The sequence below is a fragment of the Tissierella creatinophila DSM 6911 genome, assembly GCF_001940565.1.
Taxonomy (GTDB): Bacteria; Bacillota; Clostridia; order Tissierellales; family Tissierellaceae; genus Tissierella_A; species Tissierella_A creatinophila.
On the sequence record NZ_LTDM01000022.1, the window covers coordinates 1 to 57,671 of the forward strand.

The 57,671-nt window shown below is 32.9% G+C and carries 66 protein-coding genes (1 of these 66 running past the window's edge); 10 read left to right on the forward strand and 56 right to left on the reverse strand.

All coding sequences use genetic code 11. The features are described 5' to 3' along the window. Positions 1-101 precede the first annotated feature (101 nt). The 54 genes from TICRE_RS06680 to TICRE_RS13455 form a co-directional block, all read right to left on the reverse strand. Positions 102-1,994, reverse strand: coding sequence for an outer membrane protein assembly factor BamB family protein (locus TICRE_RS06680; RefSeq protein WP_075726397.1), 1,893 nt, complete (start codon positions 1,992-1,994; stop codon positions 102-104). Beyond that, positions 1,987-2,778: a hypothetical protein gene (locus TICRE_RS06685; protein ID WP_075726399.1), complete on the reverse strand. Its 792-nt coding sequence runs from the start codon at positions 2,776-2,778 to the stop codon at positions 1,987-1,989. The genes TICRE_RS06680 and TICRE_RS06685 overlap by 8 nt, the downstream gene beginning before the upstream one ends. Beyond that, positions 2,779-3,852 carry a hypothetical protein gene (locus TICRE_RS06690; RefSeq protein ID WP_075726401.1) on the reverse strand — a complete coding sequence of 358 codons (1,074 nt, stop codon included), beginning with the start codon at positions 3,850-3,852 and terminating at the stop codon, positions 2,779-2,781. Between the two features lie 14 nt (positions 3,853-3,866). After that, positions 3,867-4,712, reverse strand: a complete 846-nt coding sequence (locus tag TICRE_RS06695; RefSeq protein WP_143583094.1) for a phage tail family protein — start codon at positions 4,710-4,712, stop codon at positions 3,867-3,869. An 11-nt stretch (positions 4,713-4,723) separates the two neighbouring features. Next, positions 4,724-8,068, reverse strand: a complete 3,345-nt coding sequence (locus TICRE_RS06700; RefSeq protein WP_075726405.1) for a phage tail tape measure protein — start codon at positions 8,066-8,068, stop codon at positions 4,724-4,726. A gap of 237 nt (positions 8,069-8,305) precedes the next feature. Then, positions 8,306-9,709, reverse strand: a complete 1,404-nt coding sequence (locus TICRE_RS06705; protein WP_075726407.1) for an RNA-binding domain-containing protein — start codon at positions 9,707-9,709, stop codon at positions 8,306-8,308. 181 nt (positions 9,710-9,890) lie between these two features. After that, a complete protein-coding gene (locus TICRE_RS13430) occupies positions 9,891-10,046 on the reverse strand; it encodes a hypothetical protein (RefSeq protein WP_198927508.1) in 156 nt (51 codons plus the stop codon). 11 nt (positions 10,047-10,057) lie between these two features. Then, positions 10,058-10,357 carry a phage tail assembly chaperone G gene (gene gpG / locus TICRE_RS06710; RefSeq protein WP_075726409.1) on the reverse strand — a complete coding sequence of 100 codons (300 nt, stop codon included), beginning with the start codon at positions 10,355-10,357 and terminating at the stop codon, positions 10,058-10,060. 2 nt (positions 10,358-10,359) lie between these two features. Beyond that, positions 10,360-10,926 (reverse strand): major tail protein, encoded by a 567-nt coding sequence (locus TICRE_RS06715; RefSeq protein WP_075726411.1) that lies wholly within the window; start codon positions 10,924-10,926, stop codon positions 10,360-10,362. Continuing rightward, the gene (locus tag TICRE_RS06720) at positions 10,927-11,247 is read right to left on the reverse strand and encodes a hypothetical protein (protein WP_075726413.1); all 321 of its coding nucleotides are present in this window, start codon (positions 11,245-11,247) and stop codon (positions 10,927-10,929) included. It abuts the gene before it with no gap. After that, on the reverse strand, positions 11,244-11,606 hold the full coding sequence (locus TICRE_RS06725) for an HK97-gp10 family putative phage morphogenesis protein (protein WP_233120164.1): 363 nt from the start codon (positions 11,604-11,606) through the stop codon (positions 11,244-11,246). The genes TICRE_RS06720 and TICRE_RS06725 overlap by 4 nt, the downstream gene beginning before the upstream one ends. 1 nt (position 11,607) lies before the next feature. Continuing rightward, entirely contained in the window at positions 11,608-11,934 is a 327-nt protein-coding gene (locus TICRE_RS06730; protein WP_075726417.1) for a phage head closure protein, read from the reverse strand. A gap of 2 nt (positions 11,935-11,936) precedes the next feature. Beyond that, on the reverse strand, positions 11,937-12,212 hold the full coding sequence (locus TICRE_RS06735) for a head-tail connector protein (protein ID WP_075726419.1): 276 nt from the start codon (positions 12,210-12,212) through the stop codon (positions 11,937-11,939). Positions 12,213-12,231: 19 nt separating this feature from the next. After that, on the reverse strand, positions 12,232-12,453 hold the full coding sequence (locus TICRE_RS06740; RefSeq protein ID WP_075726421.1) for a Head fiber protein: 222 nt from the start codon (positions 12,451-12,453) through the stop codon (positions 12,232-12,234). Between the two features lie 8 nt (positions 12,454-12,461). After that, positions 12,462-13,658 (reverse strand): phage major capsid protein, encoded by a 1,197-nt coding sequence (locus TICRE_RS06745; RefSeq protein ID WP_075726423.1) that lies wholly within the window; start codon positions 13,656-13,658, stop codon positions 12,462-12,464. Between the two features lie 15 nt (positions 13,659-13,673). Next, positions 13,674-14,381 (reverse strand): head maturation protease, ClpP-related, encoded by a 708-nt coding sequence (locus TICRE_RS06750; protein WP_075726425.1) that lies wholly within the window; start codon positions 14,379-14,381, stop codon positions 13,674-13,676. Further along, positions 14,371-15,612 (reverse strand): phage portal protein, encoded by a 1,242-nt coding sequence (locus TICRE_RS06755; protein WP_233120160.1) that lies wholly within the window; start codon positions 15,610-15,612, stop codon positions 14,371-14,373. Before TICRE_RS06755 ends, TICRE_RS06750 begins: the two co-directional genes overlap by 11 nt. Before the next feature lie 61 nt (positions 15,613-15,673). Next, complete coding sequence (locus TICRE_RS06760) at positions 15,674-17,620, reverse strand: hypothetical protein (RefSeq protein WP_075726427.1); 1,947 nt, start codon at positions 17,618-17,620, stop codon at positions 15,674-15,676. A gap of 397 nt (positions 17,621-18,017) precedes the next feature. Next, positions 18,018-19,205, reverse strand: a complete 1,188-nt coding sequence (locus tag TICRE_RS13435; RefSeq protein ID WP_198927509.1) for a hypothetical protein — start codon at positions 19,203-19,205, stop codon at positions 18,018-18,020. Positions 19,206-19,274: 69 nt separating this feature from the next. Further along, positions 19,275-20,861 carry a terminase large subunit gene (locus TICRE_RS06770; protein ID WP_084191883.1) on the reverse strand — a complete coding sequence of 529 codons (1,587 nt, stop codon included), beginning with the start codon at positions 20,859-20,861 and terminating at the stop codon, positions 19,275-19,277. 7 nt (positions 20,862-20,868) lie between these two features. After that, positions 20,869-21,345, reverse strand: a complete 477-nt coding sequence (locus TICRE_RS06775; protein WP_075726429.1) for a phage terminase small subunit P27 family — start codon at positions 21,343-21,345, stop codon at positions 20,869-20,871. A 68-nt stretch (positions 21,346-21,413) separates the two neighbouring features. Continuing rightward, positions 21,414-21,638 carry a hypothetical protein gene (locus tag TICRE_RS06780; RefSeq protein ID WP_075726431.1) on the reverse strand — a complete coding sequence of 75 codons (225 nt, stop codon included), beginning with the start codon at positions 21,636-21,638 and terminating at the stop codon, positions 21,414-21,416. Further along, positions 21,635-21,811 (reverse strand): DUF6900 domain-containing protein, encoded by a 177-nt coding sequence (locus tag TICRE_RS13440; RefSeq protein WP_198927510.1) that lies wholly within the window; start codon positions 21,809-21,811, stop codon positions 21,635-21,637. The genes TICRE_RS06780 and TICRE_RS13440 overlap by 4 nt, the downstream gene beginning before the upstream one ends. Positions 21,812-21,896: 85 nt before the next feature. Next, entirely contained in the window at positions 21,897-22,103 is a 207-nt protein-coding gene (locus tag TICRE_RS06790; RefSeq protein WP_075726435.1) for a gamma-glutamylcyclotransferase, read from the reverse strand. A gap of 82 nt (positions 22,104-22,185) precedes the next feature. Next, positions 22,186-22,644: a gamma-glutamylcyclotransferase family protein gene (locus TICRE_RS06795; RefSeq protein ID WP_084191886.1), complete on the reverse strand. Its 459-nt coding sequence runs from the start codon at positions 22,642-22,644 to the stop codon at positions 22,186-22,188. Positions 22,645-22,765: 121 nt separating this feature from the next. Then, positions 22,766-23,659, reverse strand: coding sequence for an amidoligase family protein (locus TICRE_RS06800; protein ID WP_075726439.1), 894 nt, complete (start codon positions 23,657-23,659; stop codon positions 22,766-22,768). Between the two features lie 95 nt (positions 23,660-23,754). After that, positions 23,755-23,943, reverse strand: a complete 189-nt coding sequence (locus TICRE_RS06805) for a hypothetical protein (protein ID WP_075726441.1) — start codon at positions 23,941-23,943, stop codon at positions 23,755-23,757. Further along, positions 23,944-24,654, reverse strand: a complete 711-nt coding sequence (locus tag TICRE_RS06810; protein ID WP_075726443.1) for a hypothetical protein — start codon at positions 24,652-24,654, stop codon at positions 23,944-23,946. 82 nt (positions 24,655-24,736) lie between these two features. Next, the gene (locus tag TICRE_RS06815; protein WP_075726445.1) at positions 24,737-24,919 is read right to left on the reverse strand and encodes a hypothetical protein; all 183 of its coding nucleotides are present in this window, start codon (positions 24,917-24,919) and stop codon (positions 24,737-24,739) included. Between the two features lie 81 nt (positions 24,920-25,000). Then, the gene (gene dcm, locus TICRE_RS06820; RefSeq protein ID WP_075726447.1) at positions 25,001-26,227 is read right to left on the reverse strand and encodes a DNA (cytosine-5-)-methyltransferase; all 1,227 of its coding nucleotides are present in this window, start codon (positions 26,225-26,227) and stop codon (positions 25,001-25,003) included. A 46-nt stretch (positions 26,228-26,273) separates the two neighbouring features. Continuing rightward, entirely contained in the window at positions 26,274-27,539 is a 1,266-nt protein-coding gene (locus tag TICRE_RS06825) for a site-specific DNA-methyltransferase (protein ID WP_233120161.1), read from the reverse strand. 42 nt (positions 27,540-27,581) lie between these two features. Then, the gene (locus TICRE_RS06830; RefSeq protein WP_158016457.1) at positions 27,582-27,773 is read right to left on the reverse strand and encodes a hypothetical protein; all 192 of its coding nucleotides are present in this window, start codon (positions 27,771-27,773) and stop codon (positions 27,582-27,584) included. A 164-nt stretch (positions 27,774-27,937) separates the two neighbouring features. Further along, entirely contained in the window at positions 27,938-29,068 is a 1,131-nt protein-coding gene (locus tag TICRE_RS06835) for an AlbA family DNA-binding domain-containing protein (protein ID WP_233120162.1), read from the reverse strand. Positions 29,069-29,122: 54 nt separating this feature from the next. After that, positions 29,123-29,464 carry an HNH endonuclease gene (locus TICRE_RS06840; RefSeq protein ID WP_233120165.1) on the reverse strand — a complete coding sequence of 114 codons (342 nt, stop codon included), beginning with the start codon at positions 29,462-29,464 and terminating at the stop codon, positions 29,123-29,125. A gap of 62 nt (positions 29,465-29,526) precedes the next feature. Beyond that, positions 29,527-29,688 (reverse strand): hypothetical protein, encoded by a 162-nt coding sequence (locus TICRE_RS13225; protein WP_158016459.1) that lies wholly within the window; start codon positions 29,686-29,688, stop codon positions 29,527-29,529. Positions 29,689-29,791: 103 nt separating this feature from the next. Next, positions 29,792-30,226 carry a DUF1492 domain-containing protein gene (locus TICRE_RS06845; protein WP_075726455.1) on the reverse strand — a complete coding sequence of 145 codons (435 nt, stop codon included), beginning with the start codon at positions 30,224-30,226 and terminating at the stop codon, positions 29,792-29,794. After that, positions 30,226-30,444 carry a hypothetical protein gene (locus TICRE_RS06850; protein ID WP_075726642.1) on the reverse strand — a complete coding sequence of 73 codons (219 nt, stop codon included), beginning with the start codon at positions 30,442-30,444 and terminating at the stop codon, positions 30,226-30,228. The genes TICRE_RS06845 and TICRE_RS06850 overlap by 1 nt, the downstream gene beginning before the upstream one ends. Beyond that, positions 30,444-30,848, reverse strand: a complete 405-nt coding sequence (locus tag TICRE_RS06855) for a DUF7768 domain-containing protein (RefSeq protein WP_075726457.1) — start codon at positions 30,846-30,848, stop codon at positions 30,444-30,446. The genes TICRE_RS06850 and TICRE_RS06855 overlap by 1 nt, the downstream gene beginning before the upstream one ends. Then, entirely contained in the window at positions 30,848-32,206 is a 1,359-nt protein-coding gene (locus TICRE_RS06860) for an SNF2-related protein (RefSeq protein WP_075726459.1), read from the reverse strand. Before TICRE_RS06860 ends, TICRE_RS06855 begins: the two co-directional genes overlap by 1 nt. Continuing rightward, positions 32,203-32,481: a VRR-NUC domain-containing protein gene (locus TICRE_RS06865; RefSeq protein ID WP_075726461.1), complete on the reverse strand. Its 279-nt coding sequence runs from the start codon at positions 32,479-32,481 to the stop codon at positions 32,203-32,205. The genes TICRE_RS06860 and TICRE_RS06865 overlap by 4 nt, the downstream gene beginning before the upstream one ends. Next, complete coding sequence (locus TICRE_RS06870) at positions 32,468-32,815, reverse strand: hypothetical protein (protein ID WP_075726463.1); 348 nt, start codon at positions 32,813-32,815, stop codon at positions 32,468-32,470. Before TICRE_RS06870 ends, TICRE_RS06865 begins: the two co-directional genes overlap by 14 nt. A 193-nt stretch (positions 32,816-33,008) precedes the next feature. Further along, positions 33,009-35,255, reverse strand: coding sequence for a phage/plasmid primase, P4 family (locus TICRE_RS06875; protein WP_075726465.1), 2,247 nt, complete (start codon positions 35,253-35,255; stop codon positions 33,009-33,011). Beyond that, positions 35,252-35,410 carry a hypothetical protein gene (locus TICRE_RS13445; RefSeq protein ID WP_198927511.1) on the reverse strand — a complete coding sequence of 53 codons (159 nt, stop codon included), beginning with the start codon at positions 35,408-35,410 and terminating at the stop codon, positions 35,252-35,254. Before TICRE_RS13445 ends, TICRE_RS06875 begins: the two co-directional genes overlap by 4 nt. A gap of 4 nt (positions 35,411-35,414) precedes the next feature. Continuing rightward, a complete protein-coding gene (locus tag TICRE_RS06880; protein WP_075726467.1) occupies positions 35,415-37,364 on the reverse strand; it encodes a DNA polymerase in 1,950 nt (649 codons plus the stop codon). A 5-nt stretch (positions 37,365-37,369) separates the two neighbouring features. After that, positions 37,370-37,906: a DUF2815 family protein gene (locus tag TICRE_RS06885; RefSeq protein WP_075726469.1), complete on the reverse strand. Its 537-nt coding sequence runs from the start codon at positions 37,904-37,906 to the stop codon at positions 37,370-37,372. Positions 37,907-37,923: 17 nt separating this feature from the next. Further along, positions 37,924-39,066, reverse strand: a complete 1,143-nt coding sequence (locus tag TICRE_RS06890) for a DUF2800 domain-containing protein (RefSeq protein ID WP_075726471.1) — start codon at positions 39,064-39,066, stop codon at positions 37,924-37,926. Then, positions 39,066-39,353: an rRNA biogenesis protein rrp5 gene (locus TICRE_RS06895; protein WP_075726473.1), complete on the reverse strand. Its 288-nt coding sequence runs from the start codon at positions 39,351-39,353 to the stop codon at positions 39,066-39,068. Before TICRE_RS06895 ends, TICRE_RS06890 begins: the two co-directional genes overlap by 1 nt. After that, positions 39,295-39,453: a hypothetical protein gene (locus TICRE_RS13450; RefSeq protein ID WP_198927512.1), complete on the reverse strand. Its 159-nt coding sequence runs from the start codon at positions 39,451-39,453 to the stop codon at positions 39,295-39,297. The genes TICRE_RS06895 and TICRE_RS13450 overlap by 59 nt, the downstream gene beginning before the upstream one ends. A 110-nt stretch (positions 39,454-39,563) precedes the next feature. Further along, positions 39,564-40,061: a sigma factor-like helix-turn-helix DNA-binding protein gene (locus TICRE_RS06900; protein WP_075726475.1), complete on the reverse strand. Its 498-nt coding sequence runs from the start codon at positions 40,059-40,061 to the stop codon at positions 39,564-39,566. Between the two features lie 247 nt (positions 40,062-40,308). After that, positions 40,309-40,494, reverse strand: coding sequence for a hypothetical protein (locus TICRE_RS06905; RefSeq protein WP_075726477.1), 186 nt, complete (start codon positions 40,492-40,494; stop codon positions 40,309-40,311). Between the two features lie 23 nt (positions 40,495-40,517). Further along, the gene (locus TICRE_RS06910; protein ID WP_075726479.1) at positions 40,518-42,329 is read right to left on the reverse strand and encodes an N-6 DNA methylase; all 1,812 of its coding nucleotides are present in this window, start codon (positions 42,327-42,329) and stop codon (positions 40,518-40,520) included. A gap of 976 nt (positions 42,330-43,305) precedes the next feature. Continuing rightward, entirely contained in the window at positions 43,306-43,533 is a 228-nt protein-coding gene (locus TICRE_RS06915; RefSeq protein ID WP_198927513.1) for a hypothetical protein, read from the reverse strand. Then, positions 43,517-43,993, reverse strand: a complete 477-nt coding sequence (locus TICRE_RS06920) for a PIN domain-containing protein (protein ID WP_075726483.1) — start codon at positions 43,991-43,993, stop codon at positions 43,517-43,519. The genes TICRE_RS06915 and TICRE_RS06920 overlap by 17 nt, the downstream gene beginning before the upstream one ends. A 468-nt stretch (positions 43,994-44,461) precedes the next feature. Continuing rightward, positions 44,462-47,470 (reverse strand): Ig-like domain-containing protein, encoded by a 3,009-nt coding sequence (locus tag TICRE_RS13455; RefSeq protein WP_075726485.1) that lies wholly within the window; start codon positions 47,468-47,470, stop codon positions 44,462-44,464. 140 nt (positions 47,471-47,610) lie between these two features. Between TICRE_RS13455 and TICRE_RS06930 the strand changes: the two genes are divergently transcribed. From TICRE_RS06930 to TICRE_RS06935, 3 genes are all read left to right on the forward strand, one after another. Next, positions 47,611-48,471 (forward strand): tyrosine-type recombinase/integrase, encoded by an 861-nt coding sequence (locus TICRE_RS06930; RefSeq protein ID WP_075726487.1) that lies wholly within the window; start codon positions 47,611-47,613, stop codon positions 48,469-48,471. A 116-nt stretch (positions 48,472-48,587) separates the two neighbouring features. Continuing rightward, positions 48,588-48,764, forward strand: a complete 177-nt coding sequence (locus tag TICRE_RS13230; protein ID WP_158016461.1) for a hypothetical protein — start codon at positions 48,588-48,590, stop codon at positions 48,762-48,764. Positions 48,765-48,827: 63 nt separating this feature from the next. Further along, positions 48,828-50,021 (forward strand): hypothetical protein, encoded by a 1,194-nt coding sequence (locus tag TICRE_RS06935; protein WP_075726489.1) that lies wholly within the window; start codon positions 48,828-48,830, stop codon positions 50,019-50,021. A gap of 189 nt (positions 50,022-50,210) precedes the next feature. Here the strand turns inward: TICRE_RS06935 and TICRE_RS06940 are convergent, their stop codons facing one another. Further along, positions 50,211-51,077 (reverse strand): AAA family ATPase, encoded by an 867-nt coding sequence (locus TICRE_RS06940; protein ID WP_075726492.1) that lies wholly within the window; start codon positions 51,075-51,077, stop codon positions 50,211-50,213. Between the two features lie 208 nt (positions 51,078-51,285). Here TICRE_RS06940 and TICRE_RS13235 point away from each other — a divergent pair, with 208 nt between their 5' ends. The 7 genes from TICRE_RS13235 to TICRE_RS06975 all read left to right on the forward strand — a co-directional run bounded on the left by TICRE_RS13235 (position 51,286) and on the right by TICRE_RS06975 (position 56,569). Beyond that, positions 51,286-51,453, forward strand: coding sequence for a hypothetical protein (locus TICRE_RS13235; protein WP_158016463.1), 168 nt, complete (start codon positions 51,286-51,288; stop codon positions 51,451-51,453). 74 nt (positions 51,454-51,527) lie between these two features. Further along, entirely contained in the window at positions 51,528-52,178 is a 651-nt protein-coding gene (locus tag TICRE_RS06945) for an Rpn family recombination-promoting nuclease/putative transposase (protein WP_075726494.1), read from the forward strand. Between the two features lie 313 nt (positions 52,179-52,491). After that, a complete protein-coding gene (locus TICRE_RS06950; RefSeq protein WP_075726496.1) occupies positions 52,492-53,565 on the forward strand; it encodes a DUF4236 domain-containing protein in 1,074 nt (357 codons plus the stop codon). A gap of 28 nt (positions 53,566-53,593) precedes the next feature. Beyond that, the gene (locus TICRE_RS06955) at positions 53,594-54,049 is read left to right on the forward strand and encodes a peptidoglycan-binding protein (RefSeq protein ID WP_075726498.1); all 456 of its coding nucleotides are present in this window, start codon (positions 53,594-53,596) and stop codon (positions 54,047-54,049) included. A gap of 244 nt (positions 54,050-54,293) precedes the next feature. Further along, positions 54,294-54,947 carry a YczE/YyaS/YitT family protein gene (locus tag TICRE_RS06965; RefSeq protein WP_075726502.1) on the forward strand — a complete coding sequence of 218 codons (654 nt, stop codon included), beginning with the start codon at positions 54,294-54,296 and terminating at the stop codon, positions 54,945-54,947. A gap of 214 nt (positions 54,948-55,161) precedes the next feature. Continuing rightward, positions 55,162-55,359: a cold-shock protein gene (locus TICRE_RS06970; protein WP_075726504.1), complete on the forward strand. Its 198-nt coding sequence runs from the start codon at positions 55,162-55,164 to the stop codon at positions 55,357-55,359. Positions 55,360-55,651: 292 nt separating this feature from the next. Continuing rightward, positions 55,652-56,569: an RpnC/YadD family protein gene (locus TICRE_RS06975; protein WP_075726506.1), complete on the forward strand. Its 918-nt coding sequence runs from the start codon at positions 55,652-55,654 to the stop codon at positions 56,567-56,569. Between the two features lie 118 nt (positions 56,570-56,687). Here TICRE_RS06975 and TICRE_RS06980 read toward each other — a convergent pair whose 3' ends face one another. After that, on the reverse strand, positions 56,688-57,671 hold the 3' portion of the coding sequence (locus TICRE_RS06980; protein ID WP_075726508.1) for a pyridoxal-phosphate-dependent aminotransferase family protein. It continues 108 nt past the right edge of the window; the window shows 984 of its 1,092 coding nt (coding positions 109-1,092); the start codon falls outside the window, past its right edge; its stop codon occupies positions 56,688-56,690.

Here is a 57,671-nt window from a genome sequence, read left to right on the forward strand (position 1 = left end):
TTTTCTATGCCCTTTTTCTGTGTATAACTAGATTCTCCAAAATTAACGAGCATATTTATTTATTGAATTAAATTTCCCTTTGTGGATAACCTTAGATAATTTCAAAACTCTATTCTGCAACTATCTATATTTTCATAACTATCTATTCCAAATGTTTGAGTTAGCTTTTCAATATAATATCCTGTAGCAAGGTAAATATTATGATCATCATCTACTTTCACATCAGCTATATTATCTCTAGCTTGGTAACGCCATAGTTCTTCACCTTTCTTATTTAATTTAACTAAGGTTTTCTTGCTATCTGCTACATAGATTGCTCCATCTAAGCCTTGTGCCACTTTCAAATAAAGGTTTGTATAATCAACATTTGATATATTAGTTGAATTCACTTGTCCGCCTGAATACTTATTAAGGACTTTTATATTGGAACTACTTAAACCATAAATAAAGTCTCCTTGAACGCTAAATATTGGATTTGCATTATTAAAGAACTCCACACATCTAAGGCTTTCAATATCATATAGTCTATCTACAGCTAGAATAGTTTTATCATCCCAAAGGTGTAGGCTATTAAAGACTCCGCTATTTCCTATTTCTTTTCTACTTATAAATTTACCGTCACTTGATATTTTAACTAAATAATCCTTCCTGCTTGATGATGATGAATGCCAGTATGATATGCTAAGAATTATTACTCCTTCACTGTTTATTACTAGGTCTTTAATGTCTCCTGAAACTCCTGATATACTCAAAGACCACTGCTCTACTCCAAGTGGATTAAGCTTTTTAAATACCCTTGAAGAGTCTGCAATAAATACATTCCCATCCTTATCTGCTTTAACAAAGTTCAGCATACGTATATGTCTATATATCCACTCTTCTTTACCTGCTGCATTAAACTTTCTTACTGTCCAGTCATCACTGGCACCATAAAAATTACCACTTTTATCTATATCTATGGAGTTAACAGTCCCTTCAAATTGATGCAAGATAAATGGTGACCATTCTTTTTCAGTTGATAGGATCTTTGCTGTATGAGTTCTTAGTATATAAATATTCCCTTTTTCCTTATCAAAGCCATATGCATTAATAGGGTTATCAGTGATATCATGATTTTCCCTCCAAATAAAACCTGTCAATTGATTATCTAGTTTAGTAATCTCTCTATTAGAAATTGTATATACATTGTTTCCACCATCTACAAATAAATTATATACTGTTGTTACATTAGTGTTATTTAAAGTGAAAATAGGCTCCCCTGTTTGGAAGCTGTGTTTTCTTAAGGTTCTATTATAGATTATAGAATAAAAGTGATTTGTATTTGGTTCAATAGCTAAGGCATAAGCGTTGTCACTATTAGGCAGTGTATACACATATACTTGACTTCCATTGCTAGGGTTAAGTCTATATATTCTATAGCTCTCGGTAGCTACAATAACTGCATTACTAGTAACTGCAATATCCATTACTCTATAAGAGATATTGCCTGAACTCCATATACTCTGTCCATTACTTCTGTTATATTTATATACATAGTAATTTGATGAAGAAGTATTTCCAACATATACACCAGAAGCGTCTACTGTAATACAAGTAAAACTACTTCCTGTTGAGGCTTCCCAAATTAAAGTCCCATCCAAGCTATATTTATATAGTTTAGAACTATATGTTAGATAGTAACTTCCGTCTGTCGCTGCAGTATCTGGAGTCATATTTGCTGAAGAAGTTTGATGATAGTTTTCCGCTATTACCTCCCCTGAAACTGCATCATAGATGGTAACCCCTGAAGAATGTAATACATATACTTTTCCATCATTATAATGATTGACCCCCCTTCTATCAGATAAGGTACCAAGGGATTTATTGGCAAACTTTAATCCTAGCCCCTTTAACTTGTCTGAAGTAATAATTGGAGTTAAACCTTCTATAGGAACTTGACCTGAACCTCCCCCTGTTGGTGCCTGCCCAAAACCATGTAGTATTAGATCATTCATCTATAATTACCTCCTCTATCCAATCTCCCTCTTCATTATATATTTGCTTATAAAGGATTGTAGATTGAATTGTTTCTCCATCTGCTTCAAAATATGTGACTGTTCGATTGGCATATCTTGGAGAATTTCCACCATTTAGTTTTGACTCCTTAGCCAATGTTTTATCCCTGCGATACCACTGAATTTTAGTGAAAATCCCCTTATTGTCCTTCTCCGTTCGATGGGTATTTATAAGTTCCCCATGAGCTAAGAGACTCTCTTCATGTTTTCTAAATATAGTCCAGGGTACTAGGTCAGCTGTTTCATGTGTGATTTCCTGAATTCTATCAAACCATTCTTTCCACTCTTGATAAAAGATACCATCTGGTTCAGAGGTTTTACTCTGTAGCCATGAATTCCATAGAGCTTCAAACGCTTCTGGATGAGTAGCCCACCAACTATCCCACTGCTCTTGCATCCACTGAGTTTCGCTGGCTATATCTTGTGGAAGTAAGAGCTTACCACTTATATAGTAGTCTAAGCCTTGACTTGCTTTTCCCTCTATAGTCTCACCAGAAACTATAACCTGGTCAAATACTGATGCTTGATAAGACTCACCTGCTAAGAGTGTTTTTTCTTTCATAATATAAGCACCAGCCATCTTCAAGCTAACAGTTTGTGATGAATCTGATAAATTGGTTAATATAATTGATTTTAGTATGGCTATTCTATCATTAGGTACCTGATATAAAGGAGTGAACTCTGTGGTTAATTGTCCTTTACTTAGTCTTATTGCACTTCCCATTTACATCCCTCCCCATGTATTAATTGTTGGCTGATTTTCTAATTTATACCATATACCTTGTTTTATCTCTACTTCTAAAGTATTACCAATCATTCTAAGACCATGAGCCTCATCTTTCACTGATTTATTTATATGATCTTTAAACTGACTTCGTGGCACTAGATTAGTAATATCTTGTATTTCTTCAAACCAGGCCTTCCATTCTGTGTAAAATTCTCCACCAGGTGATTTTAATTTATCCTTTACCCAGTCCTGCCAAAGCCTTTTTATTTCTCCTTCAAACCACATATTCCACTTATATTGAATGCCCTCAAACCAGCTGTTCCACTCTAAATAAAACTCCCCATTAAGAATGCTTAGTTTATCATCTACCCATATATTCCATGTGTTTTGAAAAGTAGTAAGTTTGCCCTGTAAGACAGTTAGAAATGTAGCATATTCAATATTTACATTGTACTTTTTATCTGATATATATTTCTTGAAATCAATGAAGTCTTTATCTCCTTGATCCTTTTTAGCATTTAGATAGAGCTGCCATTCATTGAATAGTTCTCTAGTATCTACTTGTTCAAATAAGTGAGTAACGATTCCGCATACTTCGCTATTTAATCTTTCATCTATAATTTGATAGTTTTCTATAAAGCTCTTACCAGCAAGAACCTTTACTTGAGCTAGGGATATTTCATAAATATTATTACTTCTATTTAATGTTGGTGGTACTGGCTTTTCCGCTGCTTCTCCTTTTAATATAAAGGCCCTGACATATCTTTTATCCAAAGACTTATCAAGGCGAATTACAACTCTGTCTATTCTATTCATTGATGAATCTGCTGCATCAAGTGTTAAGCTTAAACTTTCTGTTTCTATTTTATATAAATATCCTTCAATCCAAGCATAGCCTTCATTTATTAATATATTCATATCAGATCCACTAGCACTTACCCTTAAGTTTTCTCCTCCATTAAAGATACCACTAGATATTAACTTCCTAAAATACTCTGCAAATTCATCTGCAGTATAAAACCTTTCATCTTCTCCTTCTACTGAGTCAAAGAACATATATCTCTCAGCCATAGGATGCCTCCTCTCTAAAAACCTATATATCTATTTCTCCATATTGCTTTTACTCTTGTATTAATGCTATCGTTATTACTTTTATAACTTAATATATTCTCTCCAGGAAGAAGGCTCCAAAAAGAAGAATCAAGATCTATATAGTGAAAGGCATTTTCACCATTTATCCTTACATACTTTTCACCAAAAGAAGTACAGATAGAAAGTACATCACCTTCTCCAAGCTCTCGATTTACCTTTATTATCTCTCCTGTAGTTTCATTTGTAACTGTTGGATTTGTGGCAGGGCCAATGAATTCTATCTTTACTGGTGTATCTACATCACCACTATTAACTGCCTTTCTTTTAAAACCTCTACTTGAAAACTTGCTAGGAAGCTTTAAATTAAACTTAAGTCCACCCATAATATATGACATTTCACTAGATTCATAATATGTCTCAAGCCAGAATGGACTGTGGCATATTAGATTAATCAAATATTTCTGGTAAAAGAGTCCCCTTCCTGCTGATGGGAATGAAGGAGTCGATTCTACTATGGCCTTTATTTCTTTAGTGCTCTCTTTATATTTGTACCTTATTGTTACTTGACCTAGCTTTGGATTTAATACTCTCTGCATCTTTCTTCTTAAAGTTAGTATTTCATCTGGATTATTTCTACTAATGATAATTCCTTCAATAGATATATCTCTACTTGAAAATGTATTTTTGACATAGGTTATTCCATCTTGATCAGGTGACTTCTGGTTTTCTAATTCTACTCCCAGTCTTCCTACCCCATCTATTCTTTCTAGAAATAAAGGTGCTTCATTTCCAAGAGTGATGCTTTCTCCATTGGTGTTTGTTATTTTTATGTTACTCAATCCTTCACCCCCTACCATTCCATTGCTAATTCTTTAGATGCATTTTTAATCTTTCTAGCCGTTTCATAAGGAGATAAATGTCTGGGACTGTTGATAACTATGTGTTGGGTGATTCCTTTATCCCCAGATAGCATCTTTTTAGTAACATTGTCGTTATAGATTTTACTCCCTCTTGGTAATTGTACAAGTTCTGGCCCAAGTTCTCCTACCATAGTAAGTCCACCTTGAAAGAAGCTAGTTCCACTATAGTTTGAATCAGCATCTTCTTTTGAAAATATGCTTTTTACCTTTTCAACTATGCTAAAGACTTTCTCTTTAACAGTTGTTGCATTCCATTCTAAGATCTTATCTATTCCACTTTTTATGGAAGATACTACAGTAGTAAATGATTCAGAAACTTTCTCTTTCATAGCTCCAAATTTATCATTGGCAGCAGTGAGCATTGAAGCTGTTTTCTTCACCCATTCTGATTCTGAATTTGTAATGGAGTCTATTATGTTTTTCTTTATATCTCCTGCCTTATCACTGACATCCTTTTTTATGTCTTTCCACTTTTGACTAGTATCAGTTTTTATTTCTCCCCACTTATCCGATACACTCTTTTTTATTTCTCCAGCTTTAGTAAGAGTATCTTCCTTCATATCCTTCCATTTTGTAGCTGTATCTGTTTTTATATTCTCCCACTTTTCTGATGAGTCCTTTTTTATATCTTTCCATTTCTCCGCTACATCTTCTTTTATCTTTTTAGCCTTCTCTGAGATATCAGTTTTCATAACTTGCCATTTGGTCTTTATTTCTCCAGTTTCCCAGTCTACTTGATTCACATGTTCTTTAGCCTGAGCCTTAGCTTCTTTTATTACATCTGCGTGCATCTCTTCTGCTTTTTCAACTGTGTCGTCTCTCTGTCTAGTTGCTTCTTGTATTAGCTTATCTGCTTGATCTTTTGTTATGGTTCCAGCTTCATCTCTTTGCCTTATTATTTCTTTAACCACTTCATCATATTGTTCATTAGCAGCTTGAACGGTTTTTTCCTTTTGCTCTATAGAGTTTTGAACAACTTCAGCAGCTTGGTTGGCAGTGATCTCTCCTGCTTGAGCTTTCATTCTTTCCATTATGGATTTAGCTTCTACTTCATTTTCAGATAAGACTCTAATACCTGTCTCCACCATTTCTTTTTGGATAGAATTTATCTCTTCTTGCTCTGCTTTTGTTATTCCTCTCTTCTCAGTTGATGCAGTTTCTAGTATTTCTTTAATTCTAGTTTCTCCATCGGCTACCTTTTGCTTTCTAGATTCATAGCCTTCATTCATATTACTTATGATTCCTTCTTGCTCTTCTTTTGAAAGTGATGTGCTATTATTTACAAACCCTTGTATTTTACCAAGGGATTCTTCATGATGTTTATCTAATCCCGACTGAATATCTGTTGCCATCTGAGAGAAGTTTCCTGTAATTTTATCAGCCATTTCCTGTGTTACTTCTTGCCCAGACCAGGATAATTGATTAAGGGCAATAGTAGCTTCATCATTAAGTTCAAGAAAACCTCCTACTGCTTTCTTTGTAGAATCGGAAACCTCATCACCAAAGAGCTGTATTTCAGGAATACTTTCTTGGCTTAAGTGTTTATATAGGCCTACTCCCACAGCTGTAACTGCTGCAATTCCCGCTATTGCTAGTCCAACTGGTCCTGACAGAATAGTAAAAGCTGTAGCAAGTCCTCCTATTGCTGGTGTTGCTGCTACGGCTCCCGTAGTTGCTACTGCTATGGCTCCAGAAACTGTTGATACTAATCCTATAATGCTTCCTATTCCTCCTATAAGTTTTCCACCTATTAAAAGAAGGGGTCCAATAGCTGCTGCAACTAGTCCTATTTTAACTATAGTTTCTTGAGTAGCTGGATCTAGGTTAGCAAACCACTCCACTGCTTCTTGAAGTTTTTCTACTAGAGATTGTAGGTGAGGAAGAAGTACTTCAAAGATCTGTATGCCGACTCCTTCAAGGGCAGACTTAAGTTTAGTTATTCCACCTTGGAGATTATCTTCCATAGTTTCAGCCATCGCCTTAGCTGTCCCTGTATAATTTCTTGTAGAGTCTGTAAGCTTTTCATAGTCTTCATCTGTTGCATTTATTATTGCCAGCATTCCACTCATAGCTTCTTTACCAAATATTGTAGCTGCATATTGAGCTTGTTGCTCCTCAGTTAAGCCTGAGAATTTTTCTCTAAGTTCACCCATTACATCTTTAAATGGAAGCATTTCACCATTAGCATCTGTAATAGATATGCCGAGTTCTGTCATTGCACCTTTCATTTTATCTGTTGGATTGGCAAGGTTTGCTATGGCTGTCTTTAGACTTGTTCCAGCTTGAGATCCTTTAATACCAGCATTAGCCATAAGGCCCAGAGCTAGAGCTGCATCTTCAGCAGAGTAGCCCATAGCACCAAAAAGAGGAGCCACATATTTAAATGACTCCCCAAGTAATGCTACATTTGTATTTGAGTTTGATGATGCACTGGCGAGTAAGTCTGCAAAGCTTGATGCATCTTTTGCTTCCATACCAAAGGCTGTAAGGGCATCAGTTACAATATCAGAAACTGATCCTAGGTTTTCACCACTGGCAGCAGCTAGCATCATAACCCCATCAAGTCCATCTACCATTTGATTTGTATCCCAGCCTGCCATGGCCATATATTTTAAAGCTTCAGCAGATTCAGTGGCAGAAAACTTTGTAGTAGCACCCATCTCTTTAGCTTTTTCTTCTAGTTGTCTTAGATCACTTCCTGTAGCACCAGATATGGCTGCAACTTCACTCATTCCAGCTTGAAAGTCAGAGCCTACTTTTGAAGCTGCAGTTCCAATTCCAACTAAGGGAAGAGTAAGTTTTTTAGTTAAATCTTTTCCTACTGATTCCATCTTCTTTCCTACATCTTGAAACTTTTGTCCTATTGGTTCTAGTGTTTGGGAGAGCTTATAGAAGCTGTTAGATTGAAGTTCTATTTCCTTATTTAAAGAGCTTAAGCCTTGCTCCATGGAAGATAGCTTAGCCTGGGCATTATTTAATTTAATCTCTAAATCTTGAGTAGCTTTAGCATCTTTGCCTTTAGTTTCTACGGAAGCTTGATGTGCTTGTTTTAAAGCATCTACTTTTTGTCTTTGCAGCTCAGTTTGACGGGTCAAGTTGGTTGACTTTAATTTCAATCCATCCAATTCTTTCCCATGCTTACCTAGTTCTGTACTTGCAAGCTTAAATTCAGATTGAACCTTTTTCATTTCTCTATTTAAGGCACCTATTCCATTTTGAAAGCCTGTGGAATCTAATCCTACTACTACATTTAAATTTCCTATTTCCTTTGCCACTTACATCACCTCACTTTTTGGCGTAAAAAAAGCACCCTAAATGGATGCTAAATATTTTTATATTAACTTATTTCAGCTTGACCCTAGCTTGACCCCAGCTTGACCTTTTCTAACTTTCCAACTCTCTAAGGTGGCTATATCACTAGCTTAATCCTAATTATTGTCTTGGCCCTAGCTTAACCCTAGCTTGATCTTTATCTCAATATCCTATTAATTATTTAGTTTGTTTAAAGTGTCTTATGAGTAATATTTTTGATTTGGACTCGTTGGTTTATCTGGTAATATTAGATTTAGTAAACCACCTTTTATTAATGGATTTAATACTTTCCTTCTAAAGTGAGAGGTGCTTTTAATCCCTACAAATTGCTGAATTTCTTCTCTACTTCTAGGTATTTTACAGAATTCCAATATATCTTTTGTTTCTCTATCTTTTTCATCTTCTACAGGATCATTAACTTTTCTAGTATCTCTAGTATCCAAAGGTATAATTGTTTTAAACACATCACCTTCTATAAACTGAGCTTCTGAGCCAGAATAAATTTTATTATATTTATTGATATTTCTAACACCTGAGCCCAGCTCATCTACCCATCCTATTTCCCTGAAAAACTTTGCTATAGTAGGATTCTTAGAATATGGTGAGAAGCTCTTTGGGTCTATTTCTCCGCTACCACGAGCTGTATTACCATTTTCAGCATAAACTCTATTTTTTTCAATTATAAGCTTTGCTGGAAATGGGTCAAGGTATTCTCTATGAACTAAAATATTTGATATTACTTCTCTAAATATCATATCTCTAATGTTTGTTCTTATGTCTCCTTCTAAATAAAACTTATCATTTAAGTGTTTTGCTATAAACTGCATAAGTCTATCATAACTGTCTATTAAATTAGTATCAACATAGTCCCTATCATCATACCTATCAAGATTTTGTACTCTTTTAATAGCATCTGTTTTATAATGCGGAAGTGCAGCATGGATTAATATATCTGTACCGAATATTAAAATCCCTGCTAATGTTATTCCTTCTTTCCCGCTTTGAGGCTCTTCAAGATAAAGTCCTGCACTTTTCAATAATTCCATATTACCCATACTCTTCCAAGGGTGATTGGATACTCGATTAGATGCAAATCTTCTAACTTTTTCAAAAATATCTTCTCTGAGTTGAGACATTTTAACTGCAGGATATATTGTATTCTCACTATAGGTACTTTGTTTTCTCATGTATAGCTTAAAAACAAGATCCCTATTACTTGTTATATTGAAATCCCCATCTTCATTTCTATCGTATATTTTACCATTACATCTATGAACATCTGAGCTCTCAGGAATGGATACATAGAGGATTGTCTTACCTTTAGTTTTAATCTCCTGGATCTCTGAGTAGCAGGTAGGATTTATTTTATCAGGGTTGTTCATCGATGATACAAAATTATCCTTAACCTTTTTTACAGAGTCATCATCAATACCAACAATGGTACCATCATCTTTCACACCTAAAAATAAGTGTCCTCCATTACGATTTAAAAAAGCACAGACAGATTCAAACACATCTTTATTTAGCTTAGTTTTACTTTCTTTAAATTCTATATTGATTCCTTCACCTTTATTTATCAGTTCCAAAATTTGCTTTTCATTCATAAATATCAACTTCCTATTCATCTATATTTCCATTCGAATATCTATTAACTATATTATATACTATCTCTAATGAAATTATAGTAGAAACTGATTTTTAGGCATAGTTTGTAAATATAATTTACATTCTCGCTCTAATTACATGTCATTTGAGCGAGAATGTAAAAAGTACAGTTGATACTTATTACAATACATCATCAATATACACTTTTTCTTCTCCAAGTTTTCTAGTTAAGAGCTTAAGATAGTAAAATATATCCATAGAGTCTATTTCATTTAGTGTCCAACCTTTATCTAAAAGGGCCAGATACAAACTATCTATAAATTCTTGGGGCTCCATGGAATTCCCCTCTACTCGTTTTTTCCTTCGCCACCAGTAGATTCAGTCATTCCACCTACTACTTCATTGATACAATTTGTGATGGTGGAGAGTAAATCTTTAGAAGATAGTCCATCATATACATCATCTCTGGTGAACTGGTTAGAAAATAGCTCTACAATATAATCTATAAGTTTATCTAGTTCTTCTGGCTTCAAGCTTTCAAAGTTTATTCCTTCGGATACTTCTATTGTTCTTCTTACCATTCTTGCAGATATGAAGTCCGCTGTAAAAGTCTTATCTTTTTTATCCATTCTTAATATTATTTGCATGACTAACCCCCTATAATGGTAGTATCTCCTGGAACCTTTTCAAACCAGGTTAAAGCTCCAGTAAAGTCTGCACTATCTTCATCTGCTGTTCTTTTCCAGTCTCCATCATGGAGTCTTGGCATAAAGGTAAGTTTTATCTTTGGAGTTTTATGGTCTACATTATCCTTTTTAGTAGAATAATCTTCTGCCATAGGCTGGGCTACTCCCTTTAAAAGCCATAGATATCTATACTTCCCATTAGACTTTAAACTTTTAAATCCTAGGGCTATATGTGGTGGGATATCAGATTTATTTTCAACTAATACACCTTCTACTATTTTGTTTCCTAGTATCTTTGCTCTTACCTCTAGTGGCAGGTCTGCTGTTTCTACTTCAACATCTATCTTACCCAAGGAAGAAATAGACTCCCAAAGCTGGTCATCTGCATATACTTCTTGTGTATTTACTGTTGGATTTATGGTAGCGTTTATTGCACCTATCATTGATTCTGGTAGTTCGTATGTTAAGGCTTCCTTTGTATCTTTTGTCAGTATTGCAAAGTGTAAATCATTTAGTCCTACTTGTGCCATTTATATTACCTCCTTTAAAAATCTCATTACTTTATGGTAAACTTTTAATTCTTCTTCATATAGATCATAAAAGTTTAGTTTTATAAATCCTGCTTCTATCATTTTCTGATGAACTGAATCTACTAAATCTGTATAGTCTTTCTTGCTCCAGACATCTATTTGGATATAATTTCCTGTGATTAGTTCCCTATCATCAGAGTGGAGCTCAGGCTTGTCAAGATAGGTGAAGAAGGTTATATATGTTTCTTCTTTTCCACCATAGGTTTGAAATCTTACTGGAACTCCTACATCCTTTAGTGCTGCTAGTATTTCTCTATTCATAGGCCCAGTCCTTTTCTTATTTCTTCTTCAATTATTCTTTCCGCTTCACTCTTAGAAGTTTCATATCCTCTAGACATAAAGGGGTTGGCCTTCATCTTTACAGTTCCAAATTCTAAAAACTTACCATAATATCCATCACTCCCAGGCCCAACTTCTACTTGCTTTATTCCACCTTTAGTTTTAACTCTGGAAACTGTTATGCTAGTCTTTAGTTTTCCACTTCTAGTAGGAGTTTCATTTTGGATGGAAATTTTGACTGCATCACCTGCTTCCTTTAGAGCCTTGTTTTCTATCTTGCTTCCTTCTCTTCCTAGTCTTTCTATTTCAACTAAGAGATCTTCTATTCCTTCTACTTTCATATCAGCCAAGACTATCCACCTCCAGTGCTTTTATTTCTATAAATCTATTTTCATATCTAATATTATCTATTGATGTGATATTGTAATGTTTATCTTTAAATAGTATCTTCATTGAAGTGTCTATTCCAGGAAGGTACCTTATTATGAATTTAACCGTGTTTTCCTTTTGAACTGTTGCAGCTTGAAAGTATTCTCTACCGTGAAGGTTTTTAATACTAGCCCATAGGGTTTTAAAGTCTATCCACTGCTCTTCTTCAAAGCCATTTTCATTAACTATAGCTTCTAGAGTTTGAAGGGTTATTCTATGCTTTAATTCTCCTATTGTCATATCTACCACTTCTCTTTTCTATATAAGAATAGAAGTCTTTTAGTAACATCAAGTACATTTCCAATATCAAAATCTTCTCTAGTCTCATACATATTTGAAACTATATAAAGTATTGCTAGATTTATTGTGGTGGGTATATTTTGTAATTCAGATAATGGATACCTTAGTATTCCTTCACATATTTCTTCAGCTGATAAAATAAAATTAGTGATGAGTGTATCTTCTTCATCACCTTCTACTCTTAAATATAGTTTTGCTTCTTCAAGTTCTAAAATCATACACTCACCCTCTTTTTTTCTATTCCGTTTCCATTAAACCTGCATGCTTTAACTTTTCAAGTAATGAATTAAAATCCTCTTTTAAATCCGATATTGTTGAAGCTGTACTTTCTGCTTGGCCTTGAGATCTTGTTAATGGTTTATTATTTAGTAGGAGTAACCCTGATTCAGTCACTTCAAGTACTCCATTAACAACCCATTTGTCTCCCCCTTGTTTTTTATAATTCTTTGTATTACTCATTTATTCACCTACCCTTTCATTTTTAGAATTTTGATTGCTTCTGGAAGTATTAATTTTCCATCTACTCTTTGACTAGCTTTAAATCCTACTTGACCTGTTGCAGCAAACAATTCATTTAATCTTTGAAAACTTCTACCTTGTCTATCTGCAACCCAGTAGTATCCAAAATCCCCAAAAGCTATAGGTTTAGTACCAGATGCTGCTACTGGAACATATGAAGATGTCTTTACTGGTCTATTTAGGATTGTATCTGGCTCTCCTGCAGTTATAGATGGTTGCCATAAATACTGACCATTTCCGTCTTTTAGTTTTCTTATTAGTTTTACAGTTGCATCATTCATTGTGAATACGGCTTTCTTTCTATATGGTGATTTCAATGAATAAAATAAATCTAGTAATTCATCTACTGTTATAGCTGTTGCAGATGCAGCAGTAACTCCAAGTTCTCCTCCAGCAGTATCATTAAATATTCCAGTAGGTTTTCCTACTCCATCTCCAATGAAAAAAGCTTCTTCTTCCTTAGAGCCAATTCTTCTAGCAAATTCCTGTGCAATATAGCCCTCTAAATTAAAAACACTATCATTAAGGAGTTCTTCTGAAACCTTAATCATAGTGGCTAGTTTGTATGCACCTATTGAAACTTGTGTAAAAGCATCATCTGATTCTGGTATTGCTCCTTCTTCATCAACCCATGAAGCAGTTCCTTTACTTGCTACTACTGGGATTTTTCTATCTCCTGAAGATGTTGTAATTACTTTAGCTAGTTGTCTAAAGATATTTTCTTCAAGTAATCCTTCGACAAGTGTCTTTTCAAATTCATCTGGAACCAAATATCCTCCTTCACTATCTGTCCCTATTTTCAGTGTGTTTTGTATTTCAATGTTATTCTTATTTCTCATAGAATTCCAAAATGCTTTCTTATACTCATTTGATGCTCTGCCAGTCTTTTCATCATCCATATTTTTATTTGGATTATTTCTTATTGCGTTTGAAGTTGGCTTTGAAAGTTCTAAGTCCATCACAGCCTGTCTTTCAAGTCTTTCTACTTCTTTACCAAGACTTATTACATCGGCTTCCATCTTTTCATAGGTAGCTTTATCTTCAGCTGATAAGAGTCCATTTTCATTTCTTCTTGAATCTAAAAAGACCTTAGTAGCATCCCAAAGTTTTGCTCTTTTTTCTCTTAATTCAATTATTTTATTCATCTATACTACCTCCATTTATTTTATTAGATTTAATCTTTTTTCTAGTTCTTTATGTGATGTTCCAGTTTCAATTATTGGTTTATCTATTGGCTTATCTTCTTTAGGAAATTTATTTAAGATAGAATTTACTGCTATCATGTTGCTGAAAGTTAATCCTTCTATTTCTTCTAGTCCTTCAACTTTTGAAAACATTATATTATCTGCAAATCCAAGTTCTACTGCCTTTTTAGCATTGAACCAGCTTTCCGAATCCATTAGATTTGATAGCTTTACTCTTGAAATACCGGTCTTTATTTCGTAAGCATTTATTATGCTTTCTTTTACTTCAGATAGCATTGCCCTTGCCTTTTCCATTTCAAAAGCATCTCCAAAAGCCACAGTTAAGGGATTATGGATCATCATTAAACCTGTTGGTGAAATCTGTACTTCTGTTCCTGCCATAGCAATTACTGAAGCTGCACTAGCTGCAATCCCATCAATCTTTATAATGACATCTCCCTTGTATTCCATAAGCATATTGTATATCTGTGAAGCTGCTATGCAATCTCCTCCTGGACTATTGATCCATACAGTGATATTTCCTTCTCCACTATTTAATTCATCTTTAAACATTTGGGGTGTTACTTCGTCTCCATACCAAGTTTCCTCAGAGATTACTCCATTTAGAAATAGAGTTCTTCCTTCTTCATTTTTAATCCAGTTCCAAAACTTTTTAATTTTCATCACCTCCACTAGTGTCTTTATCTTTTACAAATGCTCCAACATCTTTAAGCTTTAGCATATTCCCGTTAACCATATAAACATTTCCCCCTTCCTCTTCTGGGATTGGATTCATATTTTCTAGAGACCTAACATCATTTGGAGACATAAACCCATTTTGTATGCCAGTTGCATAACCTTGCATTCTGGAGTTATAGTCTCCTCTAAGTAAGCCATCAACAACAAAGCTTACAAAGTATTCTTTTCTTTCAGCTTCATTAAATAAAGCCTTATTAATAGATTGCTCTATCCGAACTAACCAGGGTCTTATTGTATGAACCACAAAACTTATTGACTGGTGCTCTATGTTTGAGAATGTTGCCTTATCTAAACTTGCTACCAAATGAGGTGGTACTCTAAATATTCTACATATCTCTTCAGTTTGGAACTTTCTTGTTTCAAGAAACTGTGCTTGTTCTGGAGGAATACCTATGGCTTGAAACTTCATCCCTTCTTCTAGTACAGCAACCTTATGAGAATTAGTGCTTCCCTGGTATACAGAGTTCCAACTATCCCTTACTCTAGATGGATCTTTAACCACTCCTGGGTGTTCTAATACTCCGCCTGGATTTGCTCCATTTGAAAAGAACTTAGCTCCGTATTCTTCAGTTGCTAACGCCATTCCAATTGTATTTTTAGCCATAGCAATTGGAGAATATCCTACAAGTCCATCAAATCCTAGCCCTGGAATGTGTAGAACTTCTTGTGATTTTAAAATATAGTCTTGACCTTCTTTGTTATATAGATAGTAGATTTCTCCTCTTTCACTTCTTTTTATTTTCATCTTATCTGGTATTAGGGGATAAAGTGCTGCGACTTCTCCTCTACCATTACGGATAATCTGTGCATATGCATTCCCCCATAATAAAAGATGACCTATAAGTGTTTCTCTAAACACAAATGAAGTCATCTCAGGATTTGGTGCATCTGAAAGAAGATGATATATTGGGTGATCTCTTGCCTTTTCTTTTCCTTCTGATGTTGATTTATATGTGTGTAATGGAAGTGAAGCTATTGTTTCAGCTAAGATTCTAACACAGGCATATACTGCTGTAGTTTGCATAGCTGTTGTTTCATTTACTGTCTTCCCACTAGTGGTAGCCCCAAAGAAAAAACTATAGGTGCTACCGAATAGACTATTACTTGGTTTTTCTCTTGATTTAAATAACTTTGAAAATATATTAATTATAATCACCTCCTAAAAACAGGCATGAAAAAAGCACCTTCTAATTTGAAGATGCTAAATCTTTAATATTTTATTTAAATATTTTATCCAGTTCATCTATCTTTTTACTATATATTGAGTCAAATTTTCTTTGTTTTTTCTTATCAATAACTTTAAGTATAATCGTATATTTAGAATTGAATGTATCTAAGACTCCTAGTAATGCTAATACCATAACTACTATATTAAAAAAGTTATTATAGTGTTCCGTTCCTATAATTGTTGCATACAGGCCAATAATAAAAAGAACTGTTAAACTTATTCTTGATATTAATATCAATCTTTTTTCATAATTATTTATTATACTATTTACTTCCTTTTCAATATCTTTATATGCTTTTTCTTTTTTTAAATCATATACTTTTGTTTCTTTTATCAATTCATCAATCTTATTTTTATCAGTTTCTCTAATTTTCTCAATATACCTTTGTTCAACTTTTTTAACTGTTTCTAATGATATTTTATTTATATCATTCTCTGTTAATTCTATTAAATCATGCTGTAAAGTATTTTGAGTTCTTATCAAGAGTGCTACCTCTGAATCTATATTTCCTTCCTTTTCTAATTGAACTACCTTTTTCATAAATGTATCAATAATCTCATTAGTAGGTTGATGGGCAGCATAAACACTTTCCATCAACTTTAAACACGGGATATTACTGTTTTTATCAAATGATTTTAGCCAAAGTATAGAAGTTAGATCTATCTCAGAGATAGCAAAAGATATTTCTCCCTTTGAAAATCTATCTTTATATAATTCTCTTACTGAGTTTACTATAGAGGTGTTTTGTGTAACCAACACAGCTTTACAATCTTCTATGGAATAAGACTTTTCTTTACCTCTAAGCCTACTAATTGAAGAGATAGATTCAACATCATTGTTTAAAGCTGAGTCTTCTAGCTCATTTCTATAATTAACTCTTTCAGCTAACTTTAATTTTAATTCTTCATAATCTAGATATCCTTTATCTTTAAGATTTTCTTCAGTAACCCTTCCATAACTAGGTGGGTCCGTAACCTCAATCTTAACATTTTGTAAATTTTTTATTAAACAGTCTCTAAGTCTTATTACATCATACTCATCATAGTTGTTTTTATTAAGATATTCCAACCTCATGCTATTTCTAGCAATAGGGTCTTTAGCATATTTCGTTAAAATACCGGCAACCTCATCTTCATTATGACTAAAAGTTTTAATTATTCCATCATTCTCATAAATCAATTCAATTAATTCTCTTGTAGCTAACTTTTCCTGCTCCATATTATATCCTAAGGCGTTTATTAACAATGAGGTGTCAAAATATATTACAGTGCCTTTCATTTTAGATTCTATTGTCTTTTTTTGTTCGGTACTAAAAAAGAATATAGATTTATATATAAGAAACCCTTTTATTAATTCTATTATTTTGTCAAATATAATACTCTCATTTTTATATTCATTTAATATAAATCGAGCAACATAATAATTATTTCTATTGCGCTCATTGTTTATAGTAACTCCTCTTAAATCATTTATATCATTTATTATAGTAAATCCATAAGACTCAAGAAAATCTATAAAGATTTCTCTGCTTTTTTCTAAATCTATATTTTTAATAGGTGTATGTTCTTCTAAATTCTTTACTAATGCTTTTATAATATAATCTGTATCTTCTTTCATCTTCAGTTTATTATCTTCAAATGATCTAGAGTCACACACCTTTTTTACAAAATATTCTTTATTTTTTCTTTCTAATATTTTTATACTAGATTTAGAGTTTCTATTAAGAATATTAATCAAGACATTTGTAGGAAGGTCTTCAATACCATATTCGCTATCTAATTTATTTATTATTTCATCTATCTCAACCTTTTCTCCTACCTTTTTAGGCAGTAAATTTAATATAAAAGGAGTTATTAAATCTAAATAGTCTTTTTTTTCTTCTTTAAGAAACGTTGATAGCATAGCTACTGTTATTAAAGCATCTTTATTTCTCATATTTATAAACCACCTCTGTATCATTTTATCATATTCACCTCCTCTTTTCTATTATTCAGGTTATATATAGTTCTCTATCTTATAATTGTACTCATACTTATTTATATTATTACCGGTTTTACCATTTTTACAATAAATTCTACAATATTAAAATTCCTCTATCATCATAAACAATACCACCACTATTTCCTTTGTTTCCAATCACTCTATCTAGCGCCATTATAGTAGCAAATGCTACATCTACCTTGTAGTATATCCAAATAAAAGGCTATAAGTACTTCCAAATAGACTATTACTTGGTTTTCTCTTGATTTAAATAACTTTGAAAATATATTAATTATAATCACCTCCTAAAAACAGGCATGAAAAAAGCACCTTCTAATTTGAAGATGCTATACTAATAGTTCCCTAAAATCTCGTCAAACAGTTCTCTATAATCTCTGTGTAGAGATGCTTTTACTAGTTTATACCACGTTTCTTCTTTAATATTTGCTCCTTCTACACACCAAATCTTATAATGGTTTTTCTTGTCAGTGTAATGATCGATTAGTATTTCAGTATTGCTTGTATCAACATATTTTTCTAAATATACTTCTAAAGCATATTGATTCTGAGTAAAATCAATGTGTCTAAAATACTTAATTTTAGGATAATACTGTCCATGAATAAATGTGGTAGTAATCTTTTTACTATATGATTCTTCTATATAAGGTAATTCTTCTATTTCTACATGCCAAAATTCTTCATTTAATTCTGTATCAAAGTCTTTTTTTACAACCATTAACAATTTATCCAGACTCTTAATATCTTGATGGACAATTATATTCTTAATATCATTTAGAATAGTTTTACTGAATTTAAATTGAATGCCTCTAAACCTATCAAAGCCTATAGTCTCTAACGAAATTGCATCTGCACTAGGTGACGCAAGCCTGTCATCCAGTCGTAAATAAATATCCGGATTTAATATTTCTTCCTCTATTATTCTAAAGATAGCTGGTTTCTTATCATATAATTGAATCTTCTCTTTATTTATACAACGATTATATAGATAATATTTATTATCATAAACATAGCCACTAGATAGAAATTCTACAGTATCTACATTTGTTAAATTATAGTCTGTAGTACTGTATTTAAATACCTCTGATTTGCATATTTCATTAAAGTTTAAACTCCTAAGCGGATTATTATCAATTGCATAGCATACTAAACTACAAATCAACTTTTCTTCTTCTACATCAACATATTCTGATACATCTTCACCATCCATAAGCTTACCTATTATTTCCATTTCACTTAAATTAGTCTGAGGTTTTACCGTATTTATATTACTTGCTACCCAAAGATAACATGGATCTTCAGAATATAATTTAAGTATATCTCCTAGTTCAACTTCATTATTCTTGATGAGTTGTCTTGATTTCTCACAAATAACCCTTAAAAAGTAAGGTATAGATTTCCATTCAAGCTTAAATATATTCCACATTGGCTTCGCTAAATTATAAGCATAATATCTTACACTTTCAAATTCCTCTAGATACATTATTTCTAATAGTAAATCTTCAACTCTTTGTCTATCCATATAGCCATTCACCACCTCTTATGATAAACTATTATATCATAGGTAATTATCTTATTGTATATTTAGGCATTATAAGACCAATATCCCTCTATCATCATATACACTACCAGTATTTCCTTGATTTCTAATTGCTCTATCAAGGGCCATTATAGTAGCTACCGCACCATCAATCTTCTCAGTGCTTTTTTCTTTATCTGGTTTTATGTTTCCTGCTGGGTCTGTTTTTATGAATATATTATCCATCATCCATCTTAATACAGGGTTTCCTCCATGAGATAGTTTCTTCTCTAAAGTAAGTTTCATTAGTTCTTTAGTTGGTGGACTCATATCTTTATATCCTTGTCCAAAGGGAACTACCGTAAAGCCCATTCCATCTAAGTTTTGAGTCATTTGAACTGCTCCCCACCTATCAAAAGCTATCTCTCTTATATTATATTTAGTTCCAAGCTCTTCTATAAATGTTTCAATAAATCCATAGTGTACTACATTTCCTTTAGTAGTTTTAATATATCCTTTCTTTCCCCAGATATCATAAGGCACATGGTCTCTTCTTACTCTTAAGCTCATATTTTCTTCTGGTATCCAAAAATAGGGTAGTATTATATAATTTTCATCTTCACTTCTTGGTGGAAACACAAGTACAAAGGCTGTTATATCTATAGAGCTTGAAAGATCGAGTCCTCCATAACAAACTCTTCCTTCAAGCTCATCTGGTTTAACTTCCAAATTACATAAATCCCACTTCTCCATAGGCATCCATCTAATAGATTGCTTTACCCATTGATTAAGCCTAAGTTGACGAAAGAGATTCTCCTCTGCTGGGTTTTGTTTAGCACTTTCACAGGCTATGGCCATCTTCTCTTCTTGAACTGTTACTCCAAGGGATGGATTAGCTTTTCTCCAAACTTTAGGATTTGTCCAGTCATCATCCTCATCTGCAGCAAATATAGTTGGAAAGAAAGACTGATCTATTTTTCTTTTAGTTAGAATATCCTCTGCTTTTTGATGGAGTTCAAATCCTATACTGTGTCTATTATTTCCAGCTGTAGTTATAAGAAAGTTTAAAGGTTGCCTTCTTGCATCTGCTGCACCATGGGTCATAACATTGAACATCTCCCTATTGGCGACATGTGTCTCATCAAAGAGTACTGCATGAGGGTTTATTCCATGTTTTGTAAAGGCTTCAGATGATAGTACTTGATAAAAGGAATTCATAGCAGGATAGACTATTCTCTTTTGTGAAGCTACAATTTTAAGTCTCTTTTGAAGGGCAGGTGAAAGTCCAATCATATCCACTGCTACTTGATAGATTAAAGAGGCCTGCGCCCTATCTGCTGCACAGCTATATACTTCAGCACCCCATTCACCATCTGCTGTTAACATATATAGGGCAAGGGCTGCTCCTAGCTCAGTTTTCCCTTGTTTTTTGGGTATTTCAACATATCCAGTAGTAAATTGTCTGTATCCATCTTCTTTTACAACTCCAAATAGATTATAGATTATCCTCTTTTGCCAAGGTAATAATATGAAGGGTTTATTATGCCACTCACCTTTTGTGTGTTTTAAGTTTTCTATAAAATTAACTACATATTCTGCTCTTTCTTCATCGAAGCTAGATGTAGGGAGCATAAATTCTGTAGGAATAAAAGTATCCATAAAAGTATCACTTCCCTGCTCTTCTTAACATTTTCTCCATTGGATCATCAGACTCTACTTCTTTTGTATTTATCTGGATTCTAGTTCTAGCAGCAGGAGTAAGTCCAAACTCAGAAGAGAAGTCTTTCATCACTTTTAGATAGGTTTGAGCTATTGAAACTTGAGGTACCTGCTGAATATATCCAGATGGTGTTTTAAATATAGTTCCATGTTTGGTTAAAAACTCCTCAGCTTCCTTCCATCTAGCATAGGCCTGGCAATACCCAGCAAAAGAAGCCTTATCAATCTCAGTTAATATTCCAATTGATTCTAGGGTTTTCGCCATTCTCTTCCATTCTTTTTTAGCTTCAGGCTCCAGCCATGACGGGCAACTTGGAGCTTGTTTTTTAGGTTTAGGTTCAAGTTCATTTAAGGGTCTTTTACCTGGATTTCCTTCAAGTAGTTTTAGGGCAGTTGGTTTTGGTTTTCTTCCTCTTGTCGCCATGCTTTCACCTCCAAATCTATAATCAAAAAGAAGCCCTAGTTTTAAGGCTCCTTTGTGTTTTCGTAAGTTTATCCTATTCTTAATTTTAAGCTTTCTACTGTAGATGTTATTTCTTCCATCCAGTCTGTTTCTGTTAAGCTTCCACTTGAGTTCCAGAAAGCTTCAAGTTCTTCTATCATGTCTACTATTTTTTCTATATCTTCTTTTCCATCTTCAAAGCCTAAAACACATATCTTTTCAATAGCTGTAGTTATAAGGCCTTCCATCATCATTTTAAATTGTAGTCTGTTCATCTTTTTTCACCTTCAGCTTTTCCTAGTTCAAAGGCTAGTCTTAAAGCTTCTTTTACTCCCCATACTGAAACGTCATGAAAGTCTAGTCCATCTGACATTCTAGTTTCTAGTGTTTCAATAAAAAGTTGTTCCTTTGCTATTTCCTCTAGTTTTCTTTCAGTTTTCTTATTCATTTTTATCTCCTCCTGTAGTTTCGTTACATACATATATCACTCAGAAGGGCTTATATAGCAAGTACTTTCTTCAAGATATCTACATCTATTTTCCTATTCCTTTAAAATTGTAATTTCCCTTTTTAACTTCTCTTGCTTCAGCATCTCTTGCTTCTTTATACTTTGGATCTTCGGTTTCTTTGTCTTTACAGTCCATACAGATACAGTCCTCATTAAACATTGACATTATTCTGCCTAGCTTAAGATCACTGCCACATCTATCGCAATACTTCTGCTTAAAGAACTTATCCAATTTGAACCCCTCCTTTGGAATTTTCAATAGGGTTGTTGTCCCAAGGCCTCTATTTGAAGCCCTTACAAGCCAAGCTGTGGCCTTACTTTCCCTTGATTTTGCTCTCTTCCAGGGCCTTATCAATATATTCCTGGTCAAAGCCAAAACTTTCATATCCTACTCTTACTCCTTGGAGGTAATTCTTGCTGGGTAAGTTTAAATGAATTCTATCTTTTATTTTATCGGTCATTATATAGACCATAGCTTCTACAACTTTTCCCCTCTCTAATTCCACTGGAATATTTTCTTTATAGTAAAAGTTTGGATAGCCTTCATACCTATCAAGGGATAATTCATCTGCTTTTTCTATGCTCCAAACTACTACTGGTACTTCGCTTCCTACTTTAGGCTCTATGGTTAAATACGCATTATTTGGTGAGCCTTTAAATAGGAGATGGTAACCTTTTAAAGATCCCTTACCATAGACTTTTGCACCTGGACATCTAAATTCCATCTGCTCTAGGTTTAGGTTGGAACCATAAGCTATATACAGTTTTTTCACATCTATCACCTCTTTCATCTTCCTTACTGGCCCCACATTTTCGCCTGTGTCGGCTTTAAATACACACTTGGTATAAATCTACCACCCTAGTAAACTAGGAGGGGTTGCCCCCTCACTGCGCTTAGGCTTGTTCTTTGAATCTCCAAGCTCCGCTTCCTTCTAGGTGTTTGCAAAGATGCTCTCTTGGGTTCTTGTAGTCTTTTCCTATAAAGCCTATTCTGTTAAGCCAGGTTCTCATTGCGAACTTTGGGTTTTCCAGTTGAGGCTTTTTGCTGCTGGCGAACTTCTGGGTTAAGGCTTGGTTGTTCATGGCTAGGGATAAAAGTATAAAGCTTCTTATCTTTCCAGCGTGGAGGGTTCCATTAAAGCCTCTAAGTTCTACTGTTCCTACTCCGTTGAAAAAGCTGTGTAGGTTTAGGAAATGGTAGCGGCTGTTGTGGTAGTGTCTACTTCTTCCTTCGTAGTAGCCTTGATACCAAATGTCCTCTATCTCTTTAAAGCTTGTAGGCTTTTTCTTGTTCATGTTTTCCACTAGGCTTTGGTCCATCTTCTTGCAATATTTTACTCTTTCACTTTTTATCTCTAGGCTGGTGTAAAGTAAATCGTTTCTTGAGTAGATTATGTTTACAAAGTTTCTAAGACTTCTTGAGGTGTGGTCTTTTCCGTTTAAGTGAATGTGTATTCCGCAGCTGCTGTTTACAAAAGCTCCAGCCCCTCTTAGCTTTCTCACCATTTCTTGTAAGCTGTCTATGTCTTTTTCATATTTTAGGATTGGGCTTACTAGCTCTACGCTGTATTCTCTTCCAGCTGGAACTTTCTGTCCGTTTGTTTTTCTTTGATTTCTTAAGCTTCCGTCATAAACTATCTGCCAGCTTCTTCCTTCAGCATCTGCTACTTTAAAGCTGCTGCCTTCTTTTATTATTAGTCCTTGTAAATGGTCCCTTATTACTCTTGCAGCTTTCTCCCTTGTGATTCCTGTAAACTCGATTTCAATTCCAAAGTTTCTTGTAAGCATTGTATTTACCTCCTTCTGGTGTGTTTCCTTGTGTACATATATCACTCAGGACGAGGTAAATAGCAAGTACTATCTTTTAAATAGATACATATTCTTTATTCTACTTCTACATATTCACTTATTATGGCTAGTGCTTCCAGGTAACTTTGGGATTTATATATTCTCTCTAGCATTTCATCTGCTTGATCTTTAAGTCCTTCTTCCTTAAGGCACCTTGCTGCTATAACCATAAGATTAAATATATTTCCGTTTTCTCCTATAAGTTTGCATCTTGGCTTTTCCATTTAAGCTTCCTCCCTTTTAGGATGTCTAAATGAAGGGTTTCCACTTAAGTTTTCAAGAAGTTCTTTTCTTATTTCTCCATAATCTTTACCTATCATTCCAAGGCTATTAAGCCAGGTTCTAAAGGTATATTTTTCATTGTCTGTTTCTGTTTGCTTTACTTGTGAGAACTTTTGTGTCTTAGCCTTTTTATTTATTAAGGCAAAGAGCCAGATGGCAGCTTCTCCCTTAGCATGTTTAAAGGTAAAGGTCTTATTTTCAAAGTCAAAGTCTACTCCAGGGTGGCCGTTATAGCCTATTTTATTTAGTGCCTTTTCAAAGCTGTCTATGCTTTTTACTCTTTCTTCTTTTAAAGCTTCAATAAAGTCAGTTTCCACTAGATCTTCTTCTATTCCTAGAACCTTTTTAATTAAAGGCTGCTTGCTGTAGATTAGGTTTAAGATATTTCTCAATGTGTTTCCTTGATGCCCATCCATTGGTATTTCAAGTTCCACTCCTAATTCTGCTTGAGCTTCTACTTCTTCAGGTCTAGGTTCTAATATTTCTTCAAGTTGTCTTTCTTCTCCACTTTTCAAGATTATTCTCCCCTCCCTGTCTATGGTATAGGTTTCTCCATCTGTTTGAATTTCATAGGCAAAGCTTAGTGCTCCTAAATACTTTGATTTAATTCCAAAGTGCCTCTCTAGTATTTTAACTTTTTCTTTTCTATCCATTTCCATCCCTCCTGTAGTTTTGTTATGTCTATACATCACTTAAAACCACAGGAATTGCAAGTAAAACTTCAAAGGGTAGCTTTTATTTTATTATTCTTTCTAACTCTCCTGTTTCAAGAAACTCTTTTATTTCATTTGCTGTGTAAATCAAGCATTGATCATCTTCAGCCTCCACTGGTGAAAGGATAATATCACAACCCCACTTACCTACAAATTCATAAATCTTTTTATTATAGCTTGCTTTAAACATATCTTTCTTTTTCACTTTTACTTACCTCCCGTAGTTTTGTTACATACATATATCACTCAGGAGGGCCCTTAAGTCAAGGTTTATGTGAGTATTTCTTTATTCTTTTCCTAGTGTCATAGCTATTGCATATGCTACATTTACTGTTACTGCATTTCCAGCTTGCTTATATAATTGTGAATCTGAATTAACTTTTCTTGCCTTTTCGAACATTTCATCTGGGAAACCTTGAAGTCTAAAACATTCTTTAGGTGTTAATCTTCTGATTCTATAATTATCTGAAAGAGTAGCTTGCATACACTTAGTATCCAAAGTCTGTGCCACCTTTTTCCCAACTCTCCCTCTTCTTGTTTTACTATTAGGAAAGGAAACATTAATGCTGTCACCAATTTCTGCTTCAGCAAACCCTTTTTTTGTAGCTTCTTTAATTGCTACACCATGACGATCTTGACCAGTTAAGGTAAACATTGGTTCATCTAAATCTTTCATTCTTCTACCGTTCTGCCTTTTCTCTTTACGCTCTGGAGTTATAACTGCTCTAGCTTCTAATACTCCACTATTCATAGCTGTTCTATTTACAATTCCAGCAGTGTATCTTGAAGTAATACACCTAGAGTTTTCTGTAATTTTAGTTTTAGTAGTTGACTGATCTATAAAATAAAGTCCCGTCTTTCCACCCCACCCTCCACCGTTGCCAGTTAGTGTGCATGATATTCCTTTAGGATCTAAGACCCTATCTCCTTGTCTCCCATCTATAATTTGCTTAATAGCTGCTGAGTTTTCTCCTCCGATAGGTAATATTTCTCGTCTACCTCTGCTTCTAAGATTTGCGATAATGAACACACGCTCTCGATTTTGAGGGACTCCGAAGTCTTTAGAATTAAGCACTTGCCACATTGCATCATACCCAGCTTGGTCCAGTTCAGAGAGAACTGTGGTAAAGTCAAATCCTCCATTAATTGATAACAGATTTTTAACGTTTTCAATAAGAAGGTATGTGGGCTTATCTTTTTCTTCTTTGCCTTTGATAAGGTCAATAATTGAGAAATAGATTCCACTTCTTTCTCCTCTAAGTCCTTTTTGTTTTCCTGCAACTGAGATGTCTTGGCATGGGAATCCAAAGGTCCAGATGTCTGCATAGGGAATTTCTTCTGATTTAAGTTTTGTAATGTCATCTCTGTACCACTCTCCTTCTGTATCATGCATAGCTTTATATGATTTAACTGCATATTTATCTATTTCACAAAATCCAACACATTTATGCCCTGCTAATTCTAAGCCAAGTCTGAATCCCCCAATTCCAGCACATAAATCAATAAACTCCAAATTATCATCTCCTCAAAATAAAAAGAGCATATAACCGAGTAATCAGCTACTGCTCCTTTACAACATCTTTATATTTAATTTTTTCTCCATCTCTTAAAAGATAAACTTCCTCATCTGTTCCAACTTCCTTTATATATCTCTTTATAATTACAGCTGCATATTTTGGATCTAACTCTGACATATAGCAAATTCTATTTAACTGCTCACTAGCTATTAATGTGCTTCCACTACCACCAAAAGGATCTAATATTATAGAATTTTCAATAGATGAGTTCTTCATTGGAAATCCTATTAAATCTAATGGCTTAGAAGTTGGATGAAGCTTTGACTTAGTAGGTCTATCGAATTCCCAAACAGTAGTTAATTTTCTTCCTCCATACCATTTATGTTTTGCAGTATTTTTAAAAGCATAAATTATAGGCTCATGCCTCATATGATAGTCCATTCTTGATAATACTAGAGATTGCTTTACCCATAAGCAAGTGGTGGAATAATGAAATCCTGCTTCAACAGTTGCATTGAAGAAATTAACCTTTTCTGCATCCGAGTGAAAGGAATAAAAAGCACCTCCATCTACCAAATTATCGTATATATTTTTAAAAGAATCTAGAAGAAATTGTTTAAATGAACTGTCTGACATATTATCATTTTGTATCTTCATTCCTGTACCACCAGTGTAGTCACAGTTATATGGGGGATCTGTTATGCATAGATTAGCTTTTTTCCCATCCATTAGTTTAGCCATATCATTTTTATCAGTTGCATCTCCGCATAAAAGTCTGTGTTTTCCAAGCAGCCATATATCATTAAACTTTACAAAGGATTCTTCTTCAAGAGCACCATCAACATCAAAGTCATCATCTTCGATATCCTTATCGTGTACCTGACTGAATAAGTCTTCTACCTCAGCCATATCAAATCCAGTAAGAGAAATATCAAACATATCTGCATCAAGTTGTTCTATTAAATCTGCAAGTTTTGGTAAATCCCAATCTCCAGATACTTTATTTAAAGCTACATTAAGTGCTTTCTCTTCACTCTCATCCATATCAACTACCACACAATCCACTTCTTCTTGGCCCTGCTCTTTTAATATCTTGAGTCTTTGATGGCCTCCTACTATATTTCCAGTTCTTTTATTCCAGATGACTGGTTCAACATATCCAAATGTCTCTATGGACTTCTTTAACCTTTCATATTCAGGATCTCCTGCTTTTAAATCTTTTCTAGGATTGTATTTAGAAGGATTTAATTTTTCTATTTTAATTTTTTCTATAATCAAGTTCTCACACCTTTCTTTAAAAATAGGCATAAAAAAACTCCCAGTTTCCTGAGAGTCTATTATCTATTATATTTATTCAAGCAGTTCTTCCCAGTTATCAGGGAATCCCATTAATTTAATATCTACCTTTTCATAAAATGTCCCGCCTTGGTACGCATTGTTAAGAGGCGTGGCGGGATCTGTTATTATTATTATTATATGACAAGAAAATGTTTTGTCAATTGTTTTTAAATCCTTTTTAATACATTTCAACCTCTTTTTCAACACTTGTTTCTTTAGCAATCAAGCATTATTAATGCTTATATCAGTTTTATTTCCTTATACCCCCCTATGCAATTTTGCGAAATTCCGTGCGTTGGGGGGTGGCGGTCCCGGAACTACTTAGTTGTAGGGATAAGATGACCCCTACCCCTATCTATTTTAAATTATTAGTATAATTCCCTGAATTCATCAAATATTCTCTTTAATATTTGTACATCCTTATATTGTTTTTCAAACTCCTCCATTTTATAACCCCTAATGTCTGGAAAATGTGGGGTCCTAATGTCCTTAGAATATTCTTCCTTACGATGCCAAACATTTAACACATATTGCTTAAAAACTTCTTTTTCTTCTTCTGATTTGAAAACTAATACGCAATCCTTAAATTTATCATGTGCTATCCTTTCATCACCTTTATTTGAGTCGTAATAAAATTGATGGATAGTATATCTTAAAGTATCCTTTATAAAATATTTAAATACTATGTCCCATCTATTATAACCTCCCAATGATAACCCATCTGTTAACGGAACAGGTGTAAGATATCTACCTCCATCTAAATTAATTCCTTCTAACGTAGATAATAGAGTTTGGTGATAAAATATTCTTATCTCATTCCAATGTGGCCTTATGTCTGTTTGATTAAATAAATAATATTGATAAGCATTCCCATGATCTTCGAGTGTATATTCAATAGTAAATTCCGGATAATATTTATTATATTTCTTTACAGTTTCCCAATTTGTAGGAGAATCCAACCATTCATCGGTTTTCTCTAAATAGTATTTGATTCTTTCCAATGGAGTGGATATTAATCTAAACCTCTTCTTCCACAAGTATTCAATATGATGAATATCAGCTGATTTATCTTTAGGTGTGTTGGTATCCATTACACGAGTATAAATATTATTTGCTATTACATTTTTATATCTCTCTGTTAAATAATATGGTGTATTATAACTATTTTTTATTACTATTATATCTATCTTCTTCCCCATTATAAATATAGTTTCTACATATACTTTGGGACGAATGTCTCCTGCAAATTTCTTATCTTTTAAAAGATCTACTATCATTTGAGTATTCTTTCGATTAATATCATTTTCAATGCCTTTAACTTTACCCTCATCATCTATACCAATAATTATAAAAGCGTCTTTATTTTCTAAATTATTAGCCATACAAATAATATCATGAAGTAGGTCTACTTTCTTTTCTTTTAAATACCATTCTTTTTTAAAGTCCCAGTATGAACCTTCTTGATTTAAATTTAGTAATTCCAATATTTCTTGTTTCAATTTTATTCCTCCCATATAATCTTATTAATATATTATCACATGGAAGTTTTTAAGTTAATACTTATACTCTCGATACCTATCAGTTGTCATTGTCTTTTTATCATGGCAACTCTTACATAGTGCTTGCCAGTTGCTTTCATCCCAGAATAATTTCTTATCTTCCCTATGTGGAATAATATGGTCCACTACTATAGCTTCAACTACTCTATCAGATTTTAGGCATTCCACACATAAAGGATTAGCTTTTAGAAACCTTGCTCTAGCCTTCCTCCATCTAGAATCATACCCTCTCTTGCTTGCACTCTTTCTTTCATACAATTTCTTATGCTTGTCACAAAATCTATCTTTAGTTAACTCAGGACACATTGGGTGCTTGCATGGTTTGAGCGGCTTCATCGGCACTGCTACCACCTCCTAGTTTGGGCATAGAAAAAGCCCTAAAGCTAAGTGCTCTAGATCTAACCGTATCTTTCTTTTTTTATTCTATCATAGACTTCCTTTAACTCTGGTGACATCTTCTCGTAAGACTCCACCATTCTTACATGGAACTTACAGTAGATGCTATCTCTCTCGGCTTCCATTCTGCAGTTTTCATACTGACATTTTCTTTCTTCTTTCATTTGTATCTCTCCTATAAAAAATAGCCCCACAGACTTGGCTGAAGGACTATCTATAAATTTCTATATATCTTTACATCTTAATAATAACACACCTTAACCTCGACTACAAGTGTCTTTTAGTGGTCAACTTCAATATTTCATCAATTTCTTTTAAAGCTCTACTGTGAAGTTTCATAACCCACCTTTTATCAAATCCAATATCTCCTGATACATCATCCCATAGCTTTCCTTTTAGATATCTCATTTCAAGTATTGTTCTATACCTATAGTCTCCAACCTTTTTTATTGTTGCAGCTATTTCTTTTTTCAGATTTATTAATTCATCTATATCATCATTTATCTGATGGCTTAAATCTATTAGTTTTACTGCAGCGTCTTCCATAGGACTTATTACCCCAGATCCACCAGATACTTTTTCTTTTGTAAAATCTATAGTAGTTCTTTCAGCCATAGCTTCGAGTTCTTCCTTTTGCTCCAGCTTATTATTTACCATTTTATTAAGCCAGTATACCTGAGATAAATATTCTTTAGCTGTCATTAGGCAATCTCCTCCTTAAGTTTTTCTATAAGCATCTCTGGATCTAGGGTGGTAAGTTCCCTATACCAACTAGAGCGAAAGAAGATCTCTATTTCAAGTTTTGTAACTTTTGCTCCTATGCTTCTGGGTTCTTTCTTTAACTTATTTAATGCTTCTCGATAGTCCTTAACAGCTTGTACTACTATAGCATTAGCTAAATCTTCATAGTTTCTATCCATCATCTATCTCCTCCTACTATTGGCTTGCAGTGTATATCATAATATTTGATTAGTATGTTTCTTCTTTTAGCTTCTTCTATTTCTATTTCCATTCCCTTTGACACTCTACTTCCAAAGACCCATATCTCTTGACACTTTGAAAGTAGAATTAATCCCATATCAAGTCCTAGTTGTCTTTCTTCATGTTTGTCCTCATTTAGAAACTGAGTGTACATAAGGTGAGGTATTATTGGAACTTGCCTTTTATTTACAGCGTACCTTCCGTACCTCTTAGCCCTTAGAGTATTTATTTCTATATCACCTTTATATGGACTACAGATAAATACTATTTTCTTTTCTTCTTCTATATTCTTTAATGCTTGGTAAGCCGTTGAATCCAGGTATCCTTCGTTATTATATAGCATTATTTTTCCTCCTTTTCTATTCTAGCTTTTACAGCTAGGAGTAGTTCTCCTTGGTTTATTTGTTTTTTATCAAGTGCTCTCATCACATCTTCATCAACTGTTCCTTTTGCTATTATGTGATGGACTATTACATTTTCCTTTTGTCCTTGTCTATGCAGTCTTGCATTTGCTTGTTGGTATAGCTCTAGGCTCCAAGTTAGCCCAAACCATACTATTATGCTTCCACCCGCTTGAAGGTTAAGCCCATGTCCTGCTGAGGCTGGGTGGGTTAGCATTATAGGTATTTCACCCTTATTCCAAGCATCTATATCTTCTTTACTTTCAAGAACTCTTACATTTTTTAAGTGTTTTATAATTCTATCTTTATCATGCTTGTAGGAATAAAAGACTAGAACTGGTTTTCCATTAGCTGCTTCTATTAATTCATCTAGTGCTTTCAACTTTTCATCATGAACTTCTTCTACATCTCCATTTTCATCATAGATAGCACCATTTGAGAACTGGAGTAGTTTATTAGTAAGTGCTGCAGCATTATTTGCTACTATGTCGCTATCTTCAAGTGGTAAAAGAAGATCCTTTTCCAGCTGCTTATACTTTTCTTTTATCTTTTTTGGTAAAGTAACTGCTATTTTGTTATTTATTCTATATGGCATATGAAGATAATCTTCTGCTTTCATGCTTACACATATATCTTCAAGCTTTTCATATATTTCTTCTTCAGCATTTTCCTTGACTTTGTAGGAAAAGATTATGTGTTGGTTTCGTTTGTCTGGATTGAAGTATCTATCCCTATAGCTGGTTATGGTTCTTCCCAGTCTTTCTCCACCATCAAGAAGATAGATTTGAGCCCATAGATCAAGTAGACCATTTGGTGCTGGAGTTCCAGTTAAACCTACTACTCTTTTCATACAAGGCCTTATTTTCTTTAAAGCCTTAAACCTACCAGCTTTATGAGATTTAAAGCTTGATAGTTCATCTATTACTACCATGTCAAAAGGCCAATCTTTAACCAGTAGGTCTACAAGCCATTTAACATTTTCTCTATTTATAATATAGATATCAGCTTTTACTTCTAATGCTTCTATCCTTTTCTTTTCTGGTCCTAGAACTTTTGATATCTTTAAATCTTTAAGATGATCCCACTTTTCTATTTCAGCATCCCAGGTTGATTCAGCTACTCTTAGGGGTGCTATTATTAATACTTTTTCTATTTCAAAGTAATCAAACATTAAATCATCTATGGCTGTTAGGGTTATAACACTTTTCCCAAGCCCCATGTCCAGCAGTAAGCCTGATTTCTCTTTCTCTATTATCCAGTCTTTAGCATATTCCTGGTACTTATGTGGCTTATATTTCATTCCACCATCTCCCCGATAAACTTATCGATTCTTTTATATGAATCTATTACATAAACCTTAAAGCCTAACACTTCTAGCTGTTCTTTTCTTTTAAGCTGCAGGGGTCTTAGTTTCTTTCCTGGAGCTTTAAGTTCTACAAAGGCTATTCTCCCTTTAGGAAGAAGCACCAGTCTATCTGGTACTCCTGCCATTCCAGGTGAGGTGAACTTTAGTGCTAGTCCACCATTTTTTTCTACTTCTTTTTTTAGTCTATTTTCTATTTTACTTTCTAACATTTTTATCAGGCCTTAAAACCATTGGGAGCCAGCGTTCTTCTTTATAATCTTTTATATTTTCAGCTACTGGTATTATTAATCTATCACCGTCTATAAAATAGATTAGTGGATGGCTAGTTTGAAGGCATATATCTCTATTTACAACTATCCCTTCTACTATATCTATAGCTTCTTGATTCCATTCAGCCCATATAACTAGGCTAGGGTATTTTGGGTGTCTAATAACTCTAGTACCTTTATAATTAAATTTATTTTCATCAAATATTCTTTCAACCTCTACAAAACTTACAAAATCATCTTTGAATACTTTTTCTATTATTTTATTTATCATCATTTCAATTCCTCCTCATCAAATTTATAATGTAGGGCTATGAAGGGCTATTCAAACACTATCTCTATATATGTATAATATTTAATATATATATAGTAGTTATAGTATAGAGGTACATAGCCCTACACTTTGTAGTAAAATACAGGGTTACAGCGTTTTTTAAATGTAGGTCAATGTAGGTTAATTCTTAAGTTTTTTAAATAAACTCTGATTTAATCTTTAAACCTTTTACGATTACACCTACACTAGTCCTTTTCCTTTCAAACTTTGATGAATCTAGTGCTGTATAAAAATCAGTGGTGCTACGAACAAATTCTCCAGTTCTGATGCAAAATGCTCGGTATTCATCATAAACTTCACCCGATTTTGCTGTATAATTTTCATCTATTTCACAACATTCTTCAAGAAAATGTGCTAGCCAATCATTCTTTTTCTTATAATCATCTATGGCTTCCCTAACTTTTTTAGGAAGAACTATTTTACAATCTTCTTTTATCACCTTTTCTGCTCCCTCTATTATCCAAGTAAGAATAGCACCGCCTGCATTTTCAAATAGATAGTCCCCATAGTTTTTAATCTCACCGCTCCCTTTTATAGTAGCTTCAAAAGGAATAACTATAAGTCTTCTCCAAGTTCCCTCATCTATGGCTCCTACCTTAGGTAGGTGATTTGTGTATAAAACTAATGTGTGAGTTGGTATAAAACTAAAAGGTGCCTGATATTTCTTTTCTGCATATATTAAATCCGTAGAACATAGATGCTTAATCATTGCTGTACTAAGTCTCATACCTTCTTCCATTTCTGCTGCTATTAATAGCCTTTTTCCTTTAGCTTCAGCAAGCTCTGGTTTTGTATTTCTTTTGTTCCCAACAGTTAAGGCATCTGCTGATATATTCCCGCTATAGCTTCCAAACACCCTAGCTATTGAATTCCAAAAGGTTGACTTCCCGTTCCTTCCTTCTCCATAGGCTATAATCAAGGCTTCTTCATAGACTTTTCCTATAATTGCAAGCCCTGCTACTCTTTGAACATAGTCTATGAGGGCTTTATCTTTTTGAAAGGTAACATCAAGCATATCTGTCCAAAGTTTCATGCCCTCATCACTTGGATCTACTGTTGTTTCTTTTGTTATAAAGTGTGATGGATTATGTTCCATAGGAGAACTTATTCCTTTTCTTAAATCATAGGTTCCCTTTGGTGTATTTAATAGAAATTCATCTGCATCAAGATCTTCCATATCTATCTCAAGCATAGGCTGCCCTTCTTTAAGAACTGATGATATTCTCCCTGAATCTCTTCTTTTTATTACATATTTTTTATACTCCATTGCTTTCTCATATTTTTTAAAGCTTCTCTTTTGGCTATCATTAAAAACACTTTCTGCTTTTTTCTTACCTAGATTTGCTATTAAATCAAACACCCCATTTTCCCGCATCTCCTTCATAATCTTTTGTATTTCAATTTCAACTTCTTCTAATTGTCTAAAAGTAAGTTCCTGGGATATTCCTTGTGCTTTGGGTTTTGATTCCTCCCAGTAGCTTCCGTTATAGACTAAGAAGTCTGTTGATGGTGAATACCTAAGCTTATCCTTATATTCTTCAGCCATCACTACTGCTTGGCCTACATCTGAATAGTCCTCTGGTTCTAGTTCCATTTCAGAGTTATAGTCTTCAGGTGGAATATATCCTTCTTGTGATGATACTTGTTGTCCAAACTTTAAAGCACTGGACCATATAAGTTTTAACTCCCCTTCTTCAAGTGGTGGAACACAGTTTTCTGCTTCTTTAAGAAAGAGATCATGTGCCTTTTCTGTATCACCAAAGCGTTTTATAACTCTTGCAGCATACGTGGACATGGTGTTATTCCGACTGCCCTCTATAATAATATCTTTTGTATTTTCCCAGTTTTCAAAGTCAGATTCACTAATGAAATCTATAATGCTTTTATCTCCCTTATAGAATTCAACTTCAGTATTGTCAGTTCCAAATAGGAATCTTCCGCTGTCTAAAGCATTCTTATCAAAGTAGGGAAATGCTGACGAAATTCTCTTTTTTAAGTCTGCATATTCCTTTGCATCTGTTATTTCTGGTATTGCAAAATATACATGGAATCTCGGTCTTGGAGATTGACTACCTTTCTGCTTCATATGATTTCTGCTGTATGATACTGCAAATGCTACATCTTGAAACTCAAGGGAAACATCCACTGAAGTTATCCAGTCCTTTGGGTCATCTGAATGATCATTATCACAATCAAGTGGTATATTATCTGCCCTTATAAAGTTCTTGTTACTCCTGTAATTATCTTTATATTCAGCAGTAACATGGTCAAATTTAATAGCTTCTTTCATATCTTCCTCAGTCTTTATTACTATCTTCTCTGGATAAATACAGTTTGAAAGATTACCTGTATAGTTTGATGTGTATAGAGTAAATTCAATCATTCTATCCTCTCCTTGCTTATTTTCTTAAGGCCAAGTTTAGCCCCTTCAAGATTTCCTGAAAGAGCCTGACCTCTAATTGTTTTTAATTGATGCTTTGGTATTTTTCTTCTGTATTTCTTTAAGTCTTTTATAAACGCTATAGTTTCTTTATCCATAAAATCAATCCTTCTTGTAATATTCAGATTCAAAGCCTTCAGCTCCTAGTGGCAATCCTGGAGCCCAGTCCATCGGAAGAGCCATAATAGCTTCTACTTCTTCAAGCGATCCAAAGTTATCTGGAACATCTAGAACTACCTCATCGTGTATGTGTGCTACAATTTTATATCCTGTTTCATCAAGCCTTATCATGGATTCAGCTAAACAATCTCTGGCTATGGCTTGTATAATATTTTCCGTTAGTTTTCCGCCATAAGTGTCAACCCTGCCCCACTTTCTAGTTCCAGGCATAAGACCTTCAAATGTTAACTTGTCCTTATTGAACCTTTCATCTATTTCAATTCTTGGTCTTACATAAGCTAGACTTCTACCAGATGGAAGAGTAATAAATAGGATGCCACTTCTATAGGAGAACTTAAGTCCGTGTTGCATTTTTATAGTTGTTCTTCCCTTTACTGCTTTTATTGCAGCATCTCCTACATCCCACCAAAGCTTTACTATATTGGGATTAGATCTTCTCCAGGTGTCTACTAAAGGTTTTAGTTCTTCTTCCTCTAGACCCATATCTATAGCTCCCATAGCTTTAAGTGCTCCAACACTCCCTTGATAGCCAAGAGCCAGTTCTGAAATCTTACCTTTTCTTCTATATTCACTGTCTTTAGTAATCTCATCTATTGGAACTCCAAACATCTGTGATGCTGATGCTTCATATATCTTTCCATGGGAGTTAAAAACATCAAGCCTCCACCTTTCACCTGCAAGCCAGGCTATGACCCTAGCTTCAATAGCTGAGAAGTCTGAAACTATAAATCTGCTATTATTTGATGGAATAAAGGCTGTTCTTATGAGTTGCGATAATACATCTGGTACTGAATCAAAGAGTAGTTCTATGGGCTCATAGTTTCCTTCGAGTAATAGATTTCTGGCTAGGCCTAAATCGCTCATGGTGTTCCTAGGTAAATTTTGAATTTGCACCAAACGCCCTGCCCATCGCCCAGTCGAAGCTCCATAGAATTGAAGTAATCCTCTAACTCTTTCATCTATACAAATTGCTCTGTCCATAGCTTCATATTTCTTAACTGAAGTCTTGGACATATCTTGCCTTAACTCTAATACTCGTTTGACTTTAGGATTTATGTCTTTTTCTAATAAGTCTGATACATTTTGCTTTGTTAGTCCATCTATCTCAAATCCTGTTTCAGCTTCAAGCCATTTCTTTAGTTGCATTGGGCTGTTTGGATTATCTAGATTCGTAAGTTCTACTGCTTCTTCGTATAGTTTTTCTTGATAGTTTTCATCACACTTTATTGCGTTTTCTACTAACTGCTTATCTATTTTTACTCCTAGATCATTTATCTTTTGGTCTAGATTCCATAGCTTTATTTCACTTTCTATCATGGGGAAGTTATCTAGCTTTTTTCTGATACTTCTTTCAACTTCCACATCTTGCTTACAGTATTCTTTGAAGATATTCCATTTTTTTATATCTTGCTTTGGTGTATTTCTAGTTCTTCCACCATTAACCTTAGTTGCCTTGCAGGGGATAGAGAAGTATCTTATCAAGGCTTTACCTTCATCCATCTTCTGCATCTCTAATCTTAGGGCCTGGGCTACTCCTGCAAGACTTCCAGGTAGTCCTAGTGTTAAGCAATGAGCCATAGAACATTTCCACTGTTCTGCTGCTATTTCTTCTCCTAGATGCTTTGCTAAACAGGTTCTTTCAAAGGCTGCATTAAAGGCTGTTTTAATTATTGATGAATCTGTTAAAGCTTCTATTACTTCCTTTGGTATTTCTTCTCCCTGGGCTAGGTCTACTACTTGAACTTCCTCGTTATTGAAGCAATATCCAATGAGTAATATTTCAAAGTCATCTGCTTCTGTGTAGCTGAAAACCCCAGAAGTTCTGAGGTTTACGCTACTATAGGTTTCAATATCTACTGCTAGAGTTTTCATATCCATTATCCTAATATGTCATCATCTGCAAATGCTGAGAAGTCATCTTCAGCTCTAGGTTTTCCGCCAAGTGATTCTCCATCTTCTAACTTTTGTACATTATTAAGTGAGAAGCTTATCCCAGTTGAGCCGTTTACTGAATATGGAAATCCAGTTATACTCACTCTTCCATAGCATCCTGAGTAGACTTCTGTTGGGTCCAGTATAGGATTTACATCCTTATCTACTAGACCAGGTTTAGTTTTAGAGTTTACATTTAAAAAGTAGCTGTCCTTGTAGGCTTCATCATCTGGCTTGTCTACATCTCCATCTCTTAAAGGTATTCTAAAACTTGGTGCCTTTCCGAACTTTGAACCAAATCTTGATACTCCTTCTTTTGTAGCTTTTTCTATTGCAGCTTCTATTTTTCCAAGTGTAGCCTTGTCATTCTTTGGTATTATTGCTGATAGCGAATATTTCTCTTCTCCACCTGCTACTGCAGCCTTTGGTTTGTTTACGAACACATAACTCAATAAGCATTTTCCTGTAATCACCTTTGTCATAATAATCAACTCTCCTTTTAGTTTTTAAAATCTATTTCAGCTGAACTTTTAATCTCCAGCCTCTTATCATCATCTGGCACCAGCTTTAATTTCCCTGGTGGTCTTTCTATTAAAGAACCTATTACTTCTTCAAAGTCTTTTTTACCTAGCTGCTTTTCAAGCTTTGTTAGGCTTAACAGTGATTTAGAATATATCTTTTCTTCTTCATATCCTGCTTCAAGAAGAACCTTTGCTACTTCTTCTTTGGAAGTGTACTTTCTGGTTCTTCTACCTTCTACAAGCTTAAAGCCAGGCCACTCCTTATTGTTATTAACTGCTTCTGTGTAAGCGTACTTTTCTATATCTTTGGCCCACTTTACTAATTCATCTACTTGCTTTAAAACTGTCACTACTTCTAAATCTGTCAGTAGTGGTGCATTTTTAAAGTCTAATTTTGCTAGTTTCATATTCTCATCTGCCCTAGCCCTGCATCTGTCTTTAACTAGGCACCATATACAATGTTCTCCAGGATTAAATTCTCCTTCACCTGCATAGGCTAAATCTGCCTTAGGTTTGACTTCTTCCTCTCCCCACTTAAGCAAATCTTCTACTTCCATTTCATCAGTGGAGATATGATCAAGTCTTGGCTGCATTATGGTCATCTTCACTTTCTTTGCTCCATATAGGAAGTTAAAATTATCCACTGCTCCAAGTGCATATAGCCTAAGTTGACTATTATCTATAGCGTCTACTCTTAGGCCTTTACCAAATTTTAAATCTACTACTTCTATTGCATCTTCATCTACAACTAATAAATCTGCAGTTCCAAAGCCTTCTTTACAAATGCAAGAATAATCAACTCGCTGCTCTATGGAGATCATTCCTGTTTTATGTTCATTTATCTTCTCAATGGCAAAGTCTACATATTGGTCTACATACATTTCCAGCTCTTTAGTATAAAACTCGTTTTCTTTCATAGCTTTTAACTTTTTATTAAAGTCAGCCTTTAATATTTCTCCTAAATGACTTCTTAGCTTCAATTCTGATAAATCGTGGGCAAAGGTTCCTTCTCTTGCAAAGATGCTTGATTTGCCCTCTTCATTCTCCTCTAGGCGAGCACTGGGTGGGCAGTTCATCCAACGGTCAGCACCTGATGCAGAAAGTAGAGCATGTTGTGCCATTATATTTTCCTCGCTTCATCTAGTAGTTCTTGGTACTTGTCCTCTGGAACATCAGAAAGCTTTTTAGCTCCATATTTGATGATGAGTTTCTTTACTTCTTTTTGCTTGCCATCTCTAGTTAAAACTGCAAGGACTGCTCTTAAATCTTCAAATGTTATTTTTGTTGCTGGTTCTCTTACCTCTTCTACATCAGTTACATGTTGCTCATCTGTTGCTAGAGCTTCAATACTATCTGCAAGGCTCCTTAGGTCTTTCACTACATTCATTGCTAGTTTCATCCTGCTCATTATCTTTTTCTCCTTTCATAACTTTTTTAGCTAGACTCTTACTTACAACAGAAATAGCCATCAATGTTCCAGCCATTTCTTCCTGTAATTCCTTTTGCATAAGATTTCCTCCCTTCATATCTCTTAGGACATTCACCTCAATTCTGGGTAAAGATTTTTTTATTGTCCTTCTATATCTCCTAGGACATCTGTAAAGGTTTTGGGTAAAGTTTATTTAGTCCAATCTTTTAATTTCTCTTGAATAATTGGAAGATACTTTTTCTTTCTGTTATTGACGGTCTTTCTAGACATACCGATTTCTTTAGCTACCTCTCGTTCGGATAATCCTTCTATCAATACAAGTTTCATAGCTTTACTGTCTTTATCATTTAATTCATCTAAGATATTTAAGAGTTCATCTAGTAAAATTTTATATGCAACTTCTTCTTCAACATTTGTTTCTGATTTTGCTTCGAAGCCTTGTTCTTCCCTAGCTTGATTTAGGGACAAAGGTAAACCCATTTTGATATGATGCAAGCCAGACCCATTACCTGCATTTGATTGCTTTAAAATCTTTCCACTTCCAGCAAAAGGATCATCCATCTCATTTAAATCCTTATAAGCTCTTTGTATTCTTTTCTGCTCTCTCCAAACTGGCTGCATATAAGCCTTGTAAACCTCTTCACTTACTGGTACTTTCTCTCCATCAATTTCAATAAATCTTGACATAAAATTAGCCCCTCTCTCGGAGAGAAAAGGGCATAACAATCAGCCAAAAAACTCACCTTTTTTTTATTAGGCGAGCCTTTCGGCTGCTTGATGATATATTAAAATTTACTCTATACTATATAAATAGATTGAGATTGTATTTCTTACTATTGGAAATCGAACATACTTTCTATAACAATAAAAAAAGAGCCCAATAACTACTTAATTAAAAGTAGCTATCAGGCTCTTAAGGTAGTTCTATGACTCCTTATCGTCTCTGTACAGCTTTACCAGCTATTAATGTAAACTTTTTATGTGCTAAATCTACTCTCCAAATGCTTTTACACACTTGGCATTTTTCTCTTGTAAATCCATAGGCTCCTTCTTCTTTGTCAAAAAGCCTCTTGCCACAAGTAGGGCAGTTCATTCTTTCAATTTTTCTTGCAGTTTGCATGGCCATCCTCCTTTGAATTTGTTTTATAGACCGCTGTTTATACCTAATCTTTCCATTAGCTCTTTTCGTTTCCCTTCATATTCTCTTTCTGCTTCCCTTATTCTGTGTTCATAGGTTTTATGGTTGTCTTCCATTGCATTACCTATCTCATACATTACCTTCTCTGAATACACTGGTACTTCCATTCTGGAGAGTTGTTTATTATTGATTAATGTTACTGTAGTACCTGTCTGGATACTTTCAAGCATCCTTTTACCAATTTTACTTTTTAAAAACTCTACTAATATATATGGATTATATTTATTACGATCAACTCTGATTCTAGTTAAATTACTGCTGAAGAATAGATTTTTAAAGTTGGTGCCTACTAGGGTTACTTTGGTTTCCCACCCTTTTGTAGTGATGAGTATGTCTTCTGGTTCAACACTATATCTTTCTAACCACTCATTGCTCTTAGGCTTAATTCTACTTGCATCTTCATAGTTAATGCCGCTTTCATCAATATTTCTAACGCTGATAAAGTAGTAGCCTTCTTCAGCTTCTAATTCTTCTAGTTCATTTCTTGAAAGGCTAAGACCTCTTGTAATTTCTACAATTTTATCTAGTGCTATGGTTTCTTCAAATTTATTCTTTAATGTTTCAAAGTCTATATATTCAACTGGGTTTAATCTATATTCATATTCTTGTATCTTTTCTAAGGGGATGAGTTTACTAAAGCCTTCCTCTTCCATACCATTGTAATAAGCATCTAGTATTTTCTTTCTACCTTCTTCAGTTAAGCTATATTGGTTTCTATTAAGTCTTACTCCATATTCATGGGCATTAATAAAAAGTATTAATCCTTGTCTTTCTACTGGCTTGTCTCGGTTAAGGATTATTATTTCAGTTCCTATATTGGTGCCTTCATATAGATTATCTGGCAGGGTTATAACTGCTTCAATTAAATCCTCTTTAACTATCCTAGATCTTACATCTTTTTCAAAACCCCTCACAAGCATTCCTTTTGAACCTATTGCTATACCTTTACCTTGTTCATTTAAATGGTAGATTATATTTTGGATAAAGGCCCATTCTGGATTTGCTTTTCCTGGAGCTCCATAACGAAATCTTGGATCATTTGCTCTAAATTGTCTATCATATCTTGATATTCTAGGCATATCGCATACTACTAAATCAAATTCTTTAACTTCTTCTTTATCCCTTTTGGTGAAAATATCTTTGTTTATGATTTCATAGCTTTCTACTTCATTAACAATCATTAAAAGCTTTGATATTAAAGCTATAGTAGTATTGATCTCTTCTGCATAGTAATATGGTTGACAGTCAGTTTTCCTAAATACCTCTAAAGCAATATTAGATATACCTGAACAGTAATCTGCGAAGCTGTCTATTCTATTTCCCTCTACTAGGTTTACTACTAGACTAGCTATGCTATTGGGTGTCTCGTTGAAGTTTCTAACTTCTAGGCCATCTTGGACTGCTATATTTATCAAGTCTCGCAGGTCATGCTTGGTTTTAAACTCTTTATTACTTAGGGACCAGTAAACTTCTTTTAAATCTATTTTCTCATCTACAAAGGATTTACTCAGAAGAGTACTAAGTATTCCAGCTATTTCTGGGAAGTCTGCTTCATAATATCTTATACTATTTTCTGGATTCTCATTGTCCAAGATAGGTTTGGTGATTAAATAAACTGAGTCACCATATCTATCTGATTGCTCCATCCATTTTATAAACAATATTCCTAAGACAATATTAAAGGCTTGCTCCTGATTGAACACCCCCCTTAATTGGCTAATATATCTTTTAATTAGCTTTTTCTTTGTTTCATTCATTATAAATCCTCCTTAAGTATTTACATACCTTTTGTTTTAAGTTAAAAAAATATGGGTTGTAAATCTAAATGCCTTAAAGGTATTTTTATACCTTATACATATTCTAACACCAAACTTATTATATGTCAATAAGTATTTATATACTTTATTATTTTCATACATAAAAAAAAGAACCCCTTAGGAATTTAATCCTTTGGGGTCCTTCTATAGTTCAGTCTACGCTTTAGTCTGCGAAGGTACCAGGTACCCTAGCGAGGAAGCTTGCGGCTGAGCTTTCTTCTATTATTATATGTTAGTCAATACTTTTTGTCAAACAATTCTAAAATTATTTTTAATACTTCTATACAACTTTTAAGAGTTTTTAAATGTTATACTTTCCTACTAATCCACCAATATCAGGGCTTACAGCTCTTTTATTTCATTATACCCCCCTATGCAATTACGCTAAACCCTGCACGAGGGTTTCCCACCACTGTTGCTGGTCTTATTTTTTTTTCTTACATTTTTATATGCATATAAAAAGCCCTAAAGTTGTGCGCTCTAAGGTCTCCTATTACTTCTTTATCATTTACACATCCTACTTAATATATAACTTTCAAGTAGGAATTTACTATTGCAAAACAAAAATATCCTCTACAAGTAGACTACCTATGAAGGATCTAATTTGTGTCTTTGCTTCAGTTGCATTCTTTCGACAAAATTCGGGGCGTACCCGGTACCTTTGTGAGGAAAAAACATAAAATATCTCCCACAAGTATTTTCTACCTGTGAGAGATATTTTGTATTGTTGATCAGTCTACGCTTCCCCTACGGGACTAGCCACATGTTGGGCGTCGTAGTCTGCGAAGGTACCTGGTACCCTAGCAAAGGAGCTTGCGACTGAGCTTGCTTTGGTACCCTAGCAAAGGAGCTTGTGACTGAGCTTTCTTTGGTACCCTAGCAAAGGAGCTTGCGACTGAGCTTGCTTAAACTTGATTTATTCCTTATCTTCCCAATGATTTTTAGCATTATCAAATATGGCATCTAAGGACATATCATTAAATATTTCATTCTCTAATTTTAAATAATCTTCTTTACCTACTCCCTCAGAATGGCGTATAAATCGTAGAAATCCAGAATACCCTAGTTCTCTTATCAATGCTCTAGAACCTTTTTCTATTATTTCTCTATCGGTAAATTTACTCTTTTCATTCAATAACATCAATATCCATCTCCCTTCTAAGAAAATCTATAGGATTGTATAGTTTAATATCTTTAATTATATCTTTTAATTTATTTCTATTGCTTTCTACTGTTTTTATAAATTTATCATCACAAGTTATAAAATAATCGCATCCACTATATATAGCAGATGCAAGATGTAATGCATCTTTATCTTTTGTATTAGAATTTCCAACTATATCTTTTGCTATAGTTTTAATTTCATCATTAGGTTTTATAACTTCTTTAGATAAAGTTGAAATTGACTTAATATGAAGTCTTCTATCCATGAAAGGATTTTTAAAATTTTCATATTCTAAGATAAATGACCACATCAGATCATATTCTTTATTTTCCACCAGCTCAAATAGTATATCTATTGCCATAGATTCAAATCTTATTCTCATCTGTGTTTGGTCATCAAATATTCTATTATATATATTCATATCAAAATATATTTTCAACTTTTATTCACCTACTTATTATATTATATTTGTTTTAATTATATCATATTACAAAACTTTAATACATATTATACTATTATTATATTAGTCGTAAAATTATCTTTTGTGAAGAAAAGCATAAAAAAATTCCATACAAGTATTTCTACCTGTATGGAATCTAGTTTATTTCTTTATTCAGCCTACGCTTTACTCTGCGAAGGTACCTGGTACCCTAGCAATGTCGCTTGCGACTGAGCTTGCTTTTTGAGAAAAAATGAATAAAAAATCCCCCACAAGTATTTCTACCTGTGGGGAATCTAATTTGTTGAATTGTTTAAGCTACGCTTTAGTCTGCGAAGGTACCTGGTACCCTAGCGATGTCGCCTGCGACTGAGCTTGCTACTTAGTTCAGTCTACGCTTTAGTCTGCGAAGGTACCAGTCTGCGAAGGTACCTGGTACCCTAGCAAAGGAGCTTGCGACTGAGCTTGCTATTGATTGCTTATTGTAATTTCTTTTGTACCTTCTACTAATGAACCGTCTTTAGCTACTGCCTTAACTGTTACTGTTCCATTAGTTAATGCTGTTAATAATCCGTCTGCATCTATTGACGCTGTTCCTGTTCCAGCTACAACTGACCAAGTCACTGCTTTGTTAGTTGCTCCTGCTGGTAATACTGCTGCTGACATTTGTAATGTTCCATTATTAGTTTCTATTGTAGTAGCATCTGCTGCTCCCGTTACTGCAATACCTGTTACTAATATTGGATCTACAGTTATTGCTTGATTAACTGTTTTACTACCTTTAGTAATTACAACTTTATCATCTGTTGTAGTAAGTGTAGTTCCATTAGCTTTAACTGTTGTTATAGATTCAGCTGTAAAGTCTGCAAATGCTACTGTTTTGATAAGTGTTCCATCCTTACTTAACAAGTCAACTTCTAAACCTGTTAATTCTAATGTTTCACCATCATTATAAGTTGTTTTAGTTGGTGCTGTTTTTATTGTTAAGCTATCAAATACTGGATTTACAGTTATTGCTTGATTAACTGATTTTCCATCAACACTAATTACAACTTCAGTACCATTATCTGCTGTAGTAAGTGCAACTCCATTAGCCTTATCTGTTGCTATACCTTTAGCTACAAATTGAGCATATGGTATTTCTTCTGTTACTCCGTTTGAGTAAGTTACAGTTACAACTAAGCTAGATAAATCTAGGCTATCTCCATCGTTGTAAATTGCTTTAGCTGGTGTTTCAATTGCAATGTTACTTGCTGTTAAGCTTGTATTTGCTACAGTATCTCCTACTATTACTTTTATAGTTTTTACTACTCCATCAACTATACCAGTAATTGTAAAAGTATCTCCTTCTACAAGGGAAGCACCTGAAACTGATATTTCTCCTGCTTTACTTATTGTTATAGTTGGTGCTGTTGATTTGTCAGCCTTTGCAACGTTTGTTACTGTATAAGATATTTCTCTAGGTGCTACACCATATTGGTCTTCACCATAGAATTGGAATGTTGAAGTAGCTCCAACTGGTCCTATTTTCTTACCGTTTATAAAGTTAGCTGGAACAACAATAGCTCCATCTTTAATTTCTGCTTCGTTACCTGTTTTACGAACTTTTAAATCTGTTACTACACTTTGTGCATCACTATAAGTTAATGTTTGTGTAATAGTTAGTGGGTTGTCTGCTCCTGCAACTACACCTGTTAATGTAGCTGTTTTATCTAAACCTTTTGTATCTATGGCTTTATAAGGTATAGCTGATCCAACAACTTCTATTGGAGCAGTAGCTGTTGCAGATACAAGTAATCCTTGGTCTACTTTTACTTCTGCAGAACCTTTTTTACCAAATATTGTTAAGTTTTTAGCATAATCTGATGTAGGATTATTATATTTTGTTGATGCTCCTGTAAAGATTTTTCCAACTTCTTTCATACCAAAAGTTGTAATATCTTTTAATTCAACTGTTTCAAAAGTTACAGTTATAGTATCTAATGTTTTAGCTGGCGAGCTATTATCAATTAATGAAATTTCAAATACTTCTGTACCTTTAACACCAGCACTAATAACTGTTGATGTTGTTGAATTATTTAGAGTAGTGTTAGTTATTCCAACCTTATCAGCTGCTCCATCTTCTGCTTCAAATTTTAATGAGAAACCAGCTGGTAAATTGATTTTTTCACCGTATTGGTCATTTATAACTATATCATCAAGACTGATAGTTTGAGTTTGACCTTTTTGGATTAAGTTATATATATCTTTAGATAATCCACCTAATGAAGCTGCTGCAGGTGCTTTTTCAGCTTTCAAGTTAAGTGTTTGAGCTTTTCCAGTTGCAGAAACTGCAGTTATTACTACATTTTCAGCGTCTGGTGTTATGTGTAATTTAACTTTATTCTTATTACCATAATCAACTGAGTAATCTATAGTTGCACCAGTTGTAGTAATTGAAGATCCATCAGTAAACTTTAATAGTTTTGATCCTGAAGCTACTCCATCTTTAACTAACTCTGTGTTTGAAACTAAGTCATTACCATATTGATCTACTGCTGTAAATGGTAATTCTACTTTTACTTCTAATTTTAATGCTTTTTCTGGTGTAGATACTGTTAATACATCAGTTTTAGCATTTTCTAATACTTTTACAGTAGTATTAGCTGTCTTTCCAGTTCCTGCTGCTACAACTGTTAATACCGCTGTACCATGAGTTGCTGGTGATTTAGGTGCTTGGAACTTAATTACTGTACCTACTTTTGCTAGGTTAACAATTTTAGTTCCTGCAAGTCTAATGATATTATCATTAGATGATAATACGTTAACATCTTTTAATTCTTCTGCTTTTAATACATTTCCGTATTGATCTTTGATTTCTACTGGAATGTAATACTTAGCAAATTCTGATCCCATATTATTTACATTTATAGGTTTTTTAGCTAATTCTACATCATCTGTCTTAAGTTCTCCCAATACAATTGTATCAACTTGAGCTGATTTTACAACAGTTACTGTTTTTGTAGCTGTAACTCCTGTTTCTGAATCAACTATTGTTACAACAACTTTATCATCTACTTTAAACATATCAGTTGCATTACCTTTTATTGTTAATATACCTTCTTTATTAATTTCATGACCTGTTGAAGCTCCCTTAGAAGCTGTTATAGATATTGATGAAGCTCTTAATTTGTCATTAACAATTTCATCATATTGATTTTTTGCTTGTACATTCATTTTAAGATTTATGTTATCAAGAGTAGTTCCAGTCATAACTTCTGATTGAACTGCTACGTCTGATAAGAATTCTATCTTAGTAAGTTTTTCAGCTTCTACTTTTACTGTTCCAGTTAAAGCTTCTTCTGTTAAACCAGTAACTGTTACTGTGTAATCTCCAGCTATCATAACTGCATTGAATTCTATAGTAGCTGACATTTTATCTTCTGCAAACTTGATTTCTTTTACAGACGGCTTAACTGATCCACGCTTAGCTTCCATAATCGCTTTTGTAGTATCAACCGCTTTATTAAACTTAACCTCTAAAGTCTTAGCATTAATAGCACTTACTGAAATAATTTTCTTCTCTAGCTTTCTTCAATATATTATATAATAATACTAAAGCTAAGGAGTGGGTTATTATGAAATATAGTTATGTAGTAGAGAACTTTTTAAGGTATCTAGAAAGTATAGACAGATCACTAGAAACTATAATAGGATATAAAAAAGAACTCGGGTACTTTGGAGATTATTTAATGGATAAATATTCTATTGAAAAAGATATCCATGAGATAAGCTTAGAAGATTTAGAAGAATATATGTATTTGATTAAACTTAAAGGAAAAATGAGTTCCACGAGAAATAGAGTTATATATATTTTTAGAAGTCTATATAATTATGCATACAGAAGAGAAATTTGCTATAAACAATTACCACTTTTTATAGAACCAATTAAAGTAAAACAAAATGAAAGATTTTTCTTAAGTGAAAAACAAGTAGAAGAATTATTTAATAATATAGATAAGCCTTTATTAAAGGCTGCTATACAAACTATATTTTATACTGGTATGAGAGTTTCAGAGCTTATAAATTTACAAGTAGGAGATTTAGATATGAATAGTAGATTGTTATATATTGTAAATGGTAAAGGGAAAAAAGATAGAATTATTCCAATAAGTCAAAAGCTATACATTATAATTAAAGACTATATGGAAAATATTAGACCCGATATAGAATCTAATAATTTGTTTTGTACTAAGAAAAGTGGATCCTTGTCTTCTCAATATATTAATGCAGCTTTAAAGAGAGCACAGGAACCATTAGGACTTAAACAAAGAGTATCAGCCCATATATTAAGACATTCTTTTGCAAGCAGCCTAATAAAAGCAAATGTACCTCTGCCATATCTACAGAAGCTACTAGGGCATGCTGATTTAAGAGTAACTAGTGTTTATATACATCAAAATATAGATGAGCTAAGAGGGGCTATAGAACTTTTATAGGTATAGTAAAACAAAAGTAAAATAAAATTCAATTTTAATTTATAAATAAAATGACGATATCATATATAAGTAAATTAGAAATATTAAATATACAATAACAATGGGTGGTGAATTTAATGGATCTTGGAAAGATAAATAAGATAAATAAGATTGGGATAAAGGAAGATATATTTTATGATCAAAGAAATAAAAATCAAATGAAAGCTCCTTTCGAATCATCTGAATATAAAGAGGATATAAATAATGATATAGCAACTATTTCAAGTGATGGTATTGTCGATATTGAAACATAAATCCAAAAATCATTTTATTTTACCAAGGAAGATTAGTAAGCCAATATGTATAGGAGAATCTATATGAAGATAGATAGTACTCACAATATAAATAAGATAAATAATATAACAAGTAAAAATCATGTAGAAGTTAAGGAAGTAAATCTATCTACAAATCAAGAAATTGAAACTGCTGAAATTTCTGCAATATATAAAGAATCTAGCCTAGAAGATAAGTCTTATATATATGATTTAACATCGATAGAAAAGTTTGTAAAAGAATCACAAAATATATATGGTCAACTTAAAAAGATGGTAGAGGAAACTCTAAAAAATCAAGGTACTGTTGTTCATATATTAGAAAAAATGCAACAAAGTGAAAAACTTCAAGGATTTACACAAGAAAATATAGTGAAGTTAGATGAAACTATAGGGGATAGAATATTAGATTTGTTAAAAACAAATTTAGATGAAGATCAAATAAAACTCGATGAAAGAACAGTAGCTGGAATAAAAGAGATGATTTCTCCGGGAGGACGATTAAGTCCAGAAATTATAAGTGAAAGGATAGTAAACTTTATAAAGGAATCTTCAGTTCACGATAGTGTAAAACTAGATATTTTAATAGAATTAATAGATAAAGAGTTTAAAGAGGCAGAAGAAATACTGGTTAAATTGCCTCAAATAACACAGAAAACTTATGACAAGATAATGGAAAAGTTAGATAGAATGAAACTATTGGAAGTATTTGGAAAAGGAGCAGAGAGTGTATCTGCACAAATTAAAAAAATAGTAGAAGTTAATATAAATGACCAATTTAAGACTATAGAGGCATTAAAACAAATTGAACAATCTGATGGAATAAAATTAGATAAAACTACAATAATTGAGATGGAGAAGCTAATCTCACCACGTGGGAAATTAGGCTCACAAACTATTAGTGATAAAATAGTAGCTTTTATAAAAGAAGCTTCTACTGGAGATTTAGAAAAGCTCAATAGTTTAATAAAGATGATGAGTCAAGACTTTAAAGCTACTGAAAAACTATTAGGACAGTTGCCAGATTTATCGCATAAAACCTATGATAAATCAATGACAAAATTAGGTCAATTAGAACAGGATTTACTAAAAATGGGTTATCCTGCTCCTTTTATATTGGGAAATATTATGAATTTATATGAAATGGTCATTAAAACGAATAGGTTTGGTATAAAGCCATATATTATTATAATAATTTGTATTATACTCTACTATGGTTTAAGATTATTAATAAACTAAAGGTATCCGGTAACGCCCATTAGGCAGTTTTTCTCTAACTACGTAGGGGAAGTTTATCCAAAGGGTAGATAAGAATTAAACAAAAGATATCAAAGGTAGAAATGACTTTGGTATCTTTTGTTATTTCATCACCAAGCCTTAGTTTTAAATACTATATGTTTGTGGATTTGCTTTACGTATATCTCGATATTATCTATGATCATCAAAGCTTTCTTCATATTGTTTAAAAAACTGATAATAGACTCGTACATTTTCAAGTTTTGTCCAATTGCTTATTTGTACTGGATTTTCATCAAGATTATATATTTTTGCCCCTTTTAGGGCAAGGAGAAATGGAGAATGAGTTGATATAACAAATTGACAATTAAAAAAATGTGCATAATCTTCTATAAGTTTCATCAACTCTATTTGCAACTTTGGAGAAAGACTATTTTCCGGTTCATCTAATAGAAACAGACTATTTTCTTTTATTTTCTCAGTAAAATATAAGAATGCACTTTCTCCATTTGAAAAGCCTTTGACATTATCCATCAACTCATCTCTTACAAAGCTGGATTGTGTCTTTCTTCTTGCTTTGTTTATCTTTTTAAGTTCATCATAGTCTGCTAAAGATTTTACTTGAAGCTTCATCTGTTTTAAATCTAAATATTCTTTAAAAACTTCTTCTCTTCTTTGATCAATTCCCTCGTTTAAACTCCTAATATTTAATATATAATCAAATACATCATCACTTGTAATTACTCTTTTAACATTAGGTACGGTATAAGAAAGGTTCATAGTGCACATATCAACATAATCAGTAAAGAAATTAGACTTATTAAAAATAGAATCTCGCTTCATTTCTAGTTTTTCAGCAATTACATTTAAAGCAGTTGACTTTCCCGAACCATTTCCTCCATAAAATATGGTAATAGGTTCAAATTCAACATTTTTAAAACTATTACGTGACAAAACTTGAAAAGGATAAAAAGAATTATAGCATGTTCTTTTTATATCTATAAAAAATTCAAATTCCATTTCTGAATCTGGAAATATAAAAGAATCTAAATAAATCATGATAACTTTCCCTCCTAATATTACAAATCATATCTTAATTTTATCATAACTATAAAATGCATGCAAAGCTACCGCGTGAGTCCTGCAATGGCTTTGATGAGTTTCGTAGGAAAAAACTAAAACCGAACAAATTAATTCTTCTTTATATTGTATGGGTTTATAAATTAATGATATAATAGATATAACTTATCAAGGGGTGCATATTAGTATGGATGATAAAATGTTTAACTTATTAGAAAAAATGTACAGTCAGATGCAAGAAATGAAAGAGAATATGGCAACCAAAGATGATTTAGTTAAAATTAATCAATCTATACTGAGACTTGAAAATAAAATGGATACAAATCATAAAGCTTTATATGATGGATATAAATAGTTTTTATTACTTAATTGGTGAATCTTAATTAATTTATTAAAATTTGAATAACTACCAACATCGTACTAAAATATATGATAGAAATTTGGGAAGCTAAAATCGAAGATGAATATACAGATGAACTGCCAATGATAATTCCAATAGTAATATATCATGGAAAATCTAATTGGAATATAAATGCTACATTAGGTGAAATGATAAAAGGATATAAAAGTCTTCCAGAAGATATCCAAAAGCATGTACCAGATTATGAGTATTTACTTTATGATATATCTAGATTTACAGATGAAGAAATAAAAGGGAAAGTTATAAACAAAATAGCAATGACAACCATAAGAGATATATTTACTAAAGATACAGAAGGAATAATAGAATCAGTTTATAAGATGATAGAGTATCTTGTAGAATTAGAGGACAAACAAAGTGGAATAGAATACTTTGAAACACTCATGAGATATATATTTAGTGCAAGAATTGACTTGACTAAGGAAGTTGCTAATGAAATAATGAATAAAATTGAAACCACTTATCCAGAAGGGAGTGAGGTAGTTATGACTTTAGCTGAAAGGTTTAGAGAAGAAGGAATGGAAGAAGGAGAAAAAAAGAGTATGGAAAAGGTAGTTAAAAAGTCTATAATAAAAGGACTCACTACAGAAGATATCATGGAAATTACAGGACTTAATAAAGAAGAAATAGAAGATATAAGAAAGAAAATGCTTAGTTAAAATAGGTTGTTATGTGAAGGAAAGTAGCTAGAAGCACTTAAATTACACCAAAACTAATAAAAACGTTTATGAATAATAAGCTTATAAAAACTATAGGTATGAACTATTATACTCATTATATAAATGAGGGATAAAATAGGTATATAACAAGCTCTCAACCCTTTGATCTAACTGAGGTTGAGAGCTTTTTACATAGATATGATTTAATCATCAAATCTTAGTTTCAAATACTATATGTTTGTGGTACAATAATTGTAATTATGTATCTTTAAATTGTACAAATTAACATTACAATTATTAAGGAGGGATTATTATGGGATTTAGATACAGAAAAAGTATTAAGATTGCTCCAGGAGTAAAGCTAAATTTAGGAAAGAAAAGTGCTAGTGTTAGCTTTGGTGTAAAAGGTGCAAGACAAACTATAAGTACCACTGGAAGAAAAACTACAACAGTTGGTATTCCTGGCTCTGGATTATATTATACTAAAAGTTCATCTTCTAAAAATACTAAAGCAAACAAAAATAATTCTTATGTTCCTAACAATACATATAGTAATGAAGATGCTTATCAAGCTGTAGAAGACTTTAATGACTCGATAGATTATTTAACTACTCTTCATAAAAATTATGATTATGATTATAACTGGGAAGCTATTTATAATGAGCCCCCTCCTTTTAAATTTGGAGAAAAAGGACCTAATGAATTACATTCTATTGGTGTTTTAGAAAAATATAAGCCTAATATCCTAGAAAAGATATTTATAAGTAAACTAGAAAAGAAAATAAAAAAACTAGAAAATGACATTTCTATATCTAAAGATAAAGATGATTCTTTATACATAGAATGGAAAAAGCAAAATGAATTAGCTAAACTTGTTTTGGAGGGAGATTTAAATTCTTATATAAAAGCGCTTCAAGATTTAAACTTTTCTAATAACCTTCAGGGCATGATAAATTCATTTAATTTTAAAATATCAAAAGATGATGTTCTTACTATTGATTACCACATAAATATAGATGGCATAATACCAGAGCAATATGCAAGTTTAACTCAAACTGGTAAATTGTCTATTAAAAATTATACTAAAACAGCTTACTATGAAATTTTAAAATTATATGTTTGTGGACTTGCTTTACATATATCTCGAAATGCCTTTGGCTTATTACCTATAAAAACTGTAATTGTAAATACTAACAATTATATTTTAAATACTGAAATTGGTAGACAAGAAGATATCTCGATATTATCTACTATGATTAATAGAGATGAGTTAGAAAAGTTAAATTTTGATTTAATAGATCCTTATGATTCTCTCAATAACTTTAAACATAATGTAAAGTTCTTAAAAACCAAAGGATTTCAACCAGTAGAAAAGATTATTATTTAACAAAATATAAATTAGGAGGAAATAAATCATGAAAAGAAAAGCTTCAGCATTATTTTTAGCAGCAACAATAGGTTTAACACCAGCTATAAGTTTAGCTCATCCAGGTAAAACAGATTCAAGTGGTGGGCATAGGGATAATAAAAACAAAAGTGGATTAGGGGCTTATCATTACCACTGTGGAAATAATCCTCATCATCTCCATAAAGATGGGAAATGTCCTTATAACAAAAAACCAAATACACAGAATAATAGCAATAAGAAATCTACATCAAGTAAAAAAACATCTTCTAGCTCTTCTTCATCTAAAGTTGCAGATAATAAAAAGATACAAGCTAGATTAAACAAATTAGGATATAACTGTGGTACTCCTGATGGTAATATGGGACCTAAAACTATTAACGCTATTAAAAGTTTCCAAAAGGCTAAAGGATTAAAGGCAGATGGATTAGTAGGACTAGCTACTAGAAAAGCAATGGGAATATAGTAGGAAAATGTATCATAGCTTTAGTCAATGAGTGAGAAGGATATGAAAGGTTCTTCTAATATTTTAAAGTCCCCAAAGATAGAAATACTTTTGGGGACTTCTTTGGTTAAAAGACTAAAGTCTAGCTACAGATTTTCCAAAAAGCTCTTAAATTATTTATCATATTATATAAAACATTTTCACTCATCTCCTTTTATTATGATAAAATAGAGTATAGTAAACAATTTAAAGGGTGAAGTGAATTATGCAGAAGATGATGAAGAGATATTTCAAACTAATTTTAGGTTTTTTTATCTTTGCTATTGGAATAGTTATAACTATAAATGCAAATCTTGGTTATGCACCATGGGATGTATTTCATCAAGGTGTTGGAAATATATTAAATATTAAAATAGGTACGGCTAATATCTTAGTTGGACTTATAATGATTATAGTTGGGGTTCTAAATGGTAAAAAAATTGGTATAGGAAGTATCTTAAATATGCTACTGATAGGTGCTTTTATAAATATTATAATGAGTAATAATCTTATTCCAATTTTCTTAAATACATATATAAGGCTTATAACTATACCTATTGGGATGATTATAATGGGTTTTGGCACCTTTCTTTATATAGATGCAGGTTTTGGTGCAGGGCCACGTGATTCCCTGATGATAATACTTATTGAAAAGACAAATAAATCTGTTAGCTTTATAAGAAATGCTATTGAGATAACAGTTCTTGTAATGGGATACTTGTTGGGTGGACCTGTAGGTATTGGTACTGTTATCATATCCCTTGGCCTTGGATTTGCTATTGAATTTGTATTTAAAATCCTTAAATTTGATCCTAAAGCTGTAGTGCATAGAGGATTGAATGATGAGATAGAAGGAGTGAAGAGTTTGTTTAAAATATAAAAATTCTCTTCTTTGATTTTATCCTATATGGATATATAATAGAAAAAGACTTGTTATATCTTTTAATCTATGTTATGATGTATTAGAACTTAAATTAAGAGTAAATAGTAACACGATATATTTCTATACATACTATGTAATATAGTATACATCTAGATTTTATTAGTGAATTATTAAAATCAGTTTAAGAAATAAAATTTTGGAGGTATACATTATGAATGGTACAGTAAAATGGTTTAATGCAGAAAAAGGATTTGGTTTTATTACTACAGAAGAAGGTAATGACGTATTTGCACATTTCTCACAAATTGAAAAAGATGGTTTTAAATCTTTAGATGAAGGTGCAGAAGTAGAATTTAACGTAGTTGAAGGACAAAAAGGTCTTCAAGCAGAAAATATCGTTTCTAAATAATTGATATTTAAACCCTAGAGTATTTATATATTCTAGGGTTTTTTTAATATTTACCGGCTATGCCTAGTCCTTTAGGGAAAAGCTAAATTTAATTAAATAAGCAAATTGAAGATCTAAAAGATAGAAATGATATGGTACTTCTAAGATCTTTTTTATTTTCTCTCATCACAAATTCATGTTTTATAACAAACCCAGAGTAACTTTAGCATTATCTTTAGTCCCAAGAAAAAGTGTAAGAAGCTAAAAATGTGGTATAATATAGATACAAACTATCGTTAAAAGAGGTGGTAAGGTGGCAAAAACTGATATACCTAGTAAAAGATTAATACAGCTAAGACCTTATGACTGGGCTAAAGTGGCACTAAAAGACAATAGTGAGATAAGACTAACGGAAATGAAGCCAGAGAAAAACCCTAAAGTGGAATCAAGATTAGACTCCTTATTTTGGATTGATAATGATAAAGAGAGCTTTATTCTAAATATAGAGCCACAAGGTTATTACGAAGCATCTCTACCAGCTAGAATGTTAAGATATCGTTCTGATGTATGGGAATATACTATAAGTAAAGGAATAGGAACACCTTCTATAAAGCAAGTGGTAGTGTTTTTCTATCAAAAAGATGATAATAAGATATATGGACTTAAAGATGAAAGATCAGATGATAGCAAAATAATATTTAGTTATGATGTGATTAAGATATGGGAATTAAAAAAGGATTATATCATTGACAATAATCTGATAGGTCTATATTCATTACTCCCTTTAATGGAAATAGAACCAGGAGAGACAGATGATGAAATTATAGAGAAATCAGTTAAAACAATTGAAACTATAGAAGATGAGGCTTTAAGAGGAGATTCTTTAGCAGCTATGTCAATTATGTCAGCAGATAGGTATTCAAGTACTTTAATTAAGAAATATGTTAGGAGGGAAATGCTTATGAATTCGTCATTATTTGAAGAGTGGATAGATGAAGAAAGAAAAGAAGCAGCTGAAAAGGCTACAAAAGAAGCTATTAAAAATAACAATAAAGAGAAGATTATTGAGACTCTAGAATTAAAATTTGATTTTATTTCTAAAGATACTAGAGAGTATATTAAGAGTATAGATGATAATGATATACTAAATAGGTTATTTGCTAAAGCTATTAAGGTAGTAAGGATTGAGGATTTTGAAGAACTCCTAGAAAAGATTAAGAATCTAAACTAATAAATGTAAAAACTAAGCACTTCAAAGATATAAGTGCTTAGTTTTTATTTATTATAAAATTAAAGTTTTATGACAATTCATGAAGTTTGAACTCCTTAAATGATTAGGTAAAAGTTTCTTATGCGCTAGCTTTACAAAACTTTATTCTAATTATCTCATCTAAATTGTCTATTAATTCCTCTAATTCTTCTACAGTACAATCAGCCATATGTCCTATTCTAAATGTTTTATCCCTTAGATTTCCATAGCCATTTGAAATTTCAAAGCCTCTTTTCTCTAACATTTTATTCAATAAATCAATATCCATATTTAAACTATTTTCAATGGTCGTTACTGTATTAGATGAATAAGCTTCTTCTGTATATAGGGGAAAGTATTTCTTAGCCCAATCTCTTACTATATTTCCTAAAGTCTCATGTCTTTTAAATCTATTTTCTAAACCCTCATTTAAAATCTTATTTAATTGGTAATCTATGGCATTCATCATAGGCAGGGCAGGAGTAGATATATATTGATAGTCCATTTTTTCTATTGTTTCATATAGTTCTAAAAAGTCTAAGTAATATCCTCTAAAATCAATACTTCTTGCCCTTTCTATAGCTTTTTCTGATACAGATGCTATAGCCATTCCTGGTGGAAGTCCTAAACATTTTTGTGTAGATGCTATACATACATCAATGCCAAGCTTATCTACTTCTAACTTTATACCACCAATAGAACTAACACCATCTACTAACCATACAATTTCAGGATATTTTTTAATTACCTCTGAGATCTCTTCTATAGGATTGGTAATTCCTGAAGATGTTTCATTGTGTGTTATAGTTATTAAATCATATTTTCCAGTAGAAAGTACACTATCTACCATTTCACTAGTTATAGGCTTACCCTTTTTAGCTCTAAATAAATCTGCTTCTATATTGTTGCGAAGAGCCATCTCGTGCCAAAGGTCTCCAAAAAAGCCGTTTGAAAATACAGCAGCTCTTTTTTTGGTAAAAGATCTTATAGCTCCTTCCATTAAAGCTGTTCCTGAAGAAGTAGATAGTATGATTCTATTTTTTGTATAAAAGATTCTTTGTAATTTCTCACTAATACTTCTTTG

Bases quoted from the DNA above. Each gene is read 5' to 3' on its own strand.
- TICRE_RS06680 (WP_075726397.1), bottom strand. From the start codon at position 1,994: ATGAATGATCTAATACTACATGGTTTTGGGCAGGCACCAACAGGGGGA.
- TICRE_RS06685 (WP_075726399.1), bottom strand. From the start codon at position 2,778: ATGGGAAGTGCAATAAGACTAAGTAAAGGACAATTAACCACAGAGTTC.
- TICRE_RS06690 (WP_075726401.1), bottom strand. From the start codon at position 3,852: ATGGCTGAGAGATATATGTTCTTTGACTCAGTAGAAGGAGAAGATGAA.
- TICRE_RS06705 (WP_075726407.1), bottom strand. From the start codon at position 9,709: ATGAATGAAAAGCAAATTTTGGAACTGATAAATAAAGGTGAAGGAATC.
- TICRE_RS13430 (WP_198927508.1), bottom strand. From the start codon at position 10,046: ATGGAGCCCCAAGAATTTATAGATAGTTTGTATCTGGCCCTTTTAGAT.
- gpG (WP_075726409.1), bottom strand. From the start codon at position 10,357: ATGCAAATAATATTAAGAATGGATAAAAAAGATAAGACTTTTACAGCG.
- TICRE_RS06715 (WP_075726411.1), bottom strand. From the start codon at position 10,926: ATGGCACAAGTAGGACTAAATGATTTACACTTTGCAATACTGACAAAA.
- TICRE_RS06720 (WP_075726413.1), bottom strand. From the start codon at position 11,247: ATGAATAGAGAAATACTAGCAGCACTAAAGGATGTAGGAGTTCCAGTA.
- TICRE_RS06725 (WP_233120164.1), bottom strand. From the start codon at position 11,606: ATGAAAGTAGAAGGAATAGAAGATCTCTTAGTTGAAATAGAAAGACTA.
- TICRE_RS06730 (WP_075726417.1), bottom strand. From the start codon at position 11,934: ATGACAATAGGAGAATTAAAGCATAGAATAACCCTTCAAACTCTAGAA.
- TICRE_RS06735 (WP_075726419.1), bottom strand. From the start codon at position 12,212: ATGATTTTAGAACTTGAAGAAGCAAAACTATATTTAAGAGTAGAAGGT.
- TICRE_RS06740 (WP_075726421.1), bottom strand. From the start codon at position 12,453: ATGAGTAATACAAAGAATTATAAAAAACAAGGGGGAGACAAATGGGTT.
- TICRE_RS06745 (WP_075726423.1), bottom strand. From the start codon at position 13,658: ATGAATAAAATAATTGAATTAAGAGAAAAAAGAGCAAAACTTTGGGAT.
- TICRE_RS06750 (WP_075726425.1), bottom strand. From the start codon at position 14,381: ATGAAAATTAAAAAGTTTTGGAACTGGATTAAAAATGAAGAAGGAAGA.
- TICRE_RS06760 (WP_075726427.1), bottom strand. From the start codon at position 17,620: ATGAGAAATAAAGATGCTTTAATAACAGTAGCTATGCTATCAACGTTT.
- TICRE_RS13435 (WP_198927509.1), bottom strand. From the start codon at position 19,205: ATGGATAGACAAAGAGTTGAAGATTTACTATTAGAAATAATGTATCTA.
- TICRE_RS06770 (WP_084191883.1), bottom strand. From the start codon at position 20,861: ATGGATACTTTTATTCCTACAGAATTTATGCTCCCTACATCTAGCTTC.
- TICRE_RS06775 (WP_075726429.1), bottom strand. From the start codon at position 21,345: ATGGCGACAAGAGGAAGAAAACCAAAACCAACTGCCCTAAAACTACTT.
- TICRE_RS06780 (WP_075726431.1), bottom strand. From the start codon at position 21,638: ATGAACAGACTACAATTTAAAATGATGATGGAAGGCCTTATAACTACA.
- TICRE_RS13440 (WP_198927510.1), bottom strand. From the start codon at position 21,811: ATGAATAAGAAAACTGAAAGAAAACTAGAGGAAATAGCAAAGGAACAA.
- TICRE_RS06800 (WP_075726439.1), bottom strand. From the start codon at position 23,659: ATGCTTACAAGAAACTTTGGAATTGAAATCGAGTTTACAGGAATCACA.
- TICRE_RS06805 (WP_075726441.1), bottom strand. From the start codon at position 23,943: ATGGAAAAGCCAAGATGCAAACTTATAGGAGAAAACGGAAATATATTT.
- TICRE_RS06810 (WP_075726443.1), bottom strand. From the start codon at position 24,654: ATGGATAGAAAAGAAAAAGTTAAAATACTAGAGAGGCACTTTGGAATT.
- TICRE_RS06825 (WP_233120161.1), bottom strand. From the start codon at position 27,539: ATGCCTATTTTTAAAGAAAGGTGTGAGAACTTGATTATAGAAAAAATT.
- TICRE_RS06840 (WP_233120165.1), bottom strand. From the start codon at position 29,464: ATGAAGCCGCTCAAACCATGCAAGCACCCAATGTGTCCTGAGTTAACT.
- TICRE_RS13225 (WP_158016459.1), bottom strand. From the start codon at position 29,688: ATGAAAGAAGAAAGAAAATGTCAGTATGAAAACTGCAGAATGGAAGCC.
- TICRE_RS06845 (WP_075726455.1), bottom strand. From the start codon at position 30,226: ATGACAGCTAAAGAATATTTATCTCAGGTATACTGGCTTAATAAAATG.
- TICRE_RS06850 (WP_075726642.1), bottom strand. From the start codon at position 30,444: ATGGATAGAAACTATGAAGATTTAGCTAATGCTATAGTAGTACAAGCT.
- TICRE_RS06855 (WP_075726457.1), bottom strand. From the start codon at position 30,848: ATGCTATATAATAACGAAGGATACCTGGATTCAACGGCTTACCAAGCA.
- TICRE_RS06860 (WP_075726459.1), bottom strand. From the start codon at position 32,206: ATGAAATATAAGCCACATAAGTACCAGGAATATGCTAAAGACTGGATA.
- TICRE_RS06865 (WP_075726461.1), bottom strand. From the start codon at position 32,481: ATGTTAGAAAGTAAAATAGAAAATAGACTAAAAAAAGAAGTAGAAAAA.
- TICRE_RS06870 (WP_075726463.1), bottom strand. From the start codon at position 32,815: ATGATGATAAATAAAATAATAGAAAAAGTATTCAAAGATGATTTTGTA.
- TICRE_RS06875 (WP_075726465.1), bottom strand. From the start codon at position 35,255: ATGATTGAATTTACTCTATACACATCAAACTATACAGGTAATCTTTCA.
- TICRE_RS13445 (WP_198927511.1), bottom strand. From the start codon at position 35,410: ATGGATAAAGAAACTATAGCGTTTATAAAAGACTTAAAGAAATACAGA.
- TICRE_RS06880 (WP_075726467.1), bottom strand. From the start codon at position 37,364: ATGAAAACTCTAGCAGTAGATATTGAAACCTATAGTAGCGTAAACCTC.
- TICRE_RS06885 (WP_075726469.1), bottom strand. From the start codon at position 37,906: ATGACAAAGGTGATTACAGGAAAATGCTTATTGAGTTATGTGTTCGTA.
- TICRE_RS06890 (WP_075726471.1), bottom strand. From the start codon at position 39,066: ATGGCACAACATGCTCTACTTTCTGCATCAGGTGCTGACCGTTGGATG.
- TICRE_RS06895 (WP_075726473.1), bottom strand. From the start codon at position 39,353: ATGAGCAGGATGAAACTAGCAATGAATGTAGTGAAAGACCTAAGGAGC.
- TICRE_RS13450 (WP_198927512.1), bottom strand. From the start codon at position 39,453: ATGCAAAAGGAATTACAGGAAGAAATGGCTGGAACATTGATGGCTATT.
- TICRE_RS06900 (WP_075726475.1), bottom strand. From the start codon at position 40,061: ATGTCAAGATTTATTGAAATTGATGGAGAGAAAGTACCAGTAAGTGAA.
- TICRE_RS06905 (WP_075726477.1), bottom strand. From the start codon at position 40,494: ATGCAAACTGCAAGAAAAATTGAAAGAATGAACTGCCCTACTTGTGGC.
- TICRE_RS06910 (WP_075726479.1), bottom strand. From the start codon at position 42,329: ATGAATGAAACAAAGAAAAAGCTAATTAAAAGATATATTAGCCAATTA.
- TICRE_RS13455 (WP_075726485.1), bottom strand. From the start codon at position 47,470: ATGGAAGCTAAGCGTGGATCAGTTAAGCCGTCTGTAAAAGAAATCAAG.
- TICRE_RS06930 (WP_075726487.1), top strand. From the start codon at position 47,611: ATGAAATATAGTTATGTAGTAGAGAACTTTTTAAGGTATCTAGAAAGT.
- TICRE_RS13230 (WP_158016461.1), top strand. From the start codon at position 48,588: ATGGATCTTGGAAAGATAAATAAGATAAATAAGATTGGGATAAAGGAA.
- TICRE_RS06935 (WP_075726489.1), top strand. From the start codon at position 48,828: ATGAAGATAGATAGTACTCACAATATAAATAAGATAAATAATATAACA.
- TICRE_RS06940 (WP_075726492.1), bottom strand. From the start codon at position 51,077: ATGATTTATTTAGATTCTTTTATATTTCCAGATTCAGAAATGGAATTT.
- TICRE_RS13235 (WP_158016463.1), top strand. From the start codon at position 51,286: ATGGATGATAAAATGTTTAACTTATTAGAAAAAATGTACAGTCAGATG.
- TICRE_RS06945 (WP_075726494.1), top strand. From the start codon at position 51,528: ATGATAGAAATTTGGGAAGCTAAAATCGAAGATGAATATACAGATGAA.
- TICRE_RS06950 (WP_075726496.1), top strand. From the start codon at position 52,492: ATGGGATTTAGATACAGAAAAAGTATTAAGATTGCTCCAGGAGTAAAG.
- TICRE_RS06955 (WP_075726498.1), top strand. From the start codon at position 53,594: ATGAAAAGAAAAGCTTCAGCATTATTTTTAGCAGCAACAATAGGTTTA.
- TICRE_RS06965 (WP_075726502.1), top strand. From the start codon at position 54,294: ATGCAGAAGATGATGAAGAGATATTTCAAACTAATTTTAGGTTTTTTT.
- TICRE_RS06970 (WP_075726504.1), top strand. From the start codon at position 55,162: ATGAATGGTACAGTAAAATGGTTTAATGCAGAAAAAGGATTTGGTTTT.